Raw genomic sequence first — 57,671 nt, forward strand, 5'->3', positions numbered from 1 at the left:
ACTGTCATTTCTTTCTGTATAAAAGAGCGGTTTTACGCCTAAATGATCACGTGCTAAAAACAGTTGTTGCTTCTGATCATCCCATAAGGCAAAAGCGAAAATGCCGTTTAAATGTTGTACGCAGTCTTCTTTCCATTCTAAATAAGCATGTAGTAACACTTCTGTATCTGAATGCGTTTCAAATGCATGACCACATTTTCGAAGTTGTTCTCTCAGTTCACGGAAATTATAAATTTCTCCATTATAAGTAAGAGCATACGTATAATCACCAGCACGAAATGTCTTCGGTTGTGTTCCGCCTTCTGGATCAATTACGATTAACCGGCGGTGTGCAAAGGCCGCGCGAGGTGAAAACCAAAATCCTTCAGCATCAGGACCACGATGCTGAATACTATTTGCCATCTTTTCTAAAATAACATGTTCATTTGAAAGGTCTTCCTTCCAATCTACCCAACCTGTAATTCCACACATACACATCTCATCTCCTAATTTAAAATGTTGAAAAGTAGATTAATGAAATAAAGTGAAAATTCAATCATTTGGGGGTGTCCAGCCCCCAATAATTATTAGTTGAACCAATCGGGCTTTAACGGGCAGTTATCCCTCACCTAAGATCCTCGCATTCGCACAATTTTGAGGTGGGATTTACTGCCCGTTAATGCGGGGTGAAATGTACACTAAGTTAAAGAATGACTATATAAATAGTGTACTACATGAATTAAATTACAGACTTGAGAAAATTTTCTTTGAACGCATAGTTATGTGAGACAATGGCTAAGGGAAAGTATTCCATTACATACAAAAAATAATAAAAAGATGAGAGAAAATATTTGTTTAGACGTTATATAGGGTGTAAAAGCTTTTACAAAAAAATAAGGGGAATCGCTACATGAAATCAAATGAGAAAAATTTTATAAAAAGATTACAAGGGCAAAAAGAAGATGCGCTAGAATTTGTTGTCGATACATACTTACCACTCATAAAGGGGATAACGCATAAAGTTCTTCTTCCAGTTCAAAATGATGGATTGATAGAGGAATGTGTAAACGATATATTTCTTTCCGTTTGGAATAACGCAAATAAATTTCATGGAGAGCCGAATGATTTTAAAAAATGGATTGCGGTAATCGCGAAATTTAAGGCGATTGATTATTACCGGAAAGCGACTAAAAAAGTAGAAATTATTTCAGATGAGTTTCATATCAGTACGGAAAAGTCAGCTGAAGATGAATTAATCGTTATGGAAGATAGGGAAGAGTTATTAAAGCTTATTAATCAATTAGAACCGCTAGATCAAAAGGTGTTCATTATGAAATACCTTCTCGGTATGAAGACAGAGGAAATAGGTGACAAGTTAGGACTAACCCGGGCGGCGATCGATAATCGAGTGTACCGAGGGAAAAAGAAACTACAACAAAATGCTACGAATATTAATTTTGGAGGTAGTGCAATATGAAAGACATTTATGAACTATTAAATGACATTGATATAGATGAAAAAGAGCTTGAGGAAATTGAGGCTTCTGAAATTGAAAAAGAAAAAGTAAAGCGTAATGTAAAACAATCGATACGTACGAAGAAAAAGATGAAAAGTTGGAAAAAAGGTGTCGCTGCTGCATCTATTTTAGTAGGATTATCAGTTGCAACGCTCGGTATCGGGTTTCCTACATATGCCGGAGGATTGCCAATTGTAGGTGACATATTCCGATTTTTAGATAATGGTAGAACAGGGTTATATGAAAATTATAAAGAGTTTTCGACTGAGTTGAATATGACGCGGGAGAGTAATGGGGTTAAGGTTACAATTAATGATGTAATTTCTGATGGCAGAACATTATCTATAACGTATTCACTGGAAAGTGAGCAAGACTTAGGGGATGATCCTATTATATTAGGCGGATTGGATATAATGGACGCTCATGGTAGTTCAGGAAGTGGGAAAATGACTAAAGTTACTGAAAAAAAATATGTAGGTATGGTAACAACGACGCACCATGATAGTAATAAAAAGGACAAAGTAAACTTTAGATGGAATATAGAGGGAATAGAGATGCCAGATAGGAAAAAATCAATACAAGGTAATTGGAATTTCGCGTTAACTGTAAAATCAATGGATAGTAAAGAGAGAACAATTGCTGGAAGTTCGGAAAAAGAAGGTATAAAAGCAAATATGGAAAAGGTCGCAATGTCGCCGGTTTCATTTATTCTTTATTACAATCAAGAAGTTTCTAAGGGTGCGAGGAAAGAATGGGATAGTGTAGATGTTGAATTAACGGTTAAGGATGATTTAGGGAATGATTATTCGGGTGAAGGAAATGGAGGAAGTGGCAACGATCCTTACAATATCCATTGGAGTGCCACCTTCCAAAAACTAAACGAAAATGCAACAAAACTTATCGTTACACCTCGCGTACACTTGCGAATTCATACACCTGAAAATCATGGTGGAGTGGAGTATGTGAATGGAAAAGAGAAGAAAATAGAAGTGCCGAAAAAAGAAGCGAAGAGTAAAGATATTGTTCTAGATGATATCGTAATTGATTTAAAGAAATAAAAGAGAGACTGCCTAAAACCGTTAGGCAGTCTTTTTTTCGTTAAGAACTAGTCACAAGTAAAGCATGCGGATGTTGCGTTTTATATTCATCTTTCCACGGAATGTTTAGTTGTTCCCACGATTCGCCGCTATCATTGGATTGAAACACACCGTTGTTATTTAAAGTGTAAAACGTATGTGGTTCGGCTTCGTTTGTCGCAAACATCGAAATGACTGTACCGATTGCTGATGGTAGTCCTTGCTGTACTTGCTGGAACGGAGTATCTTTCGTTTTACGATAAATATAAGATTCATAAGGTATACGGTGATGAGCGAGATCAGCACTCGGTGCGGCAGAAACGAGAATCGTATTGCAATCAGCTGGATCGATAGCCATGCTATATAAATAATGATGTTCAAGTCCTTCACTGCATGATATCCAGCTGTTTCCACTGTTATAACTTTCAAGGTATGCGCGATCGGGTCCGCCCATAAATCCGTCACCACATGATGCGTAAAGGCGATTTGGGGCTTCAGGGTGCATAAGTAATTGATGAGCATCGATAGGAGCACCAAATTTTTTATCAATCCATGTATGTCCTTTATCGTTACTTTGAATAACAGCACCAGCTTCAATTGAAACATGGATTGTATTCGGATTGTTTGGATCAACTGTAATCCAGCGTACGTGATGAGTAAAAGGTCTAGGCGGGAAAGCCCACGTATAAGAAGATAATAATGATTTCATATTTTTAAGTTCAGTCCACGTTTCACCACCATTTTCAGAACGGAATAAAGCGCTCGGTTCTGTGCCGACATAAACGACGCCATAGCCGTTCACTTGTTCATTAGGGCTTATCGTAATGGAAGTAATAGAAGAGTGTAGAATACCATCTTCTTTTGGAAAATCAAAGTAACGATAAGAATCTCCAATTGGTCTCCATGAATCTCCGCTATCGTCACTTAACCAGAGACCTCGTCCAAATGTTCCGCAATATACACGGTTTTGTTGGAATGGATCAACGACGATACAGGTAGGTTGCATATTTTGTAAGTGATACGCTGTTTCAAAGCTACCGTATTGTTCTTTTACTACAAGTAGTTCACGCTCCATACAGAGAAATAATCTTTTCAATTTTGTCCCCTCCTCAAAAATTCTTTCTTTAGTAAAGAATATGAAAATAAAAAAGAAGTAGTCTTGTTTTTGCTTGAGAAAAAGGACTTGTTTAAAAAATAGCGAAGTGTGTATACAGAAGGAAGTGGTTGTTTACGGACAGTTAATCGGGGATAAAGGGAGTGAGTTTGTTTCATACTAACATACAGATATTGCACTTAAAGGAGCATTCGTATGGGACACTCACATGATCATGGTCATTCAAAAAATAAAAAGGCGTTACTAATTGCCTTCGTATTAACGACAAGTTTTATGATTGCTGAAGTTATTGGAGGATTTGTAACAAATAGCTTAGCACTATTATCTGACGCGGGGCATATGTTAAGTGATGCGGTATCCTTAGCGCTAAGTTTACTTGCGTTTAAGCTTGGAGAAAAAACAGCAACAACTGCGAAAACATACGGGTATAAGCGAGTCGAAATGTTAGCGGCATTATGTAACGGTGTCGTTCTTATTGTCATTTCAGTATACATTTTTATTGAAGCAATTCGCCGTTTTAAAGAACCAGTTGAGATTGCTAGTAATGGGATGCTTATTATTGCTGTACTTGGTCTGCTTATTAATATTTTATCAGCTTGGATATTAATGAGAGGCGGAGATGTGAAGGGGAATTTGAATTTAAGAAGTGCTTTCTTACACGTATTAGGCGATCTATTAGGATCAGTCGGAGCAATTATTGCAGCGCTATGTATTAAATTTTTCGGATGGACTGCTGCAGATGCGATTGCTAGTATTCTTGTGTCTATTTTAGTCATTATTAGTGGGTGGCGTGTGACACGTGATACGGTTCATATATTAATGGAAGGTGCACCGCAGCACATAAATGTTGAAGAAGTAAAAAATACATTATTAAATATTTCGGTTGTAAAAGAAGTTCATGATTTGCACATATGGTCTGTCACATCTGATTTTCAAGTATTAACTTGCCATTTGATTATTAAAGAGAATGAAACGCAAAGCGTATTAAAAGAGGCTACGGATGTATTGAAGGAGAAGTTTCATGTAGAACATGTCACCATTCAAGTAGAAATAGATGGTGAATTTAATCATAGTGGGACAACTTGCAAAGTATGAAAGAAAAAGGATAAGAAAATGTGTCATAACATTTTTCGCACGGCATACATATATATAATGTGGCCACAAATACTTTGTAAGGTAAATATTTCATGAAATTACTTTACTTATAAAGAGTCATCTTTTATAATCAAAAGTGGTAATTGATAAAGATTATCATTTTCAATGATCGTAGAAAGGAGTTTTTTAAAAGATGAGTAGTCAACTCCGTTTTGCTGTTGAAAATCGTAAGAGGCATTTAATTGATGAGTTAATTGGAGCAGGTGTGTTTAAGATTCGCGACCGACAATTATACGAGCTGTCTTTAGAGGAATTGGAAAAAGAGTACGAGGACATGGAAGATTATGCAGATATTCAGGCATAGCTATATAGATTAGTAAAAGGTGAGCTGGTTACGATTTTGTGTAACCAGCTCTATTATTATTTTGTAGAAATTATTTTTTGTATTTCTCTCATTGGACGGAGCCAGTTTTGAGACATCATTTGTTCCATTTGTTTTTCGTCCTGCTTCTGCAGTGCTTGAATGATAGAATGATGTTCTTCAATAGATTGACTTGCTGGAACAAAGTTTTGGAAAAACAAATATTCAAGGCGTAAAACGTGAAGTTGCATATTTTCTAAAAAGGGTTCAATATATTGGTTTTTAGCAATAGAAGAAATTGTATTGTGAAATTGTATATCTAGTTTTAAAGCTTGTTTTGCGTTTTTTTCCTCTATAGAGCGCTGAAAATCATCATTTATTTCAGAAAGTAGCTTCAAATTAGCGTCTGTAATGTTTTGAAGTGCTTGCTTTCCTATAATAGAGTGAAGACCAGCCATCGTTTCATAAATGATAGGAATGTCGTCTAACTTAATAGGAGCAATTTTTGTTTTTTGCCCAGGTACCATTTCCACTAATCCAGAAAGCTCTAATATTTGAAGTGCTTCTCTTACAGGTGTTCTGCTTACTCCTAGTGCTTCAGCCAGTTCCCCATCATTAATTTTTTCATCAGGCTGCAGTACACCTTCAATAATCCAATCTTGTAGTTGATTTAAAACGATTGATTTTGCTGAAACTCTTCCTTGTTTTTTATAATTTTGAGGGATAGGCATAGTGAATTCAATCCTTTCATTGTATATTTTCCGTTTTTTCATGAACAAGCTTTAATTCGGGTTTCCCTTCATCCGGTTTTTGGCTTAAGATAAGCACCATTACAATGACACAAAAAGCGCCCAATAACTGAAAAGATTGAAATGGTACGTGTAATATAAGTACAGAAGAAATAATAGCTGCGAGTGGTTCTGTACAACCGAATAATGTCGTTTCTTTCGGAGTCAGGTATCGTATGCTGTCTAAGTATAAATAAAATGCAATAAGTGTCCCGAAAATGACGACAAATGTGATAAGCGGTAGGGTACTTAGTTTTACATATTTCATAGTTGATAATAAAATGAATTCTTTTGTAGAAATAAAGTGTAGTAATGTTACACCAATACCCCCAATAATCATGCCCCATCCAACGATAACAGAAGAAGACCATCTATCTAGTAATTCCTTTGAATATAAACTATAAAAAGCAAGAGATAATCCAGATAAAATTCCCCAAATAATAGCTGGTGTAGAAACAGCCAAGTTATGAACAGACCCGTTTGTTAGCAAGAGGAAAGTTCCTACTAATGAGAGGGCAATTGAAATAAAATCAATTTTTGATGGACGAACGTTCCATTTGAAAAGTAAGTATACAGTGATAAATATAGGAGCTAAATATTGTAATAGTGTTGCGACGGCGGCATTGCCTTCTTTAATAGAAGCAAAATACGTGTACTGTACTGCAAGCATACCGAATAGGCCAAACAATACCATTTTATAAGCATCAGATCTTTGTTTCCATATGCCGAATATTTCTTTTTTTCTCGTTCCGAATGCCGAAATAATGAGCAAGATAATACCGGATATAAGCAATCGAATAGTAACTAACCATTCAGTAGAAACGTGTTCATATTGGAAAAGTTGTTGTGCAGCTGTCCCGGACAATCCCCATAAACAAGCCCCAATTATAACCATAATGATTCCTTTTAAGCGATTTGGATCCATAAGGTATATAGTCCTCCTTTCAAAAATATATATTGGATACAATATGCAATATATCACGTAATGGAGTGTAAATAAACTGAAATTTCTAATTGAAACCATTTTTTATTAAGAACGATGAACTTTTTATATGGTAAAATATTCTAGAAAGGTTGGTGGTAATATGCTAGCGGGATTTTTGGTTTGTTTATTTGTTGGATTACTTATAATTTTTTTAGGATATCAAATACATGTGAAAAAGCGATTGTTTTTGTTGGCAGGTTATCAGGAAGAAACGTTTGTTGGAGATAAAAATAAATTAGCGAAGCTTTCAGGGATGTTTTCCTATATAGTCGGAGTTAGTACAATAATATTACCATTTGGCCTAGAAAAAATAGGTGATGTGGTTGGGATCGTATATACTGCATTAGTTGTTTTAGGTACAATTGTGTTTATTATTAAAGCGAATCTTTTGAATAAGAGTGCTATAAAGTAGAAAAGGCTTCATTTTACGGAAGCCTTTTTGTTGTTGATTATGAAGTGTAAGTAAAAGCTGGAATAGGATCAACAAATGTATTCCAGTTTTGTTCCATTTCTTTTTCTGTTAATAGACAATCATCTAATGATTGTTCAATCAGAGAATGATTCATATCAATGCCGATAAATACGAGTTCACTTACTCGATCTCCGTATCGTTCATCCCAATTTTTCAATACTTCAGGTTCTTCTGTAAGGACTTGTTTTCTTTCGTTTTCGGGTAATGCTGCTATCCATTCGCCGGCTCCTTGAATTGTAATAGAGGAACCTGCTTGAGATAGAAGCCCTATCATATTATTACGAGATGCGAGCCAGAAAAAGCCTTTCGCTCTTACAACATCTACAGGCCATTTTTCTAGCCAATTCATAAGGCGTTCAGGATGGAAAGGGTATTTACGACGGTATACAAAGGAATTGATACCGTATTCTTCCGTTTCGGGTGTGTGATGTTCACTATTTAATTCTTGCATCCAGCCCGCTGATTGACTGGCTTCCTCATAATTGAATAAATTTGTATTTAAAATTTCTTGCAGTGGTACGTTGCTAAATGAAGACTCAATAATTTTTGCACTAGGGTTTAGTCTCTTTAGTAAATGATGGAGTTCTATCACATCTTCTTTTTCTAGTAGGTCTACCTTATTAAGGATAATTACATTTGCAAACTCAATTTGATCTATTAATAAATCAATAACTTCTCGTGTATCATTTTCATCAATTGCCTGTTTTCGGTCTAGTAGACTTTCTCCATCTGCAAAATCATCCCAAAATCTATTTGCATCTACAACTGTAACCATCGTATCGAGGCGACAATTTTTCGTTAAATCAATGTTAAGAACGTCGTCTGTATAAGTAAAGGTTTGGGCAACTGGAATCGGCTCACTTATACCGGAAGATTCAATAACTATATAGTCAATATCACCGTTTTTAACAAGCCGATTCACTTCTATCATTAAATCTTCTCGTAGTGTACAACAAATACAACCATTTTGAATTTCTACTAGTTTTTCCTCTGTGCGTGAAAACCCACCTTTTTTTATAAGGGACGCGTCAATGTTTACTTCACTCATATCATTAACGATAACAGCTACTTTTAAGTTGTTTTTATTAGTCAAAATATGATGCAGTAAAGTGGTTTTACCAGCTCCTAAAAATCCACTTAATACAGTAATAGGTATTTTTTTCATGAAATAATCTCTCTCCTTTAAATCGTAATGATTACGTTTTATATTAAGGGATAAAAAATAAAAAATCAACAATAAATCATAATGATTACGATTTAAGAATAGAAATAAACTATAAAATTTGTGTTGTAGTAGTGTAGGGCATTTGGACAAGCATACGATTTAATATGAATAAAGTGGGGGGATAATGTTGGTCTTTAATAGAGCTTCAAAAGAATTAATAGGAATAGTCCTTATTGCTATTTTTCTTTTTTTATTATTTTTTGTAGATTTTACAAGTTTAGCAAATTTACATAAAGGTATGCCAAAAGAATGGTTGAATATGAATACGGTGTTTTTAAGTATTATATTTGAAGCAATACCCTTTATTTTATTAGGGGTAATTGTTTCTTCTCTCATTCAAGTGTTTGTGACAGAAGATATGATTCAAAAAGTAATGCCGAGATCTCCAATTGTTGCAATGATTCCAGCAGTATTTGTGGGAATTATTTTTCCAATGTGTGAATGTGTCATTATACCAATCGTAAGAAGACTTATTCAAAAAGGACTCCCTTTTCATATAGGAATTGTAATTTTACTGAGTGCACCTATTATGAACCCGATTGTTCTTTTATCTACCGTATATGCATTTCAAAAAAATGATGTAATTGTATATGCACGCTTTGGGATAACAATTTGTGCGGCGCTATTAGTAGGGCTAATTGTGTATTATTTCTATCGCGGGAAAAATGTTTTAAAAGATATAAAGGAACCGATTCAAAAAAAAGAAAAAAGGGGCTGGAGGAATGTTGTGAATCACACTGTAGATGAGTTTTTTGATACGGGTAAATATTTGTTGGTTGGTGCTTTTTTTGCGAGCGTATTTCAAACATTTTTTGATCGAAATGTACTTGATACAGTGGCGCATAATGAAGTGATTTCCCCAATTATTATGATGGGATTGGGCTATGTTTTATCCATTTGCTCAGCAGCAGATGCATTTATAGCGGCATCTTTTGGACATGTTTTCTCTGTAAAAGCACTTCTCGCATTTCTTGTGTTTGGGCCTATGCTTGATATGAAAAATACGTTCATGCTATTTGCGTATTTTCAAAAGAGATTTGTATTCTTTTTGATTGGAATTATTATTTTATCGGTGTACACAATTGTGCAAATTACAACGTTATAGGAGGTGTGAAGCAGTGGAGAAGAAGGAACAGAAGGCCTATCATCGCTATATTCGTGGCATTATATTAATTGGTTTAGCAATGCTCTTATTTAAACTACTTGTAACAGGGAATATTTATAATTTTATCGCTCCAAAAATGATTAAATTTACGTATATAGCTTTTGTAGTAATTTTACTTCTTGGTTCGTTACAGGTCTGGGGAGATGAGAGAGAGGAACAAGATAATTGTTGTGTGCATCATAGGGAATTGAAATTGGGGCTGAAACGATACTTTGTATATGTTTTATTTGTTGTTCCAATTATTAGCGCTTTTCTATTTGGCGGTGTAACAATTGACGGAAGTTTAGCGGGGAAAAGGGGTATGAATCAAAGTGTACAGGCGAGAAGTATGGAAAAGAACGAAAAAGAGGGAATACAGGCAAATTTTGATTGGAAAGAACAAGATGAAACCTCGAATTTAAAAGCGAATGATCAAGTGGAATCACAATTAGAAAAAAGTATGTTAGGGCAACGAGAAATACAAGTAGAGGATAAGGATTATGTACAGACAATGAATGCAATTGGCCAAGATGTAAATGGGTTTAAAGGGAAAGAAATTACATTCTCAGGATTTATATATAATGATAAAGATGTGACGGGTGATAAAGCGGTAGTGGCGCGATACGGTATAACTTGTTGTATTGCGGATGCATCAGTCTGGGGAATGATTGTTGCAGGGGAAAACGTAAAAAAGCTCCCGGAGGAAACATGGGTGAAAATAACAGGTTTGTTAGATGAAACGACATATAAAGGCACACTATTTCCACTTGTCAAAGTAAGCAAAGTAGAGAAAATCAATACGCCTACAGATCCATATGTATATGATGCTTTACCTCAATAAGAAAGAGTAAATTCTTCATCTTTTTATGAAATAAAATCATAATTACAATGATAAAAAAATAAAGATAAGAGTAATTTGGTTTGTTAAAAATATATGTAGAAGGAGAAATGTGATGAACTGGGTTACTCATAAACCAACATTTGAATTTGACAATTATAGTCATATTATTCGGGCACAATCTGCGTGGAGTGGACATTTAGATTTTGCATATGATTTAGTACGATTTGAAAAACCAGAAACTTTGGTTGAGTTAGGTACACATCTAGGCGCTTCTTTTTTCAGCTTTTGTCAGGGGGTAAAAGATGGTGGGCTAGCTACGAAGTGTTTTGCTATAGATACTTGGGCTGGAGATGGGCATACAGGTCCATATGGAGAAGGCGTTTTTCAAATAGTAGAAAAAGTGGTGAGCGATAACTACCTTAATATAGGGAATTTGATTCGTTCTACTTTTGATGATGCTGTAGATCAGTTTCAAGATGAAACAATAAATCTTTTGCATATTGATGGCTATCATACGTATGAAGCTGTTTCTCATGATTATAGAACGTGGTTACCTAAAGTCGCGAAAAATGGTATTGTATTATTTCATGATATTGAAGTTAGAAGTGGTGATTTCGGCGTGTATAAATTTTGGAATGAGGTCAAAGCGCAGCATCCTCATTTTCAGTTTGAGCATTCATATGGACTCGGAGTGTTATTTCCGAAAGGTTGTAGCGATAAGTTTGTTGAAATACTTAAAAATAAAGACGAAATACAAAATATGTATAAATAAAAGTGGAGCATGCATCATTTTAATGATGTGTGCTTTTTTTGTGGAGAAAAATGGTAGTCCTTAAAAGGTGAGGATAATAGTAAAAAAATTTGTTATGACAAATATTAAAAAAGTTATTCTTGAATTGTTCTATCTAAATAAAAATGTAACATTTTTTATATTTTCCATTGCGAAAAGTAACATCTACTTTTACAATAGAAAAGGTGTCCAATATATTATACTGGAAAAATAAATCGAAATAATATGAAAATTTTGTTTTGTCTTCGCTAATTGTATATTACATACATGTAAGACGACATACGTCATGTTATCGACTTGTAAGGAGAGAAAAAAATGAAAAGTGTAAGATTACCATCGATGCTAGAAATCATAGTTCTTTTATTACTATTTCTCGCTGTTGTCTTTTCCTTCCAAACGATTTTTGATCTCCCAATTCAATTAGCGCTATTTATTTCATGGTTTTTAGTAATTGCGCTTGGATTAAGATTAGGATTTCGTTATCAAGAATTGCAAGATGCAATTACGAAAGGGATTTCTAACGGATTAGAAGCAATACTGATTTTAGTTGCAGTAGGTGCTTTAATTGGAACTTGGATTGCAGGTGGCGTTGTACCAACATTAATCTATTATGGATTAGAGTTTATTCACCCTAGCATATTCCTATTAGCAACATTAATTATTTGTTCGATAACTTCTATCGCGACAGGAACATCATGGGGAACAGTTGGAACAGCAGGTATTGCTATGATGGCGATTGGTGAAGGGCTTGGCTTACCACTTCCACTTGTTGCTGGTGCAGTTCTTTCAGGAGCTTATTTCGGCGACAAATTATCACCACTTTCTGATAGTACAGTTCTTGCAGCTTCTATGGCAAAAGTAGATGTTATTGCTCACGTTCGAGCTATGCTCGTATTAGATGTTCCGGCTTATATTATTACTAGCATTATGTTTACTGTAGCTGGTTGGATGTACGGCGGCGATAATGTAGACTTGAATCGAGTAGAGTTTTTAAAAGAAGCTTTATTAAAGGAATTTGATATTAAAATATGGATGCTTGTTCCGGCGGTCATTGTTATTGCTTTATTAGCGATGAAGAAACCTTCTATGCCAACAATTGCAATGGGAGCTTTAATTGGTGCAATTTGGGCAACTCTTTTCCAAGGAATGAACTTTGGAGAGGCGATTGGAACAGCGTATAACGGATTCTCAATTCAATCTGGTGTTGAATTTGTTGACAAGTTATTAAACCGTGGTGGAATTAACGGTATGCTTGGCTCAGTAGCCGTTATTATTTTCGGTTTAGGATTTGGTGGATTACTTGAAAAATTAGGTGTTTTAAAAGTAATCGTATCAAAATTCGAAAAGAAATTAAATTCTGCAGGTAATGTAACATTGTCTACATTAATCGTGGCATTCTTAGCAAATATATTTGGTTGTGCGATGTACGTATCACTAATTTTAACACCAAAAATCATGGAAGATAGCTATGATAAATTAAAAATAGACCGACGTGTATTAGCGCGTAACTCAGAAGTAGGTGGAACGCTAACTTCAGGTATGGTTCCATGGTCTGATAATGGTATTTTTATGGCTGGTATTTTAGGTGTAGCAACGTTCTCATATGTTCCGTTTATGTGGTTAAGCTTTGTTTCATTAATCTTAGCAGTTATTTACGGATATACAGGCAAATTCATTTGGTATGTGGATGATGCAGATAAAGGAAAGCAAGCATCATAAAATGAAAATCACCTTCTACAACATGTAGAAGGTGATTTTTTTATTTGGTAATAGTATTTGCTAAAGTTATTTCGTTCTCATATTTAGCAATTTTTTGTTGTATCTTTTTTAAGTTTTTTTCAGTGTCTTGAATGAGCTGTAAGACATTGGCCTCCTGTTGTTTCATTAATTCCAACCGTTGAAGGATAGTAGGTTCTCCCTCCATAGACCAGTCGATAAATTGTTTTATTTTTTGAATGGGCATACCGGTGTTTTTTAAGCATAAAATCATTTCTAAATATTTCAGTGCTTCTTCGTCAAAAACTCGATCTCCTTTTTCATTTCTTTGAAGAAAAGGGAACAGTCCTTGTTTATCGTAATAACGTATTTGAGAAATAGTTAAGTGTTGCATTTTGGCGACTTGACCGATCGTATAATACATAGAATTCATCCTTTTACTACCAAGTTATAATTCCATCTTTATTTAGTATTTTACCATTATAGTTTGTTTCACTTAATGCATATTTAATAATAATTTTAGCACTTTCATTGGTTGTATGGCCACCTGGGGAATTATCATTAAGGTCAGTAGTTGTAAAGCCGGGAGTTACTCCGAAAATTTCTGGGCCGTTCGTACTAAATTCTTTACTAAAAGCTAATGTTAAAGCATTAATAGCTGTTTTTGAAGAATTATACCCTAATGCATTAATTGGATGTGTTTCACCGTTAGCAAACATTGTTAATGAAGCCATGTCAGTTGTTACATTTATAATTTTACTGTTGCTTGATTTCTTTAATAATGGTAAAAAGGCTTGCACCATTTGGAATGTTCCGAAAAAGTTAACTTCAAATCCTTGGCGTAAAGTTTCAATATTTAATTCACTAGGTAGCGTATGGAAGTCGAGTGCTATGCCTGCGTTATTGATTAATAAATCTAATTGGTCAGTCGTTTCGTGGATTTTCTTGATTGCTTCTTGAATGGATTGAGCACTAGAAATGTCTACTTGAATATAGGAAACGTTTGGAACATGTAAGGATTCTACAGCTTGTTGACCAAGTTGTTTATTACGAGCGCCTAAAAATACGTGATAATCTTTTTCTGCTAATTGACGAACAATTTCATATCCAATGCCTTTATTCGCACCTGTTATGAAAGCATATTTTTTCATATTGAATTCCTCCAGTATTGTTATAGTAGGTTACAAAGGAAAGGATACAGCCTAAACTTAAGTTTAGGTCAAGAGGAATTTTTAAAAATAAATATAAAATATCTATATATATGAGTGAGAATTCTTATCATTTAAGAGGAAGTCTGTTATTATAAGAAATGTAGGTATTTTATTTTCAAGGGGATGAAAAAATGGAGTACAGAATTGAAAGAGATACAATAGGAGAAATAAAAGTTCCAGCTGATAAATTATGGGCAGCACAAACACAACGTAGTAAAGAAAACTTCCCGATTGGAACAGAGCAAATGCCGCTTGAAATTGTAAAAGCATTTGCCATTTTAAAGAAGAGTGCAGCACTTAGCAATCAAAAATTAGGAAAGCTATCAGAAGAAAAAGCAGAAGCAATTGTGGCAGCAGCTGACGAAGTGATGGCAGGGAAATGGGATGAACATTTTCCGCTTGTCGTATGGCAAACGGGTAGTGGTACACAGTCAAATATGAATGTGAATGAAGTAATTGCAAATCGAGGGAATCAGATTTTGAAAGAGAAGGGATCTGACGTACATATTCATCCGAATGATGATGTGAACATGTCTCAAAGTTCAAATGATACATTTCCAACAGCGCTTCATGTAGCATGTGTAATTGCAGTAGAAAATCACGTATTACCAGCAATTATGAAATTAAAAGAAACGTTAGCAGAAAAAGTAACTGCATTTGAACATATTATAAAAATTGGTCGTACACATTTACAAGATGCGACACCGTTAACATTAGGGCAAGAAATTAGTGGATGGCACCGTATGCTTGAAAAAACAGAGCGTATGATTGCAGAGAGCAATACATATATGAAAGAGCTTGCGATTGGTGGTACTGCAGTTGGAACAGGTATTAACGCTCATCCTAAATTTGGTGAGATGGTATCTGAGGAAATTAGCCAATTTACAGGTAAGCAATTTATTTCTGCACCAAATAAGTTCCATGCATTAACGAGCCATGACGAAGTTGTATATACACATGGTGCATTAAAAGCATTAGCAGCGGATTTAATGAAAATCGCTAACGATGTGCGCTGGCTGGCAAGTGGTCCACGTAGTGGTCTAGGAGAAATTATCATTCCGGCAAATGAGCCAGGAAGCTCTATTATGCCAGGTAAAGTAAATCCAACGCAAAGTGAAGCGTTAACGATGGTTGTAGCGCAAGTGATGGGAAATGACGCAACAATTGGATTTGCTGCGAGTCAAGGTAATTTTGAGTTAAACGTATTTAAACCTGTTATTGCATATAACTTCTTACAATCCGCTCACTTATTAGCAGATGCAATTGTTTCATTTAATGATAATTGTGCAGTTGGTATTGAAGCTGATGAAGAAGTAATTAAAGAGAATGTGAATCGTTCATTAATGCTTGTAACAGCATTAAATCCGCATATCGGATATGAAAATGCAGCGAAAATTGCGAAGCATGCTCATAAAGATGGGTTAACTTTAAAAGAAGCAGCATTGCAATCTGGACTACTAACAGAAGAACAATTTGATGAAATTGTCGATCCTAAAAAAATGATTGCTCCGAAAGAATAATAGAAGAAGCCAAGGTTCTTAGTATAGAAACTTGGCTTCTTTTATTATTCTTTTTATGTTTCATCCACTTGCACTCCTACAAGCTTCAAAATATATTATTTGTTAGCAGGCATATTCATTACTTTCATATGTGGACAATTTTCTTTTAAGAGTGAAATGAACTTTTCTTCTTCTAGTGGTACAAAAGCGGTTACTGAGTCAAATAAATTGTAATGGATTTCTAATTGCTGTCTAGTCCATTTTTTTGAATGAAGTGTTTTACCAGAGTATTTAACGTGACGAATATCTTCAAATGGAATTTCAGTATGAAATATGAAACCGTGTTTTACAATAAGAGATGATGCAGTTATATTGTAGTGAGAAAAATAGAATGAAGAAAGATTCACTATATTTAGCAGCATCATGAGAGTGAAAAAAATAGAATTTTCATTTTGGAAGAATAGCGAAACGAGAAAAATAATGATAAATAATGTAATAAAAATGATGTGAAATGGATTCTTTTTCGCTTTAAATTTCAAGTTAGTCACCTCGGTATACGTGTACTGTAACTAAATTAAATCACAACATCGTAATAAAACGTGTGAATATGCAGAATTGCATACTCACACGTTTTATTATTCATGTAAAATTTCTTGAGGGAATAAATTCAAAAGAAGTTTTGTAAAAGTGGAGTGGCATGAAGTGACTGACAAGAATAGAAAGATAGCGTTAGTTATAATTAGTTGTATGATGATTATAGGTAGTTATGCTAATAAATTTGTTGAAGATAGAAATCGAAAGCATACATTTGTACAAGCGAGTAAGGTTTTAGTAGAGACTGTAAATAGAATATATAAAAAGTAAAAGGTGTTTTCTTATACGGAAACACCTTTTTTGTAGTTAAAATTGAATGTACTTTCTCCCAATGTCCATATTCACTAATCGCATATGTATTTTTGGCGATTTGCTTAATGGTAAACCACGGGTCTTGTAGAATATTTAGCTTCTATTTCACATCTTATAAAATGAATTTATATAAACACATTCGCTTTTCATTGTATTAAATTCTTTTAATAGACGTTTTTGTAAAAGTTTATAAAATAGGCAAACGAAACATTGAAATGTTTATTTTAATTGTGTTAAGATTATGAAGTGGTAATAAACAATATTGAGATTTGTCTGTTTTTAAATAAACATTTTAAAGGAGTGTTTAGTATGAGTGATATTTCAGAGAAGTTTTGGGATGCTTCGGTAGAAGAATTGAAGAAAGGGTATGTATTTGAAGCGGAAGCAGAGGAATATATTTGTTTAGCTTGTGGAGAGGCATTTATTAAGGGCGTAATTTATCAAGATAATCAAGTTTTGTATGAAGCAGAGAAGTTTGTACAATTGCATGTGCAAAATGAACATACGTCTATGTTTGATTATTTATTAAATCTTGATAAGAAGTATACAGGCTTAACTGATTTGCAAAAGAAAATGGTTCAGTTTTTCCATATGGGGCTGAATGATAAAGAGATTGTAAAAGAGATGGATGGTGGAAGTACTTCAACCATTCGCAATCATCGATTTACACTTCGAGAGAAAATGAAGCAAGCGAAAGTGTTTTTAGCTTTAATGGAACTGTCAGAAGAAAAATCAAAAGTACAAACGAAATTTGTACCCATTCATAGAACAGCGACGATGGTAGATGATCGCTACAATATTACGGAAGAAGAAAATGATGAAGTATTAAAAGTACATTTTACAGAAGGATTAGATGGACCGCTTTCTAAATTTCCGAAAAAACAAAAGCGTAAATTAATTATATTACGCCATTTAGTGACGAAGTTTGATAGTAATAAAAAGTACACTGAAAAAGAAGTAAATACTGTCATAGAAAGTGTATATCCGGATTTTGTAACGTTAAGAAGATATTTAATTGAATATGGGTTTTTAGATAGAACAGCTGATGGAAGCCAATATTGGGTGAAGTTATAATCCATACGGAAAAGAAAATGAATAGAAGCACATTATAATAACAACTATACAAAGAGATAGAAGTTGAAAAACAGATTTTTAATAAAAGGAGAAATGAAATTTGAAACCACCTACAGATAACAATAAAGAAGGTGCGGAGTCACATAAGTTAGAAAGTGAGAGTAAACCGATTTGGAAGTCGATGTCCATGTTTTTAGTACCGTTACTATTAAGTAATGTATTACAATCGATTGGACAATTATTCGGTATGGTAGTAGTAGGAAGATGGCTTGGAGTTAATGATTTAGCAGCCATATCAGCATTCTTTCCTCTATTTTTCTTACTCGTTTCATTTGTAATTGGTATTGGTTCAGGTAGTTCTATTTTAATTGGTCAGGCGTTTGGCGCTAAAAACGAAGATCGTTTAAAAGCTATCGTTGGTACGACGCTGACATTTACCTTTATTATTGGAGTTGTGTTGGCGATAGTAGGCAGTATTTTTGCAATGGATATTATGCGCCTTATGGGAACGCCAGAAAATATTATTGAAATAAGTGTACATTACGCACGGATATTATTTATATCGATGCCAGTATTATTTTTATATTTCGCATATACAACATTTATGAGAGGTACAGGAGATTCTAAAACGCCATTTTACTTTTTAATTGTAAGTACAGCACTAAATATGATCTTATTACCAATTCTTATTTTTGGATGGTTAGGAGCTCCGAAATTAGATGTGTATGGAGCAGCGTATGCTTCTGTTATATCTACAGTTATTACGTTTATTGTCATGTTGGTATATTTAAAGAAGAAAAATCACCCACTACAATTAGATAGTACGGTAAGGAAATATCTTCGCATGGATGGGGAGTTATTGAAGCTATTGCTACGACTCGGTATTCCGGCGAGTATTAATATGATATTAGTTTCATTATCTGAAATTGCGGTCATCGCGTTTGTAAATCGTTACGGTTCGGATGCAACAGCAGCTTATGGCGTCGTGAACCAGGTTGCAAGTTATGTACAAATGCCAGCAGTTAGCCTTGGTATTACAGTTTCCATTTTTGCAGCACAATCAATTGGGGCAAATCAATTTGATCGATTACAGAAAGTCGTGAAAGCCGGAATTATCATGAACTATGTCATCGGTGGTGTGTTAATATCTCTTATTTACTTGTTCTCAAGAGACATACTATCACTATTTTTAACGAGTCAAACTACAATTGATATTGCTCACAGCCTTGTTATGATTACATTATGGAGCTATTTAATTTTCGGGCATGCGCAAATTATTAGTGCGACAATGCGAGCAAGTGGTACAGTATTATGGCCAACTGTTATCGGCGTTGTATCAATTTGGCTTGTTGAAGTACCTGTAGCGTATTACCTTTCTTATCATACAAGTCTTGGTATAGAAGGGATATGGATTGGGTACCCAGCAGCATTTATTGTCAGCTTGGTATTACAGTATGCATATTATAAGTTTTCATGGCAGAAGAAACGAATTACACGATTAGTGAGCTAAATCATGCAAATGTCCCTAAGTTATTATACTTAGGGACATTTTTTGTAAGTGTATGTTTATAAATAGCTTTTTAAAGTGATATCAAAATGTTGTCTAATGAGTTTGTTATCACTCATATAAAACTCCCATGCTTTTTCAGGTTCACCGATAATTTCAAAAGATTCTTCTGTAATATATAAAGCACAATTATCCTCTAGTGCAATTCCTTCTATATTACCTTGATGATTTTGTAAAAAGGAATGGAAGGCGTTCATTCTATTTAATTGATTATAATGTGGACAAAATCTTTTGTTCACAATCCCCCAGCCGTTGCTTTCTATATAACCAGAATCTTCATAATCTGAGCGGATACTAGATGTGAACCAACACATAGCACCAGCACTACATCCTGCGATGAGAGTTCCTTGTTGCAAAGCAAATAATAATTTTTCGTCTAGTTTATGTTCTTTCCATTGTGTAAGCATGTGAATATAGTTCCCGCCACCGAGATAAATTAAATCAGCTGATTGAATCATTTCGTCTATTTCATATTTAGAAGGTGTATCAGCTATATTACGTAAAATTTGTACTTCACAGTGTAATTGTTTTTCGAACGTGTCTAAAAATAGTTTTATATAGCTTTCATCATCATGACTTGCTGTAGGAATGAATAATACTTTTGGATACTGTTTATTTGTTAATGCTATAAGTCGCTCATTAATAGGCGAGTGATTTGAATCTTGTAAATCACCGCCACCAATGACAGCTAATTTCATAGTAAAGCACCACCTAATCATTTTTGTTATATAAAAATTCGATAGAAGAGAGTTACATTCCTTCTGTAATGTAATGAATAAGCAGAAAATATAGTTTAAATATATCGGAATAGTAAAGCAGAGGCTGGTTACATAGAGAAATGAACTAGAAACAATTTATTGATATATAATACTTCATACTATTGTTTCAAAATATGGAAACAATATGTTTAAATGGATATAACGAAGCATGAATTCATATTGAATGAGTGCTTATACTTAAAAAAAGAATCGGAAATAATAGAGATTTTACAAATGAGTTTTTACTTTTTATAGGAACTTGTATTACAATATGGTAAAATTATTTCAATATATTTATTTAATATAAAAATACAAAGAGGGAGCGTGAAAAAAGTGGATTTTCGATTTGAATTTACAACGAAGGTGAAAGAATACTTAGATGATGAGAAGGATGAAAAAATAATAAAAGATGGACATAGAGATATCATTTTTCAGTATTTATACCCATTAGAGAGTGAAATTGGCATTTATAAAAATCCTAACTTTACTTTTTTGGCATCAGGAAGACGCTCGCATATCGTATTAGAAAATGTTGAATTTAAAACAGAAGTCAATGTAAAAAGTAACATCATAGAAATTACAAAAGTAGTGGATAATGTCGTTATTCCGTTAGATACTATCGTGGCGAAAGATCGGGAATTATTTGCGCTTGGGCGTAATGAGAAGTTTAGTGTACAAATATTAGAGCAGTATCTGTTTGAAACATTTGGAGAGAAGCTAGGATTATAAGAAATAGAATGGCGTACGTATTTATGGGTAGTGAATTTTCGTGTATATCATTCGTGCTTGACCTTTCATTTAATTTATACTACAATTCGTAGTGTGAAAGGAGCCATACTATGTTTACTCAAAACTATAAGTTAAATGAGCAAGGGTTAAATCATTTCTTTGGACCGCTTGAAGCGAAGATTATGGAGATTGTTTGGTCTAGCGAGGGTATTACGATTAAAGAAGTGCAGCAGAGATTAAGTGAAGAATCACCTGTAAATTTTAATACTGTAATGACAGTTATGAACAGGCTAGTAGAGAAATTACACTTAGAAAAACAGACTGTAAAAAGAAGTGGCATATATCGTGCTATACAAACAAAAGAAGAATTCTTATCCAATCAAACGAAGAAAATGACACAGGAATTGATGGGGGAATTTGGAGATTTAGTTGTAAATCATATGCTAGATGAGTTAGAGCAGGCTGATCCGACTTTAATAAAAAAGTTAGAAGACAAATTGAGTCAGTTAAAAAAAGAGGAGTAATGAAATGAAATGGCAAATGCGTAAAATCGTATTGTTAGCAGTAATTGTTAGTACCCTCTTTTTCAGTATGTTAATGTATTACGTTACATATCCATTTCTGTTTCAAAATAAGATGCTCTTTCTTTCAAATTTTTGCTTGTTCCAGTTAGAAAAACATATGAAAGAATTATCGCTCATTCGTATTATAATCGCTGGATTATTATTACTTACCATATTAATCGTGTGCAAAAGAATTTGGCGACAATTTTTATATGGTAAAAAATTACAAGAAATACTTATCCCTTTCATCCGAAAAGGAAAACAAATATATATATTGCCGACTACGGAAGTTGCGGCATTTACAATTGGGCTATTTCGTCCGAAAGTTGTCATGTCAGAAGGGATGCTTCAAACATTTTCAGATGAAGAAATGGATGCAATTATTTTCCATGAAGAATATCATCAAAATAATCGTGATCCGTTAAAATTATTTTGTTTTACGTTATTAGCAGAAGGAATGATGTACATACCGATATTAAAAGGGTTGTTACAGCGGTATCATACGTATCAAGAGCTAGCTGCTGATAAATATGCGATGAACAAAATGGAATCTTCATTTGAGTTAGGTAGCGCGTTATTAAAATTAATTAAAATAAAGACAATGGAAAATCGGTGTGTTACAGCTTCATTTGCAAAAACAGCAATAAATTTACGAATCGAGCAAGTGTTAAATGAAAAGGTTGTTAAGCTTACTATTCCGTTACATACGAATTCGGTATATGTAACATTAGGTTTATTCTGTATGTCGGTTGTACTTATTGTCGGAGAGTGCATATAGCCTCTTTTTTTTAAGAATCAACACTACTTATTGTAGTGTTTTAGGAGGAATAAAATGAATGCAGCAGATTTAACAATTTGGCTTGTGGCTGGGGCGGGAGTATTGTCATTTATATCTCCGTGCTCTTTACCGCTATATCCATCTTATTTATCTTATATTACAGGTGTGTCTATTCAAGATTTAAAAGAAAATCGTGGGATTATGCAAAAATCAGCGATTATACATACCATATTTTTTATAATCGGATTTTCGGTTATATTTTACGCGTTAGGTTTATCGGTAAGTTGGATTGGAATAACATTTTCATCTAACCAAAAATTGATTCAACAAATTGGTGGGATTTTTATTGTTTTAATGGGGCTATTTATGACGGGCTTGTTTCAGCCTAAGTGGCTTATGGCAGAGAAAAAGGTGCAGTATAGAAGTAAATCGACTGGATATATTCGCTCGATTTTAGTCGGTATGACATATGCAGCGGGTTGGACACCATGTGTTGGACCGATATTTTCCGCTGTACTCATGCTTGGCGCAACGAATCCTGAAGGGGCATTTCTTTATATTACCGCGTATACGCTTGGGTTTGCGGTTCCATTTTTCGTGATGGCATTCTTTATTGGGAAGGTAAAATGGATTGTTACATATGCCAATGTCATGATGAAAATTGGCGGTGGAATGATGATTGTAACAGGTATTTTATTGTATACAAATCAAATGACGAAAATTACAGCATTCTTTATTCGTCTGTTTGGTGGATTTACAGGTTTTTAATAATGAGGAGGAAAAAAGGTGAAGAAACTAATTGCGATTATACTGGCTGGGGCACTAATTTGGGCCGGAGTTAACTTTTATAATACAAAAAAAGAAGAAAAAGAAAGAAAAGCAAAACAAGCGGAGTTACAAGAAACAGAAGTATTACCACAAGCAGGGTTTAAAGCACCAAACATAACGTTAAAAGGATTAGAAGGGAAGCTGCATTCGTTAAATGATGCAAAAGGAAAACCGTATCTTATTAATTTTTGGGCATCGTGGTGTGGACCATGTGAAATGGAGGCACCTGACTTAGTTCATATGTATGACAAATATAAAAAGGATGTTGAAATTTTTGCGGTAAATGCAACTATCGGAGATCCAGTACAAGAAGCGAGCGCATTTGCAGATCGTCACGGATTTAAGTTTCCTGTTTTACTAGATATGGACGGAGTAGCTGGATTGGATTATAAAGTATTTTCTTTACCAACGACATTTTTTGTTAATAAAGATGGAATTATCGTAGAGCAAGTACGAGGCGTATTACCTCCAGATCAATTAGAAGAGAAATTTAAGAAATTAATTGAGAGTTAAGAGGGGATTTCATAGTGATGGAGTGGATCGTGAGGTTACAACCCGTATCTCTTATAATTGGAAGTCTATTTGGATTTATGTTGATGAAACGCAAGATGAAGAATCAAAGTGTACCATATGAAAAAATGATGGATGCAGTAACAAATGCTTTTCTTATCATCGTATTTGTATGGAAATTTGCACCGGCAATTTTAAATCCAGTATGGACTATTAGGTCACCATTGCAAGCATTATTAGCTATAGGAAGCATGAAGCATATTATAGCAGGATGTATAATTGCGAGTGCCTATATTGTTTGGAAAAGTAAAAAGGAGCAATTTGCGCTTCGTATTTTACTTGATACATTACCTATTGGACTATGTATGAGTATTATTTTTTATTTTTTGTTTCACCAAAAAATAGGTGTACAAACGACATTGCCTTGGGGAATGAAAATATATGAATCTAAATTTTTATATCATCCTATATTCGTATACGAGATCATCCTTGCCCTTTGTATAATGGGCTTGTTATGGATGAAAAATGAAAGGTTAGGAAATGGAAAGAATATAAGCGTTTTTCTAATTATTGAGGGGTTTGCTCATATCATTATTTCACTTGTTAGTGAACAGAATTCGGTTCTATTTGGTTTATCAGTACAGCAAATACTCAGTTTTTGTGTTATGAGTTTAGGGATTTTGTTCGTGCCGAAAAAATAAAAATAGCCATGTACGGAATGCATCCGTATGTGGCTATTTTTATTACATCTATTAAAAAATCGGCGGAGTAACAGAAAATAAAACAATCGCATTTTTCTCGAATTGATTTACCCATTTATGTTTTAAATAAGCGGGTATTTTTACGCTATCACCCGTTTCTAATATGTATTCTTCTTCATTTAAATGTAATGTGATTTGCCCTTCTAATACAAATGCTAATTCTTCACCTTTATGTTCTAGTACATTTTCTGATGAAGCTGTATTTGGAGGAACGGTCATAATCGCTGTTGCTAAATTTCCTGTGAAATCAGGTGATAGCATTTCATATGATAAATTATCGATAATCATTTTTTTGCGTTTATGAGAACGTACAATTAAATCGTCTGTATTTGTATCTTCAAGTAAAAAGCTAAATGTTGGAACATCAAGAGCTTTAGCGAGTACTTTTAATGTTTGGATAGAAGGGTTAGCAGACCCACGCTCAATTTGACTTAACATGGATGGTGTAATACCTGCCATCGTTGCTAGTTCTTTACTTGTTAACCCCTTTTCTTTTCTTTGTTTTTCAATCTTTTTACCAATATCTATATTTTCCATAATGAAAAGCTCCTTAATGATTATTAAATTATATTTAAATAAATTAAATTAAAATTAACTTAAATTATTTTTTGTGTTAAACTATATTAAAATTAATTTAATTATAATTTATTAAATCGTAAGCTACAAGGTGATGAGGAGGAAGAGAAATGAAGGAGATAGAGAAATTAAAAGAACAATATCCACTATTAAATAAATTAATCGCAACAGAAGAAGTGTTTTGGGTGAATCCGAATATGGAAAAGTATGAAACGGCAATAATAGATTCGCCACTGAATGAAGAAAATGTAGAAGATGCGGAGGAGAGGTTAAAGCGTTTTGCATCATACATTGTGAGAGTTTTTCCTGAAACGAAAGAGACGAAAGGTATAATTGAATCACCTTTAGTGAAAATCCCTTCTATGAAACAAGCTTTAGAGAAAAATTACGAGCAACCTATTCTAGGAGAATTATTATTAAAATGTGATAGCCAACTTCCGATATCAGGCTCAATTAAAGCGAGGGGCGGGATTTATGAAGTGTTGAAACATGCTGAACAATTAGCGTTGCAGCATGGAATGTTAACAGAAGAAGATGATTATTCCATTTTAGATAGTGAGCCATGTAGAGAGTTTTTTGCAAAATATTCAATTGCGGTAGGTTCAACAGGAAACTTAGGATTAAGCATTGGAATTATGAGTGCGAAACTAGGTTTTAACGTAACTGTTCATATGTCAGCAGACGCGAAACAATGGAAAAAAGATTTATTAAGAAGTAAAGGTGTAAACGTTATTGAATATGAAGCTGATTATAGTAAAGCAGTAGAAGAGGGGCGTCAGCAAGCAGATGCAGATCCTAGTTGTTATTTTGTAGATGATGAAAACTCACATGATTTATTTTTAGGATACGCAGTAGCAGCATCGCGTTTACAAAAACAATTAGAAGAGTTAGAGATTGTAGTGGATGAAGAACACCCTTTATTCGTTTACCTTCCGTGTGGAGTAGGGGGCGGACCTGGCGGAGTAGCATTTGGTTTAAAGTTATTGTATAAAGACAATGTCCATTGTTTCTTTGCAGAGCCAACACATTCACCATGTATGTTACTCGGTTTAATGACAGGACTTCATGATAAAATTGCCGTTCAAGATATCGGGATTGATAATGTAACAGACGCGGACGGACTAGCGGTAGGAAGACCGTCTGGGTTTGTCGGGGAAACGATGGAACCATTTTTGAGTGGTAATTACACAGTAAGTGATGAAGAATTATATAGATTGTTAAAAGAACTAGCTGATACGGAAAATATTTATTTAGAGCCTTCTGCATTAGCGGGTATGATAGGGCCAGTGAAAGTATGTAAAGAAGATGCGTATTTACAAAAACAACAGTTAACAGAGAAGCTGAAGAAAGGTACTCATATTGTGTGGGGAACTGGAGGTAGTATGGTTCCAGAAGCTGTCATGAATGGGTATTATAAAACAGGTGAGTCATTAACAATATTAGAAAAATGAGGCTAATTGTGGCCTCATTTTTTATTTATATGACATATGTATTATTATAAATTCTTTGTTATTTTCGCATTAGTTCATTATAGTATAGATATAAAGAACTTATATCAAATAAACATAACAAAAAAGCTTTATTTTACATAATAAGAGGATGTGTATACGATGTCATTACAGACTAAATATATAGCGGGTATTTCGCTTGGGGTTATGGGAGTAGGTTTTGCGGCTTCTATCCCTTTTCAAGGAACGGTAGCAGGGGAGATTATTCAAGGGGGATTTGAAGCTGGATTAGTTGGTGGACTTGCGGATTGGTTCGCGGTTACAGCATTATTCCGTCACCCGATGGGAATTCCAATTCCGCATACAGCGTTATTACCTAAAAATCGTAAAAGAGTAACAAAAGGGCTCATTCATACGTTAGAAAATGAGTGGCTAACGAAAGAAAGTATTACGAATAAAGTAAAAGAAATGCAGCTAGCACAAATGGTGTTGCAAATTGCTGAGAGAGAAATGCAGTCTGACGCTGTGAAAAAAGGAATTGTAACGATTGCGGAGAAAGCGATTGTTTCAATAGATACAGAAAAGTTAGCTGTTATTATTGAAAAAGAATTAAAAACGTATTTGCATACAATTAATACAAGTAACATATTACAAGTGCTTGTTGATCAATTAGTTGTGCAAGAATATGATGAAAAGACACTTGATTACCTATTAGTAAAAGTGAAAGATTGGACAGCGCAAGATGAAGCGCGTTATCAGCTCGGAAGTTTAGGTATGAAGGCGATGGAAAATATAAAAGTAGATGGATTCTTGCAGTTTACTTTGAAATCATTTATGAATATTGTAGATGAAGATAAAATTGGCGGCATTTTGCAGAAGTTTATTATTAGCAATATTAACAGCTTACAAGATGCCGATAATAGCACAAGACAACTTATATTAGCTAAAATTCGCCAGGAAATTATTAATGTAAAAGAAAATGAAGCGTTACTACAAGAATTAGAAAATTGGAAAGAAAAATGGATCACGAATTGGAATGCTACTGACAAAATTAAAGAGATGCTGGAGCAAGTACAACAAAGAGCAATTACTTTTGTGAAAAATGAAGAATTTACGGATAAGTATGTTATTCCATTTTTACAAACACAAATGAATAAAATAAAAGAAGACGAACAAACTGTTCAAAAAATAGAAGAGTGGTTACAAAAACAAGTTGTCACACTTGTGGAAAAGAATCATTCGAAAATTGGAAAACTTGTGCAAGAAAACCTTGATAAGTTAGATGATAAAACGTTAATTGAAATGATTGAAAATAATGTCGGTAAAGATTTGCAGTGGATCCGAGTTAACGGAGCTGTTTGCGGATTTATGATTGGATTAGTGTTAGAAGGAATTAAAGCGATTATATGAAAAAAACCTTCCACAATTGTGGAAGGTTTTTTATTTTTCGATAACACTCATATTTAAATTGTAAGCTTTCTCAATGTTTAGCTTGTACGTTCCGTTGCCTGTTTTAATCGAATTTTTATACCAATGTTCTTGGTTGTTTAATTCTGGATTTTCTTCTGAAGTATTATCTTCTTTTTTCGTTAAATCTTCTACTTGTTCCCAAGGGGTATTTCCGATAGCTTCTTTTTGGTTTGTTACTGCTGTTAGAGAGATGTCACTTTCTTTTATTAAATGAACAGATACACCTGAGCTTTCTTGTACAAACCAATTGTTTTGTAATTGACCTGGATAAAGAGAAAGATCGCGATTAGAAGCACGAATTTCTACATGTTTCGTTTGTGGTAGTACAAGCGTCGGCTTTACGCGTGGTTCATGACCGAACATTCTTTGATGAAACGGTAACGACTTTAATGTTATATACATTGTTTCTCCAGTCGTTTGCACTGAAAGAAAATCTTCTTGTTTTAAATTGGGTTTTTCATTTCCTTTTGTCGTCATTTCGTATGTTCCAAGAAGGCTAACCTCATTTGAGTTCCTTCCGTCTATCGTTAGAGGAGGGTTGTCTGTACCTGCATCTACTACAATTTTATTGATAGATTCAGGAATGCTAAGTTTACTTTCTGGAATCGTGTTCGTTTGTCTAGTTGTATTAATGGCGTAGCGAACTTCATCGAGTAATCCAGTTGATAATAAACAGTAAAAAGCAATTCCAGCGCTTCCTAAAACGCCGATAAAGAAAATACTAAAAATATCATATTTAATAAAGGATTGTCCCTTCTTAGAAAATAGAAGGTATAGTAAAATTTCCACGCCGAGTATAATAAGTAAAACAGGCCACCAAGCTGTTAAGGAATCTAATACTTGCGTACCTTTGATAACTGAAAATAGTAAGAAGCAACCTAATGAAATAATAGAAAGCCCCATTGAAAATGTTCCAACGCGCCATGTTCTCATTCGTTTGTACCACCTTTGTTTTCTTTATTTCCAAGTAACAATTTAAAGCCGCCACCAATTAAGAGGAGTGCAACGATAGATGTTTGGAAATAGCGATAATACAGCTCGCTAAGATGAATGTTAAATATAGTTGCAAAGTAATCATTCAAAATAGGAAGGACTGTTTGATCTAATAAATAATAACCACCGAGTGTAATTAACCCAATACCAATCCATCTTTGATGATTGATAAAATAATCGATAATCGGTTCGTCATGTACACGTTCTTTTCCATACTTTGCAGTTTGTTGTAAAGCGTCAAAAAAGCTATAGAACCAAATGATTGGTACTAAAAATAAAAATGCAGAAAGCCTTAATAAGTCGAGTAAATAGATTGAAAGTAAAAAGGCTACCATAAGCTGAAGGCCGCGGCGTTGTAAGCCTAAATACATATGCCCAGCTCCGGGGAACATCGCTAAAATAGAAGCGAATGTTTTACTTTTCTTTCCTTGTTCACGGTGCTCTTCAAAATCTTCGAAAATAGTACGGTCAACTAATTGTTCGCCGCGTTCTTTTTTCTGTAGTTGCTGAACAGCATCGAAGAAATTATAAATCCATAGAACAGGTAATGTAATAAGGAAGATAAGGAAACTTCCTTGAGATGTTAAGAGTGCGACGAAAATGATCATACTCCCGATTCCTGTACAAGCTACTAAAAATGTAAGTCCACGTTGCATAAGTCCTAATTGAAAATGGCCAAGCCCAGGAATAATTGATAGAAGAATGATATAAAATCGTTCGCTTTCTTTAGAGGACTCTGTAAATTCTCCGGTTGCTTGTTTTTTCGATTGATTAATAATAGTGATAACTAAGTCTAATAAATTGATCGCCCATAGCACAACTAGTAAAAATAGAGAAAGAAAAGCAATATCACGCGCTCCTAATGCTATTGTACAAAATGCTGCAAAGATAAATAGTAATAAAGCCCCTCCGCCATATAAAATAAACCGTCCGAACTTCTTTAAATATAAATGACCAAGCCCGGGAATTAGCCCTAATACAAGTGCTAAAAAGGGATTTTTATTCATGCTTTGAACCTCCGTCCTTTTTTGATGAGTCTACCGATTTGTTTACAATTTGTTGTGAGATAGAAGACTCGTTATGTTTTGAAGATTTCTCGAAATTTGATGTCGCTGTGAAAATATATTGGAATAAACCACTTACCATGAAAATAATTGTAGCCGCGGTCGCAATTATGTAGTGAATAATGGTGCGCTTTAGTGAGTTTGTTTTTATATTTTCATTAGGTTGTAGCGTTTCAAAATGTATTTGAGTCATAACTTCGTTTGTAAATGAATCATCATTTATCATTGGAAGGTTTTCATGTTGTTCATCAATACTTTCCATATAAAGCGCTAAACAATGATCACATTCATAAAGATGTTCTTCCATAGATTCACGTTCATTGCTCTCTATAAAATCTAATGTATAATTGCGCCAATCTTCTTTTGAATAATGCATCATAGAAACTCTTCCTCCTTCCAATGTTTTTTAATCCATTTTCTTGCCCGATACAGTTTCATTTCGACTGTTTTCACTTCAATGTTTTCCTGTAAAGCAATTTCTTGATAGCTTTTTTCTTCTAAGTAATGTGAGAGAACGACGTCACGGTAATTTTCGGGAAGTTCTCTCAGCTTTTGAGCAATGAGTAATTTTTGCTCTTTCGTCACTAATAAAGCCTCAATATTATGAGAGGATTTTATATTTTCCTCAGTTGCTTTACATAAGGAGAGTTCTTCGTTTTCTCTAGCTTTCTTTCTCTTATAATCAATAGCGTGATTGGTGGCAATACGCGCCATCCATGTTTTTAATCCGCGAAATTGATAATTTGGGAGAGAGGCGTGAATTTTTACGAATACTTCTTGTGTAACATCTTTCGCATCTTCTTCATGTCTTACAATAGAAAAGATAACTTGGAAAATATAATGACGATATGTTTGTACAAGGATACGAAAAGCATGTTCGCTTCCTTGCTGTGCTTTTTCAATTAATTGTTTTTCCTCAATGGGTCTCTCCCTCCTTTTTGACGCATTCTATTATATAGACGTAAGAAATGACAGGTCACCCTACACATGTTGTAAAAAAAGAATAATATATTTTTAGGAAGGAGGCTATATGAAAAAAGGTGTGAAAAAATGGTAAAGAGAAGTATATAATGAGCAAGTAGGAAATGTTACGTGAAGAAAGGATGTGAATGTTAGTAGGGGAAGGTCCATACTAACAAACATGAAAATTAAAATATTAATAGCAGATGATAATTCTTTTATTAGGGAAGGCATGAAAATTATTTTAAATACATATGAAGAGTTCGAAGTGGTAGATACAGTAAATGATGGGAAAGAAGCAGTGGAATATTGTAAAAAACACGACGTTGATATCGCTCTTTTAGATGTTCGTATGCCAAACATGAATGGGGTAGAGGCGACGAAGTTTATTTGTGAAGAGACGAAAACAAAACCGTTAATTTTAACGACGTTTGATGATGATGAATATATTTTGGACGCAGTGAAGAATGGGGCGAAAGGTTATTTATTAAAAAATAATGATCCAGAGCGTATTCGTGATGCGATAAAAGGCGTATATAACGGTCAAACTGTTATGCAAGATGTAGTGCTTGATAAAATTAAATGCAATTTAATGGAAAGTAAAGAGGACGAATGTAAAATAGATAAAAATCTTTTTACAGAAAGAGAGCTTAGTATTATCGCATTAATTGCGAAAGGTTTCTCGAATAAAGAAATTTCGAAGCAACTTTTTATATCAGAAGGAACAATCGCAAATTATATTACATCAGTTTTAGGGAAAACTGGACTTGAACATCGTACGCAAATTGCGATTTATTACTTAACAGGGAAAGTAGACTAATGTTATGGAATTTTGGTTAACTATAAGTAAATTAATTGTTTTTATATATATTGTGTTTAGTTACATTTATTTAAATGTTGAGAACTTACCATGGATTATACTGACTTTGCTTTTATACCTTTCTGTAAACGTGCTGATTTCTATATTTAAAAAAGATACGTACAAAAACATATTAACTTTTGTGTCAATTGGCGTAGTTATTTTATTCACATGGAAGATTCATCCGTTCTTTATTTTGTTTTTACCATTGAACTTATATGAAATTATATTTCGTTATATAGAGAAGAAATGGCAGCTCTTTATCATTATGATGATTCCTATTATCTTTACAGATGAAAGTATTCGAATGACATATGGATTAATTGTTGCATTTTCTTTCATTGTATTAACTATGGCAGAACGGTATATATCGCGTGTATTAAAGATTGAATCACAAAATGATAAGATGCGAAAAGATATGCAGCGGCTGACGAAAAGCTTACATGAAAATAAAGAGTACATAAAGCAATCAGAGTACACATTTAAGTTAGAAGAGAGAAATCGGTTGTCACAAGAAATTCATGATAAAATTGGCCACTCGATGACAGGGGCGCTCATTCAAATGGAAGCAGCAAAGAGGTTAATGGGGATAGATAAAGAAAAATCTGCGGAGTTATTACAAAATGCAATACATATTTCAAAAGATGGAATTGAAAGTATTCGGGTTACATTAAAAAATATGAAGCCACCAACTGAGCAAATTGGTATTCATCGTATGAAATTATTCATAGAGGAATTTGCCGGTAAGCATGATCTAAATATTCCTTTCGTATATAAAGGAAATTTAGATATGATTTCACCAATTCAGTGGAAGATTATCGGTGAAAATGTTACGGAGGCACTAACGAACGCGATGAAATATGCTGATGCGACAGTCATTTCAATCGATATTCATGTACTGAACAAGATGGTGAAAGTACAAGTGAAGGATAACGGAAAAGGTGCAGCTCTCGTTAAGAAAGGTCTAGGGATTATGGGGATGGAGGAGCGAGCAGCGTCAGTAAACGGAAAAATTATTGTAGATGGAACTAGTGGTTTTTCAGTAACAATGCTGTTGCCGATATAAGAAAATGGGACGAAGATGAATCATCTCATATGAAAAAAGTGAATAATCTCATGTGAAAAGAATGAACTTCTGCACTGAGCAGGTTCATTTTTTTTGTTTATACTAAAAGCAGAGAAACCGAAATAGGGGTGAAATGATGAATACATTAGAAATTAAAAATTTAACGAAAAAATTTGGTGATTTCATCGCGGTAGATAATATGTCTTTATCTATTAAAGAAGGAGAAATATTTGGCTTTTTAGGATCAAATGGTGCTGGTAAAAGTACCACGATAAATATGATTGCTGGGTTGTTAAGAAGTAATGAAGGTGAAATTAGCATATTAGGAAAAAATATAAAGAAACATAATCGGTTTGCGAAGATGAATATCGGTATCGTTCCGCAAGATATTGCAATCTATGAAGAGTTAACTGCCTATGAAAATGTGAAATTTTTTGCTGGACTGTACGGGCTAAGAGGGACTGAATTAAAAGCGAGAGTAGAGGAAGCACTTCAATTTGTGGGGCTTAGCGATAAACATAAAAGTTACCCGAAAAACTTTTCTGGCGGGATGAAACGAAGACTGAATATCGCTTGTGCAATTGCACATAGACCGAAGTTAATTATTATGGATGAGCCGACAGTTGGAATTGATCCACAGTCAAGAAACTATATCCTTCAGTCTGTTCGGAAATTAAATGAAATGGGAAGTACGATTATTTACACGAGCCACTACATGGAAGAAGTAGAAGAGATTTGTACGAAAATAGCAATTGTAGATCACGGAAAAGTGATTGCAGAAGGTACGAAAGAACAGTTAAAAGCGATTATTACTGATACGAAAGACATTTGGATTGAAGTGAAGTCAATAGAAAATTTAGATGTAGAAAAGTTAAAAGAGATAAATGGTGTGAAAGCTGTTCAAATTGAAGAGAACGTAATCAAGGTAAACTCGGATGCAGGAGTAAACAATTTAAATAAAATTATTCAGCACTTTATTAATCATGACATTGAAATCCGTTCGTTAGAGGAACAGGCTCCAAACTTAGAAACAGTATTCCTTACGTTGACTGGAAGAAACTTACGAGATAAATAAAAGGTAAATGAAGAAAAGGTAAAGGGAGGTTCATCAATTGAACATCTTCAATATTGCAGTTATGCATATTAAAAGAGATTTCAGAGACGTAAGAACTTTAGTTTTTATGTTAGCATTTCCTATTGTGCTTATGCTTGTGTTAGGAACAGCGTTAACGAATGCATTTAATAGTGATAGCCAATCGATTAAGGATATACAAGTGCTATATAAAGATGAAGCGAGTAGCACACTTTCTCAATCGTTTGCAGCATTTACGAAAGAAGTTGATAAATCGGGTATTCATTTTAAAAAAGCTTCTGAAGATATTGATGGGAAAGAAGAAGTGAAGCAAAATAAATATGCTGCTTATGTAGAGTTAAATAAAAATGGTGCGAAATTTTACGGAAGTGACAAAAGTAGTGTTGAGGGAAGTATTGTGGAAGGCATGCTTACAACATTTGTTGATAAGTACAATGTAGCGACCGAAGTTGCAAAAGTTGATCCTAGTAAGGTGAGCGCAGTTATTTCAAGCGGAAATCATAATGATTATATAAAAGAAACATCTTTACAAGCTGCGAAAAAACCAGGTTCTATGGATTACTATGCGGTTGTAATGACAACGATGATTGCACTATATGCTGCGATGGGAGCAAGTTCTTTAATTCGAGGAGAACGAATACGTAAAACAGGAGATCGTCTCATTGCTGCACCTATAAGTAAGGCTGAAATATTCATTGGAAAAGTACTTGGTAGCCTAGTAGCAAATGCCCTGTGCATATTACTCGTTATGCTATTTAGTAAATATGTTTTTCAAGCGAATTGGGGCGACCATCTTGGAATCATATTTCTTATTTTATTAACACAGATCTTTCTAGCAATTAGCTTCGGTTTAGGAATTGGATATATTACAAAAACACCGGAATCATCTAGAGCGATTATTATGGTTATTGTGCAATTAGCTTCTATTTTTGGTGGTGCATATTTCGTAATAGAAGAAAATTTTGTTACGAATTTATCACCATTAACATGGGCAAACACAGCTGTTATGAAAATTATTTATGCAAATGATGTAGGAGCAGCACTGCCAGTAATATGTTTAAACCTTGGAATTTCAGCATTCTTTTTATTAATTGCGATTATTGCATTACGTAGACGGGAGGGGCTATAGTATGAAAGATATTTTATGGCTCATACAAAAAACGTTATCTGTACTTTTGAAAAATAAAAAAGGGTTATTCATTATTATTAGTTTGCCGATAATCGGAACACTAATCTCCTTCTCAATGTATGGGAATGTGGGGCAAGGGACGTTAAATATCGGGGTTATAAATAAAGAAAATCAATCTATAGCAAATGATACGGTGAAATTTTTAGAAGGATTAAATCATGTAAAGGTAAGTAAAATTAAAGAATCTGAAGTAGAAGATAAACTCACTTCCAAAAAACTTGATGGAGTTATTACATTAGATTCTGGTTTTTCAAAAAGTGTTCGAGAAGGGAAACCAGCTCATATTGAAATTTCATCGATTAAAGGTGATCAAGTAACAGGGTTTATAAAATCATATTTATACAATTATATTGATAATGTAGCAGCTATTAGTAAAGTAGCAGGTACAGATCAAAGTGCATTTGATAGTATGTACGCAGGATATCAAAAAGGTTCAATTAAAATGAAAACTGAGACGCTAGAAGATACTTCGAAAAATAAAGATATGACAAACCAAACGATGGGTTATCTTATTATGTTTATGCTATTTTCAGCAGCGAACTTATCAGGTTATATTTTAAAAGAAAAAGAAAATAGAACGTATTTTAGACTCTTATCAACGCCAATAGATGGGAAGAAATTTATATTATCTAATGTCGGGGTAAATATGATGCTATTAACAGTACAAATTCTGATTACAATTCTATTCCTAACGAATGTTTTTCATATAAATATCAATATGCCTTTCATAGTGATGATTGGTGTACTCATGCTATTTGCTTTAATAGCGATTGGAATATCGTTAGTCCTTGTCGCTTTTTCGAAAAACTCAGCATCAGCAAATGCACTGCAGAATATGATTATTGTACCAACATGTTTACTCGCTGGATGTTATTTTCCATATGACATTATGCCAAAAGCGGTGCAAAAAGTAGCTGATTTTCTTCCGCAGAGATGGTTGTTAGATACAGTATCAAAACTCCAACAAGGAATTCCATTTTCAGAGTTGTATGTAAATATTTTAATCTTATTCGCCTTTGCGGTAGCATTCTTCTTAATTGCGATTTATAAGTTTGGAAGAAATAATGATGCAAGGAACTTTGTTTAATATAGAAAGGGTGTGACGTTAAGTCACATCCTTTTTTGTATGAAGCATGAAATTTAAATTTGAATGACAAAATAGAAAGGTGGAAAGAAAACGAGCGGAAGGAAATTAAAATGATTAAGAAAATATTACGAGTTACTTCTATTATCATTGCTATTTTAGTTTTTATTTTAATTTGGATGCATATTGACGTTACTTTAGGTAGAAAAATGGAAGCTGGAAAAAACATGCCGATAGAATACGCTCCTCATTATAGCGACTTTCAATTATATGTAGAAGGAAAGCCGTTTTATAAACAGTTGTTTACTGATATAAAAGAAGCGAAAAGTTCTATTTACACGTATTTTTTTATTTTGTCAGATGATAAAAGTAGCCATACTTTTTTAAACTTATTAAAAGAGAAGGCAAAAGAAGGAGTAAACGTCTATTTATCAGTTGATCGCATTAATGATTTATCATTTGAAAGAAAGATGATAAATGAATTGCGGGAAAGTGGTGTGCATTTTACATATAGTAGAAAACCTGAATTGCCATTTGGCTTTTATTCACTTCATCATCGTAATCATCGCCGTATTACGACGATTGATGGGGAGATTGGATATACAGGTGGGTTTAATATGGGAGATGAGTACTTAGGAAAAGATAAGCGATTTGGATATTGGCGTGATTATCATGTGCGGATAAAAGGAGAAGGAGCAAAAGATTTAGAAGAGCAATTCGCTTTAGATTGGAAACGAGATACGACAGAACATATAAAGAGAAGTACGAATAAAGCTAGTAAAGGGAACACGTTGCATTCTATGGCTAGTTACAATGGGCATCACGTCGCTGAAAAATATATCGAATTAATAAAAGAAGCGAAGCATTCAATCGTAATTACAACCCCTTATTTTATAGCAAAAAATAAAGAACTAATGAATACTTTAATTGAAGCGCAAAAACGTGGTGTTACAGTAAAGGTACTTTGGTCATATAAACCAGATATTCCTCTTATTAAAGAAGCGGCATATCCGTACATACGCCAAGCTGTTAATAACGGGATTGCGGTATACGGTTATAAAAAAGGGATGTTTCATGGGAAGTTAATGCTTATTGATAATGAATTAACCGTTATCGGTACTACAAACTTTACGGCTCGTAGCTTTTATATAAATGATGAGATGAACTTGTATATTCATGGGGGAACTATCGTATCAGAAGTGAATACGGCATTAGCGCAAGATTTTCATGATTCGAAAGAAATGACGAAAGAATTTTTTGAGAAGTTATCGTTTTGGGAGCGTTGTAAGGAGAGATTAGCAGGATTGGTGGATTTTTATTTATAAAGGTTAATGGAAAAGGATGTCTTTTATAGACACCCTTTTTTAATGAGAAATAATTAGTTTTCATGCACAAGCAATGAAGCATCATCACTAATCAATGTCCCGACATGCTCACCTAAGCAAATTCTTTTCATTACACCAGGCTCATCAAAGTTAAAGACGTGTGCAGGTAAATTGTAATCACGGGCAAGTAATAAAGCGGCTTGATCCATGACTTGAATGTTTTGCCTAACAACATCGTTATAGTTTAGTTTTCTGTACATTTTCGCTGATTTATTATGTTTTGGATCACTAGTAAAGACGCCATCTACTCCTTGTTTTGCAACTAATATTGCGTCACTATTCATTTCAATGGCTCTTTGAACACTTGGATAATCTGTCGTAACGAACGGTTGCCCGTTACCACCGCCAAAAATGACCACATAACCGTTATCTAAATGATGTACTGCACGTAGGCGAATGTATGGTTCAGCTACAGCATTAAACGGGATGGAAGTCATAACGCGCACTTCTTTATTTGTTTTACTTGTTAACACGCCGCGTAGCATTAAGCTATTAATGATTGTACCTAACGTACCAATATTATCAGCTTCTACACGATCAATTCCCCATTCTTCAGCTAAATGACCTCTGAAAATGTTACCGCCACCGATGACGATAGATACCTCGATACCTAAATCAACAATGGATAAAATTTCATTTGCGATATGTTCTAATCTTTTGGAGTTAAAGCTATTTCCGGTTTGATCGGCAAGTGCACCGCCGCTTAATTTAATTAAGACACGTTTATATGGCCTCATAACAATTCCCCCTATATAGATCGCAATAAAAAAGGAACAAAGGCAAATGCCTTTGTTCCTTTTGGAGAAAATGAAAAAGAAAAGAAGAAGATAGGACGAATTTTTGTACATAATTTTTCATACCATCCACTCCTTTTCATTTTGATTTTTTGTAAGTATATATCTTTTTGATTATACGAAACAATCTGACTACTTATCAAGTATATTTTATTTCTTTTTAATGAAAAGGTGTCAATGAAAAAGAAAAGAAAAATTTTCGAATTTTTTGTGACGAACTTGTAGGTTTTTGTATGATTTTGTAGGTTCGCTTATAAGATGTGTGAGTAGCTTTTATAAATTCAAATTGAAAGCGTTCGCATGAAGGGGATGAACATAGATGAAAAAATTCGGATTGGCAACACAAATTTTTGTCGCGCTTGTTTTAGGGATTGTAGTAGGGGCAGTCTTTTATGGCAATAAAACGGCGATTTCTTATATCACACCAATTGGGGATATATTTATTCACTTAATTAAGATGATTGTAGTACCAATTGTTATTTCAGCATTAATTGTTGCGGTAGCTGGTGTAGGCGATATGAAAAAGCTTGGGAAACTGGGCGGTAAGACAATTCTTTATTTCGAAATTATTACGACGATTGCTATTTTAATGGGATTACTTGCAGCGAATATATTCCAACCAGGTACTGGCGTTGATATGAGTAATTTACAGCAAAGTGATATTTCTTCTTATAAACAAACAGCAGATGCAACAGAGAAGAAAGGCTTTGCAGAAACGATTGTTCATATTGTACCGAAAAATATATTTGAGTCTATTACACAAGGTGACTTATTACCGATTATATTCTTCTCAGTACTATTCGGTTTAGGAGTTGCAGCAATCGGTGAAAAGGGAAAGCCTGTTTTTAACTTTTTTGAAGGTGTACTCGAAGCGATGTTTTGGGTTACAAATCAAGTGATGAAATTCGCACCATTTGGTGTATTCGCATTAATTGCTGTTACGGTTGCAAAATTTGGTGTAGCAACACTACTTCCTTTAGGAAAACTAGTGCTAGCTGTATACGTAACTGTTATACTATTCGTTGTGATTGTATTAGGTATTAATGCACGAATGGTTGGCGTAAACATTTTTACATTAATGAAAATTTTAAAAGAAGAACTTATTCTTTCATTTACGACAGCAAGTTCAGAAGCTGTTTTACCTAATATAATGAGAAAGATGGAAGAGTTCGGTTGTCCAAAGGCAGTTGCCTCTTTCGTAATTCCGACAGGTTATACATTTAACTTGACTGGATCAGCTATTTATCAAGCGTTAGCGGCATTGTTCGTTGCACAAATGTACGGTGTTCACATGTCACTGACGGAGCAAATAACGCTATTATTCGTTCTCATGTTAACATCCAAAGGTATGGCGGGAGTTCCGGGGGCATCATTCGTTGTTGTATTAGCAACGTTAGGATCAATGGGATTACCGCTAGAAGGCATCGCATTGATTGCGGGAATTGACCGCATTTTAGATATGATTCGCTCAGCTGTCAATGTATTAGGAAATGCATTAGCGGCCATTGTTATGTCGAAGTGGGAAGGCGAATTCGATGACGAGAAAGCAAAACAATATGTAGAAACAGTCAAAGAAACAAAAGCAGCATAAGAAATCGTTAAGGAGTGAATAATCATGGCAACATTAACTGAAGTTAAAAATGGCGTTCGAATTGAAAAAGATTTTTTAGGTGAAAAAGAAGTACCAAACTATGCATACTACGGCGTACAAACAATGCGTGCGGTTGAAAACTTCCCAATTACAGGATACAAAATCCATGAAGGTTTAATTAGAGCGTTCGCAATTGTAAAAAAAGCTGCAGCGCTTGCTAATACAGATGTAGGAAGATTGGAGTTGGACAAGGGCGGCGCGATCGCAGAAGCTGCTCAAGAAATTCTTGATGGAAAGTGGCATGATCATTTCATCGTGGATCCAATCCAAGGCGGAGCAGGTACTTCAATGAACATGAATGCAAATGAAGTCATGGCCAATCGTGCTCTTGAATTATTAGGAATGGAAAAAGGAGACTATCATTATATTAGTCCAAATAGTCATGTAAACATGGCGCAATCAACAAACGATGCATTCCCAACGGCAATTCATATCGCAACATTAAACGCATTAGAAGGTTTATTACAAACGATGGGCTATATGCACGATGTATTTGAATTAAAAGCAGATCAGTTCGATCATGTTATTAAAATGGGTCGTACACATTTACAAGACGCTGTGCCAATTCGTCTTGGACAAGAATTTAAAGCGTACTCTCGCGTACTTGAACGTGATATGAAACGAATTCAGCAATCACGTCAACACTTATATGAAGTAAATATGGGAGCAACTGCAGTCGGTACAGGCTTAAATGCGGATCCAGAATATATTGAAGCAGTTGTAAAACATTTAGCTACAATTAGTGAACTACCACTTGTTGGTGCAGAAGATTTAGTAGATGCAACGCAAAATACGGATGCATACACTGAAGTATCTGCAGCACTTAAAGTGTGTATGATGAATATGTCTAAAATTGCAAATGACCTTCGCTTAATGGCATCAGGTCCACGTGTTGGCTTAGCGGAAATTATGCTACCTGCTCGTCAACCAGGTTCATCTATTATGCCAGGGAAAGTAAACCCTGTTATGCCAGAAGTAATTAATCAAATTGCGTTCCAAGTAATTGGTAACGACCATACAATTTGCCTTGCTTCAGAAGCAGGACAATTAGAATTAAACGTTATGGAACCAGTACTTGTTTTCAACTTACTTCAATCAATTAGCATTATGAATAATGGTTTCCGTGCCTTTACAGATAATTGCTTAAAAGGAATTGAAGCGAATGAAGATCGCTTAAAAGAGTATGTTGAGAAAAGTGTAGGAATTATTACAGCCGTGAACCCTCATATCGGTTATGAAGCAGCAGCTCGCGTTGCGAAAGAAGCAATCGCAACAGGGCAATCCGTTCGAGAACTTTGTGTGAAAAATGGTGTATTATCACAAGAAGATTTAGAGTTAATTCTAGATCCATTCGAAATGACACACCCAGGGATTGCAGGAGCAACTCTTTTAAAGAAAAATTAACAAAAGAGGGGGGACAAGCCCCTCTTTTTTGTTTACAATATAGAAATGCTATATATGAATAGAGGTAGGGATGTTATGAGTAAGTTTACAGTAGCTTCTAATGGTTCATTAGAAACGACATTAAGAGGAGTAGAAGTATTATCAACACCACTTTTAAATAAAGGGGTCGCTTTCACGCAAGAAGAGAGAGAAGAATTAGGTTTAAAAGGGTTATTACCGCCAGCAGTTTTAACATTAGAAGAACAAGCACGCCGAGCATACGAGCAATTTTGTTCTCAGCCGGATGATTTATTAAAGAATGTATACTTAACAGCATTGCATGATCGAAATGAAGTATTATTTTATCGTATATTAACAAATCATTTACGTGAAATGTTACCAATTGTATATACACCAACAGTCGGTGTAGCGATTCAAAGATATAGTCATGAATATCGTAAACCACGTGGTGTGTATTTATCAATTAACGATTCGTCAGGTATTGAAGAAGCATTTGCGAATATCGGTGCAACAGCAGAAAATATTGATTTAGTCGTTGTAACAGATGGAGAAGGCATACTTGGAATTGGTGACTGGGGCGTTGGTGGTATTAACATCGCCATCGGAAAATTAGCTGTTTATACGGCTGCGGTTGGAATCGATCCTAGTCGTGTATTACCGGTAATTCTAGACGTAGGTACAAATCGTGAAGAACTATTAAACAACCCATTTTATATTGGAAACCGTCACCCTCGTATAACTGGTGAAGCTTACGATGAGTTTATTGATACGTTTGTACAAGCGGTAAATAAGCAATTCCCGAAAGCACTATTACATTGGGAAGACTTTAGTTCTCGAAATGCACGAAAAATTTTAGATAAATATCGTCATGATATTTGTACATTTAATGATGATATTCAAGGTACAGGTGCAGTTTCACTTGCGGCTGTGTTATCGGCAGTGAAAGTTTCGGGTGTACCGCTAAGTGAACACCGCGTTGTTGTGTTTGGTGCTGGGACGGCTGGAATCGGTATCGCGGATCAAGTTAGAGATGCAATGGTCCGCGTAGGCGTATCAGAAGAAGAATCATATAAGCGTTTCTGGTGTATTGATCGTAACGGGTTAGTTACAGATAATATGGAAGATCTTCTTGATTTCCAAATTCCATATGCAAGAAGAGAATCGGAAGTAAGTGAGTGGAAACAAAATGATGTGATCGGACTTGCTGAAGTTGTGAAGCATGTAAAACCGACAATTTTAATCGGTACATCAACTGTTGCAGGAGCATTCAAAGAAGAGATTATTAAAGAAATGGCTTCTCATGTAGAAAGACCAATTATTTTACCAATGTCGAATCCGACGCCACTTGCTGAAGCAAAACCGGCTGATTTAATTGAGTGGACAGAAGGAAGAGCGTTAGTTGCAACAGGAAGTCCATTTGAACCGGTTACGTATAACGGTGTAACGTATGTGATTGGACAATCGAATAATGCACTTATTTTCCCGGGACTTGGTCTTGGAACAATTGTCGTACGTGCAAGCGTCATGACGGATGGAATGTTTGCAGCAGCTGCTGAAGCAGTTGCAAGCATGGTAGATACAAGTCAGCCAGGAGCACCTATTTTGCCAGAAGTTGAAGAGTTACGTAATATCTCGGAAATGGTTGCAATTGAAGTAGCGAAAGTTGCTGTTGCAGAAGGTGTTGCTAGAGAGAACTTAAGTGATAACGATATCAAGATTGCAGTGAAGGAAGCAATCTGGGAGCCAGAGTATCGCCAAATAAAAGCGGTAGATAAGGTTAGAATATAGAAATAAAGCCCGTTTATTATAATAAACGGGCTTTCACTTTTACTACTGACAAAAAGTATAGGAAGTGGCACCTTTGAATTGGAATCAGTTATGGAAGAAAGATATATCCCTTTTAATTATATTAATGGTTGTTGTTCCGATTGCTGGAGAGCTTAATTTTCATCCTTTTAACGATACGTTTCGCGTTAGCTTTGGGACACCGCTTTTCTTCTTTTTATTATTATTTTTAAGAAGAATACCAGCAGCTGCTGCAGGTGTTCTTGTCGGAATATGTGTCGTTTTATTCCGCGTATGTCTGGACTGGATTATGCAAGGTTCATTTCATATGACAGAATCATTTTATTTGCGCTATCCTGTGTTCTTTTATTATTTTATTTATGGAAGTCTTTTTTCGCTTTGTAGGGTGAATAAGTTTCATCAGAATCCAATTGTTATTGGTTGCCTTGGGATTACAATTGAAATGATCGCAAGTATGTCAGAACTAGCGATATATCATATGGTAGTGCTCGGTACAACAATAACAATTTCTGAAGTGAATAAGTTAATTATTATTGCTATTTTTCGTAGTTTCTTTGCACTCGGTTTTTTAAATATGATGAATTTATATGAAACGAAATTAAAAGAATCACAAGTTCGAAAAGAAAATGAAAAAATGTTAATGCACTTGTCCAATTTATATGTAGAATCTGTTCATTTGAAAAAAACGTTACAAAATGCAGAATTGATTACACAAGAAGCATATCAACTATATCGAAACTTACAAGCGAACGATGATTCCAGTAGTAAAACAGCATTGAAAATAGCAGGAGAAGTGCACGAAATAAAAAAGGATAATCAAAGAATTTTTGCAGGATTATCTAAACTGTTATTAGATAAAAATGTGGCTGAGTATGTAGAAGGACATGAGCTTACAGAAATGATTGTAAGAATAAATGAAAAGTATGCTGAAATGCTAGAGAAAGATATACGTTTTTCTAAACATATAGAAGGTGAACACGCTGCATATCCCGTGTATACAGTCTTATCAATTTTTAATAACTTAGTTGCCAATGCAGTGGAAGCAATTGAAAATAGAGGTCTCATAAATATTAAGTTATATAAACGGGATCAACATGTAATCTTTGAAGTAATTGACGATGGCCCTGGTATTGCACAAAAGTATAAGGAATTAGTATTTAAGCCTGGGTTTACTTCAAAGTATGATCAAACGGGAACACCGTCCACAGGTATTGGACTTTCTTACATACACGAAATGGTAACAGAGCTCGGCGGAGAAGTAAGATTAGAAGACAATGAAACTGGAAAAGGGTGTAAGTTTATCGTTTGTTTACCGGAGTATAGTTTAAAGCGGGAAGGGGAATAGGTTTGTTTTATTATATTGTAGATGATGATGAAGTTTTCCGTTCAATGCTTTCGCACATTATTGAGGATGGCGATCTTGGGGAAGTAATTGGAGAATCGGAAGATGGAGCGTTTATTGAAGCAGAACAGTTAAATTATAAAAAAGTAGATATTTTATTTATTGATTTACTCATGCCAATGAGAGACGGCATTGAAACAGTTCGCCATATAGCGCCTTCATTCAATGGGAAAATTATTATGATTTCCCAAGTTGAATCGAAACAGCTCATTGGTGAGGCGTATACACTTGGTGTGGAGTATTATATTACGAAACCACTAAACAAAATTGAAGTTGAATCTGTCGTACGAAAAGTAATGGAACGGATTCGCTTGGAGCGTTCCATACATGATATTCAAAAATCATTGAATAACGTGTTTCAGTGGGAGCAACCGCAAATGCGCAATGAACCGGTGCAAGAAGCAAAAAAGATAGCAGATTCCGGACGCTTCTTACTATCAGAGCTAGGTATTGCGGGAGAGAACGGAAGTAAAGATTTACTTAGTATGCTGGAATATTTATATGGACAAGAAAAGGCGCAAACATTTGAATTTGGATTTCCGGCATTAAAAGATATTTTTCACCAAATAACATTAAAAAAATTAAATCATATAGCTTCGGATGCAGATATAGATAAGGAAAGAAAAGCATCTGAACAACGTGTAAGAAGAGCGATTTATCAATCATTGAATCATTTAGCCTCCCTCGGACTAACAGACTTTTCAAATCCGAAATTTGAAAGCTATGCTCCAAAATTTTTTGATTTCACTGTAGTTAGAAAACGGATGACAGAAATGACGAAGGATGAAGTAGCAACTTCTGGCCACATACGAATTAATACGAAAAAATTTATTCAAGTGTTGTATTTTGAGGCGAAACGGTTGATGGAGATAGAGTGAAAAGATGCTTATAAATAAGCATCTTTTTTTGTTAAATCAACATTTTATATTTTCTCGTGAAGCATGTAAAATGTTAAGTAAGAGAAAATGGTTTTACATTAAGGAAGTGTCAAAACAATGAGTTTTACATTAAATAAATCGATTATTAAAGAAGTATGCGGAGAAACCTCATATAAAAGAGGCGAAGCTTATTATAAAGCAAATAAAGTAATCGTGAATCATTATGATGAAACGAAAGAAATTTGTGAGGCGACGGTAAAAGGGAATGAAGATTTTCATGTTACAGTAGAAAAAGCTCAAAAAGGAGATGTAGTTGCGAGATGTAGTTGTCCTTCGTTAGCGTCTTTTCAAACGTACTGTCAACATGTTGCAGCCGTACTAATACAAATAAATTGTAATCAGCAAACGGGTGGGATGACCTCTGCTAGTAGTGAAAATATGAGCGGGAATGATCAATTAACGAATGGGATGTTTCAGTTGTTTGCAGACAAACCACTGAGGCCAAAAAGTAAACAACACCGTTTTGATACACGTGAAATATTAGATGTTGCTTTTATATGTTCACCAGTGGCTACGAAAAGTGGTGGGGCCCTTCTTGGAATTCAGTTAAAACTTGCGAAAACATATTTTATAAATCATATTAGAGAATTTCTTTCTAAAGTGGAGAAGAGAGAGACTTTTCATTGTTCCAATGAATTTACATACACGCCAGATGTACACAGTTTTAAACAAGAAACGGACGCGATTATACAACAACTCATTAAAATATATCATAACGAAAAAATGTATGAAGATGCATTAGAAGTACATGCGAAACAAGACGAAAGTATGATATTTATACCGCCAGCTTCGTGGAAAGATATGCTTTCTTCACTTTCTAAAGTTGGGTATGTACAGCTGAAACAAAATGAACAACTGTTTCATGGCTTACAAATTTCAAAAGGTTTATTGCCATTACATTTTGAGTTTACGAAAGGCAATAATGGCGGGTTTACACTTCATATAGACGGCTTAAATCGTGTTCAAGTTATGGAAATGTATAACAACGCTCTTTACGATGGGAAATTATATCATTTACCGATGGAGGATTGTATGCGACTTATTGAATTACAAAAGATGATGAGTCGCTCAAATAGCAATCAGTTTTATATTCCTGAAAATAAGATGGAACATTTCGTAGCGAAAGTTGTGCCTGGGTTAATGAAACTTGGTACGGTACGCATTGATGAAGTAATATCAGATCGTGTTGAAACGCCTTCGCTAAAAGCAAAATTGTATTTAGATCGAGTGAAAAATCGTTTGTTAGCTGGTCTCGAATTCCATTACGGCAACGTCGTGATTAGTCCACTAGAAGAAGACGGGCAGCCGTCTGTTTTTAATCGTGATGAGAAAAAGGAAAAAGAGATTTTAGAAATTATGAGTGAAAGTGCCTTCGCCAAAACAGAAGGCGGTTACTTTATACATAATGAAGAGGCTGAGTATAACTTTTTATATCACGTCGTTCCAACGTTAAAAGGCTTAGTTGATATTTATGCGACGACAGCAATTAAATTACGCATTCATAAAGGGGATACAGCCCCTCTTATTAGGGTAAGAAGAAAAGAAAGAATTGATTGGTTGTCATTTCGTTTTGATATAAAAGGAATACCGGAAGCGGAAATTAAAGGTGTATTAGTCGCTCTTGAAGAGAAACGCAAATATTACCGATTAGCGAATGGTTCTTTATTATCACTAGAGAGCAAAGAGTTTAATGAAATTAATCAGTTTGTAAAAGAATCGGGTATTCGAAAAGAATTTTTACATGGGGAAGAAGTGAATGTTCCACTTATTCGGAGTGTGAAATGGATGAACGGACTTCACGAAGGTAATGTTTTAAGTTTAGATGAGTCTGTTCAAGAGTTAGTTGGAAACATTCAAAATCCGAAAAAATTAAAGTTTACGGTGCCGCAAACTTTACATGCTGTAATGAGAGAGTATCAAGTATACGGATTCGAGTGGATGAAAACACTCGCCTATTACCGTTTTGGCGGTATTTTAGCAGACGATATGGGACTTGGGAAAACGCTGCAAAGTATTGCTTATATAGATTCTGTGTTGCCGGAAATTCGAGAAAAGGAACTACCTATATTAGTTGTTTCTCCATCGTCTCTAGTTTATAACTGGTTAAGCGAGTTGAAAAAATTTGCCCCACATATTAAAGCAGTTATTGCAGATGGAAATCAAGCAGAAAGACGGAAAATCTTAAAAGATATAGCGGAATTTGATGTTGTGATTACGTCATATCCATTACTGAGAAGAGATATAAGATTGTATGCGAGGCCATTTCATACACTATTTCTTGATGAAGCACAGGCTTTTAAAAACCCTACAACGCAAACTGCAAGGGCAGTGAAAACAATTCAAGCTGAATATCGTTTCGGGCTAACGGGAACGCCTGTAGAAAATTCATTAGAAGAGCTATGGTCTATCTTCCATGTTGTCTTCCCAGAATTATTACCAGGAAGAAAAGAGTTCGGTGATCTAAGGCGTGAAGATATTGCGAAGCGGGTCAAACCATTTGTATTAAGAAGGTTAAAAGGGGATGTATTAAATGAGTTGCCAGATAAAATAGAACATCTACAATCATCGGAGTTGTTACCAGATCAAAAGAGATTGTATGCTGCGTATTTAGCGAAATTAAGGGAAGAAACGTTAAAACATTTAGACAAAGATACGTTACGCAAAAATAAAATTAGAGTTTTAGCGGGATTAACAAGATTACGCCAAATTTGTTGTCACCCTGCTTTGTTTGTTGATGATTATAAGGGCAGTTCAGCTAAATTTGAACAACTGTTAGAGATTTTAGAGGAATGTAGAAGTACAGGGAAGAGAATTCTTATCTTTTCTCAATTCACGAAGATGCTTTCCATTATTGGTCGTGAGTTAAATCGTCAAGCAATTCCATACTTTTACTTAGATGGGAGTACACCTTCGCAGGAGCGTGTAGAGCTATGCAATCGATTTAATGAAGGGGAAGGGGATCTATTCCTTATTTCTTTAAAAGCTGGAGGTACGGGCCTTAACTTGACGGGTGCCGATACGGTTATATTATACGATTTATGGTGGAATCCAGCAGTTGAACAACAAGCAGCTGATAGAGCATATCGAATGGGACAAAAAAATACGGTACAAGTTATTAAGCTAGTGGCTCACGGAACAATTGAGGAAAAAATGCATGAACTGCAAGAGAGTAAGAAAAATTTAATCGCTGAAGTGATTGAGCCTGGAGACGAGAAATTATCATCAATCACGGAGGAAGAAATTCGAGATATTTTAATGATTTAATATGAAAAAGCTATGCTTTCAAATTTATGAGAGCATAGCTTTTTGTTGTAATAATAATATTTTATTTTGAACAAAGTAAAGAAATAAGACACTATTTATTTTACTTCTTTGTACCTTTACTTTTGTATGGTTTTGCAGCTGCCTTTTTCTTTGCACTTGATTGCCAACGATTCCATCCTTTACTTCCTGTACCTTGTCCTACACCTTTTTTCGGTTTTGCTTTCGTTTTGCTCATATGATCACTCCATTATATAAAAAATCTGATTTGATAATAGTCAATGATTTAGAAAATACTCTTTATAAATGACTATGTTTGCTTTAAGTAAAAAAAACTGCTTGAATGCTATAGTATATCATGAATTTGCAAGTAAGCTGAAAGGAATTACAAAGAAAATGAAAATAATACGAAATACTGCGGATTCTATATTTCGAACGATTACATTAATTGTTGTGTATACGTTAGTTTCGGTTAGTGAAACGTTTTTTGGGTTGACGAGACAGAAAAAATAAAGACGTTAAATTAACAACAATCAATAAAGCCTTAAAATAAAGAATTGAAAATATTTTTAAACTTTTTGTTGACTTTCTTTATTTTTTGTATAGAATAATCATTAATAAAATGTTTCAGAGATGTGACAACAAAACGACTATGAAAGGACGAGTAGTAGTAGGATGTAGTCTAAGCGAGTCAGGGGTGGTGTGAGCCTGATACGAAGCCTATTATGAAGAACCTCCTGGAGTTGCTAACCAAAATCCTTTATAGGAAAGTAGACTTAGCCGGGAACTTCGCCGTTACAAGAAGAGCAGTATCGAGATATTTCATCTCCGTACTGTATAAGTGAGCAACCTCTGTTGCTAATTTGGGTGGTACCGCGGAACCAAAGCCTTTCGTCCCAGTTTTTTGGGAAAGAAGGGCTTTTTTTGTTGGCTTCTTTTCACAACATCCAAACATTTTAGGAGGAAACCACCATGTATCAATCATTAATGACAGTAAGAGAGACGCAAATCGCAATTAAGGAAGTTAAAACATTTTTCGAGGACCAGTTAGCAAAACGCCTTGAACTATTCCGCGTATCTGCACCATTATTCGTAACGAAAAAATCAGGATTAAACGATCACCTAAACGGTGTAGAACGTCCAATTGAATTTGATATGTTACATTCAGGAGAAGAATTAGAAATTGTTCATTCACTAGCGAAGTGGAAAAGATTCGCATTACATGAATATGGCTATGAAGCTGGTGAAGGTTTATATACAAACATGAACGCAATCCGTCGTGATGAAGAACTTGATGCAACACATTCCATTTACGTTGACCAATGGGATTGGGAAAAAATCGTTCAAAAAGAATGGCGTACTGTAGATTACTTACAACAAACAGTACAAACAATTTATGGAATATTCAAAGATTTGGAAGATCACTTATTTGAAAAGTATCCGTTCCTTGGAAAGTATTTACCAGAAGAAATCGTGTTCGTTACTTCCCAAGAGCTAGAAGATAAATATCCAGAATTAACACCGAAAGATCGTGAACATGCAATTGCAAAAGAACACGGTGCAGTCTTCATTATCGGAATTGGTGATGCACTTCGTTCAGGTGAAAAGCATGATGGGCGCGCAGCTGATTATGATGATTGGAAATTAAACGGTGACATTTTATTCTGGCACCCAGTATTACAATCTTCATTCGAATTATCATCAATGGGAATTCGTGTTGATAGCAAATCACTTGATGAGCAATTAACGAAAACAGGCGAAGATTTCAAACGTGAGTACGATTTCCATAAAGGTATTTTAGAAGACGTACTACCATTAACAATTGGCGGTGGTATTGGACAATCAAGAATGTGCATGTACTTCTTACGAAAAGCACATATCGGTGAAGTTCAATCTTCTGTATGGCCTGACGATTTACGTGAAGCTTGCAAGAAAGAAAACATTCATCTGTTTTAATAGAAGTGAGAGAGGGTAGCTCAAAGAGTTATCCTCTCTCTTTTTTATTGTGTAAACGAATGGTTTACAGTGAATTTTACTAATGGTTTCTTTCTTCTATATCTCTTTTTGTGTAATAATTTGTTAAAGGAGGGGACGTTATGAGCTTAGGAGAACAGTTAAAAAAACTACGAGTGTCAAAGGGATTTTCACAAGAGGATGTTGCTAAAAAGATTGGTGTGACAAGGCAGGCAGTATACAAATGGGAGAATGATAAAAGCTGTCCTGACATTGAAAATTTGATTTTGCTTAGCGAAATGTATAACGTGACGCTAGATGAGCTAATAAAAGGGAATCAAAATTTAAAAGAAAAAATACATATTGATGAAGAAAATGAGGATTTTGAGAAAGAGAATGAATTTGGTTTTTATATTGGCTGCGGTTTATTAATTATGAGTGCTTTCATTGATTATGAAAGAATGCAAGTGGTTGTCTTAGGCGTTGCACTATTCATGATGGTCTTTTACTCTGACGTGAAGAAAGTTATTTTGAATGAATATAGATCGTTTTTTTATGGGAAAGAGCGATAAGATATAAAATGAGAAGAGTCAGTTATATTTCCTAGGAAAGGATAAAATGAATAATTAAATTATTTTATGATGATTTTTGGATGTTGGTAATATGTTAAAGAACGATTTGGATAGAGTCTTGAAATCTATGTGTAAAATGATAATACATTTTTAAAAGCTCAAACAAGCATAACCACGTTCTAAAGTTAGGACGTGGTTAAAAATATAGTGGTTTAATATATAATACATCACTTCATTGTTTGTTACCGAGTTCTTCCGCTAAACCGACTAAAATGCCTTCGGTTCCACGAATGTAGCAAAGTCGATATGAGTCCTCGTACTGAACTACTTCGCCAACGAGCTCTGCACCATGCTTAGTAAGTCTATTTACCATTTCGTCAATGTCTTCAACGGTAAACATGACGCGTAAATAACCGAGGGCGTTTACAGGAGCTGCTCGGTGATCTGCTATAGTAGCTGGGGCGAGAAATCGCGAAAGTTCAATTCGACTATGGCCATCTGGGGTAACCATCATAGCAATCTCTACGCACTGAGAACCGAGTCCGGTTACGCGACCAGCCCATTCACCTTCGACATTTGCTCTCCCTTCGAGTTTCAAACCAATCTCTTCGAAGAAAGAGATTGCGTTATCAAGGGATTCTACAACGATGCTGACATTGTCCATTCTTAGTAATTTGTTTTTTGTCATTGTCTTTATCTCCTTATATATAAAAGTGTGTTATCTAATCATCTCCATAATTATACTATTAAAAAGTTCCAAATTCCTTCTAAACAAAAACACCTTGTCACAGTGTAGGAGAATGTGACAAGGTGTTTTTTAAGTATATCATATAGCATCTTATTAACGAACAACACTTCGAAAATCTTCTACTATTGAGATGCGTATGAACTTTATTTCGTGAATACTATCATGTTCAAGTAGTTTTAAGAACTTGATAGTGTAGTTGTTATTCGATAGAACGACTTCGACTTTCCCACAAAATATTCCCGCTCTGTTTCTATTTATATAGGAAGGAAATAGATTCATCTCATTTGTTTTAAGTTTTACCGGTGAAACTTAACTCATCTGCACTAAAGGCTCAATTTTCGCCATAAATGATTGATGCAGCGCCTCAACACCTGTTACTAAATGAAGGCGGTCAATAACGACAGACACTTTAATTTCTGATGTACTTACCATTTTAATATGAATATTTTCTTCTTTTAAAGTAGTGAACATATTCGCGGCAACTCCAGGGTTAGATACCATACCAGATCCTACGATTGATACTTTTGCTAAATGATTTTCATGTTCTACAGATTCATAGTGAAGTGCTTCGTGGTTTTGTTCCAACACTTCTAAAGTTTCTTTTAAATCACTCGAGTGGATGGAGAAGGAGAGATGAACAGTTCCTTCATTTGTAATACTTTGAATGATGATATCTACATTAATATGTGCCGCTGCTAATGTAGAGAAAACAGTGGAAAGCGATCCTTGTTCTAATCCTTTTATTGTGACACGTGTAATATTATCTTCAAATGCAATACCTTTAACGATTGATTGTTGTTCCATGTTACATTCTCCTTTTACAATTGTTCCGTTTTCTTGTTCCATACTTGAGCGAACTTCTAAAATAACATTATGATTTTTAGCGAATTCAACAGCACGAGGGTGTAATACACCAGCACCGAGGTTTGCAAGTTCTAACATTTCGTCATAAGAAATTTCATCTAATTTATAAGCATCTTTTACAACTCGTGGGTCCGTCGTATATACGCCTGTTACATCTGTATAAATATCACATTTTTTTGCTTTCAATGCAGCGGCTAATGCAACAGCAGTTGTATCAGAACCACCGCGGCCAAGCGTTGTAATTTCATGGTTTTCACTAACTCCTTGGAAGCCAGCTACGATAACAATCGTACCTTCAGTAAGATAAGATTGAATTCGATCTGTATGAATGTCAGTAATCCGTGCACTACTATGTACAGATTCTGTCGTAATACCAGCTTGCCATCCTGTTAATGAAATCGCGTTATAACCTTTTGCTTGTAGTGCCATCGTTAATAATGAAATAGTTATTTGCTCTCCTGTTGATAGAAGCATATCCATTTCACGTTTACTTGGATTTTCTGTAATAGCGTTAGTAAGTGCTACAAGTTCATCTGTGCTCTTTCCCATTGCTGAAACGACAGAGACGATACTATGTCCTCGTTCATATTCTTCAATAATTAAATTTGCTACATGTTGAATGCGCGCGACATTTCCGACAGAAGTGCCACCGAATTTTTGTACAATCGTTTCCATTACGAATTCCTTCTTTCATCCATTTTTAAGAATAGATTAGGACATATATAAATCCCAATATTCCTGTAGTTACCAGAGAAAAAACAAAAAACACCATCTCAAATAAGTGAGGATGGTGCTGTTACAGGAAAAGGGAAACAGAAAACGGAGCTAATAAAAAAACCGCCAAAAAAGGAATACCATGAAAATGATATCTCTTTTTTGTAGATAGCTCTTCATACATACACTTCTGTACATATGACAGTTCTGTTTCTATTCGAAAACAGCCCCAATCGATAAATGCAGAGAAAATTATCGATTTCGGCAATACTTCCTTTCATCTAATTTCATAGACATCTCTGTGTCTCCATTAGAATAATCATAAGTATCGCAACCTCTATCTCACGTTTTAGGCGAGAGTGTTTGATTTATGAAGTTGTTGGTAACATTTGTTTTATAATAATTTAAATTTTTCGTGGAATCAAGTGTTTTATATATATTTTAAAAATTCTTTCTATTGACAAAGAAGTTTGTGAAAAATGTAGCAAAATAAATTTATTACATGTACATTAACATTATAGTGAATTGGAGGTGGAAGAATGAAGGGGAAAAAAACTATTTATGTTTCGACAGAAATGAAAACAACAATGGAGAAACTATGGGAGCATACACAAGAACCAGATATACATACAGAGTGGGATGTTCGTTTTACAGAAATCACGTATTTAGAGAAAAAAGCAGGAGAACCACAGAAGTTTTTATATAAGACAAAAATTGGATTTGGACTTGAAATAGCCGGAGAAGGGGAATCGATAGGTGAGATAAGAAAAGAAACTGGAGAACGGATTTCTTCTTTGAAATTTTGGACAGACAATCAATTATCACTTATACACATTGGACGTGGGTATTGGAAATATACACCGAATAATGAATATATTCATTTTGAAACACAATATGATTATGATACAAGATTTGGTCGTATAGGGAATGTAATAGATTCATATGTTTTTCGCCCGTTATTAGGTTCTGCGACTGCTTGGAGTTTTGATGCTTTAAAATTATGGTTAGAAAAGGGACTTCATCCTAGGTTGCTAATTAGAAGAACAATGACATATTGGCTCGTTTGTTTTTTATTTGCTTTTGTATGGCTATATCAAGGGATTGTACCGAAAATAATCTTTACCCATCCAGAAGAAGTGAAAATGCTTTCGGTCATAATTGGTTCAAATGAAAATAGTATTTTTATTCTTAAAATAATTGGGCTGTTAGAAGTTATTTTTGGTGTCATATGGTTACTTCCATTTCCAAAACGTAATTTATTTGTACTACATATTTTCATGTTAATAGCCTTAACGATAGCAGCAGGATTTATGAATATTGCAAGCTTTACAGAGCCGTTTAATCCAATTACGTTAAATCTGCTTCTAATTGGAGTATCGATTGTCGGTTATATGAATAGCTTCGATTTGCCAAGTGCAAAAAATTGCAAGAGGACGAGAAAGGGATAATGTATGTCTAATATGTATGAAAGACTATTAGGGGATTCTTATAAAAAACTTCACCCGAAATTACAGAAACGCTATGAGATTACAGAAAAAAATAGTTTTATTGGGAAAGGAAAGATGGATGAAATTTACGGAGGCTCTTTTTTCGTTAAATTGATTTTAAAGATTGCATCAAGGTTTCGTATGTTTTTCTCAGAACGGGGAAAAAAAGTGCCTTTTGTAATACATAATACTGCTGGACGAGATAAAGATGGAATAGAAATTGTAAGGTGGAATCGTACGTTTTATTTTCATGATAAGGAAAGATATTTTAATGCGGTTATGCAACTGGATGAAGAGAATAATGAAATTGTAGATTATTTTGGTGAACCACATATCCTCGTTTCTACTTTAAATTTTCATATTGATGAGTTAGGAGCAATGCATATTTCTTCAAAGAAACAATGGTGTTATATGTTTGGAAGAAAAATTCCTTTGCCGAAACTTTTATACGGAGAGGCAAACATTGTTGAAAGTTATGATGACGAATTACAATGTTTTCGAATTCACGTACAAGTACGAAATCCGTTAATTGGTTCATTATTTTCATATAGAGGAACATTTGTAGAGAGGGAATAAACGATATGAGAAATATAATATTTGGTCTTGCTTGTTATATTGTTTTTCTAATATGTGAGTGGCCGTATGTAAACCCTGTTGAAGCAATTATATTATTATCTATTTTGTTATTTATACCGATGTCTTTGTGTATTATTGATACAAGAACACGAAATGGATCGTATGTATTATTTTATAAAGCCGTATCGTTTTTATATCCGGTCGCAGCAATTAGTGCAATGTTATCATTTGTAACAAATCAATATTTCTTTGCGATAATTTGGTTTATATATACGGGGATCGTTGCGTTATTTGGTATAAATAGATTACTAGAAAGAGGATGGAAGCCATTAGAAGAAACGGCTATAGATAGTGCGTTTATTTATTTGTTTTTAGGTGGTTTTTGGTTTTTTGCTTCAGTAGCAAAACTCTCTATTATGCACTTTAGTTCTGACATTGTTTTGCTTACCGCTGCACACTTTCATTATTCGGCATTTCTATTGCCGTTATCAGCTGGTTTAATTGGGAGAAAAAGAGAAAAGAGAAGTAAAGTATATGATGTTATTATGTTTGTCATCGTCATTTCACCTATGACAGTTGCAGTAGGAATTACGTACTCAAGGATATTTGAATTTTTTGCAGTGTTCCTATATTTATGTGCGATTTATGGTTATGGGATTTATGTTTGGCGCACGAAATTTAATGCTATCAGTGCAAAGATTCTTCTGATCATATCGTCTAGTACGCTCATGGTAACAATTATGTTTTCACTTATATATTCATACGGAAATGTGAAACATGTAATGACGATTACAATTGCTCAAATGGTTTGGATTCACGGTGTTGTCAATGGAATTGGAGTTGCATTACCAGTATTTGTCGCCTGGATGGTTGAAAAGAGTGCTCCGAATTATAACTATTACGGGAAACCAATGAGCAGGTTAAGAGGAAATAAGACAGTTGGGGAAGCATTTTTACATAACAAAAATTTAATAGATAGCAAGGAATACAAAGGTTTAGTTGATAAATTGAATGATTTTCATAGTGAGGCACTTGACGTGACGAATATTCCTTTAAGTATTACTCGTTTCTATGAAAATACAAAAGAGTATGAGTTGCAATCGCATATTAAATGGAATCGTTGGTTCCGCCCGGTTGCATTTTGCTATGAGAAAATGAGTGAACGTGTAGGACAAATACATTTAGGAATGGGCGGCAAGTGGGAAACGATGTATGGCTCTATCGTCGGGATAATAGATGAGAAGGATGGAAGAGAGAATGTAAGGGCTTGGCTAAGAAAAAATGAAGCAGGAGAATCTATATTTGTAGCTCTTTACTCAAAGCATACATATATGAACGAGACATATATGAATATTGCATTACCTTTACCATATTCGAATATGACGGGAGTTTTGAAATTATGTGATAAGAGTAATGATTTAATCATTACTAGTAAGTTGAGAAAAAATGGTAAGGGGGATGAGGGGATTTATTTACATACTCGTTTCTTTACAATACGTTTACCGTTAGCAGAGACTTTTATTATTAAAGAGCGCACGGATCACATATTAGAAGCTAATCATAGAATGTGGATATTTGGAGTTAAGTTTTTAGAAATTGATTATGAGATTAAGAAAATAGAGGAGGAGTAAAAAAAGCTTGGAGAGATTCCAAGCTTTTTTTATGTATGCGTAATTGTCATAGCAACTTGTTTATCTAAGTCTCGGTCCCAAACACGTTGAATTTCAAACGTATCTTTTTCAAAAAATAATGGGAATCTCTCTTTAAACCAATCTTGCATAGGCAGATTTAATGCTGTATCGATTGGTACCCATAATAATTCGCCCTCTGGAGGATCCATAAGAAGTTCGCCTTCAAATGAGTCTGTCCAATAATTAAATACCATATATCGAACATTTTCTTTCGGATTTACGTATTCATCTAATCCCTTGAAAGTTAAATTTGAAACAAGTAATCCAGTTTCTTCCTTTACTTCTCGTTTTGCAGCTTTGGCGATACTTTCTGGGAAATCTACTTTTCCGCCAGGAG

The 57,671-nt window shown here is 34.6% G+C and carries 56 protein-coding genes, 1 riboswitch and 1 other annotated feature (2 of these 58 cut by a window edge); of the genes, 37 read left to right on the top strand and 19 right to left on the bottom strand.

The window, feature by feature from the left end; translation table 11 throughout:
- Nucleotides 1-471 carry the start of an asparagine synthase (glutamine-hydrolyzing) gene (gene asnB, locus KZZ19_RS08520; RefSeq protein ID WP_226545461.1) on the bottom strand. Its footprint begins 1,353 nt before the window's first position, so only the first 471 of its 1,824 coding nucleotides appear in the window; the start codon lies at nt 469-471; its stop codon lies beyond the left edge, outside the window.
- A gap of 418 nt (nt 472-889) precedes the next feature.
- Here asnB and KZZ19_RS08525 point away from each other — a divergent pair, with 418 nt between their 5' ends.
- Together KZZ19_RS08525 and KZZ19_RS08530 are read left to right on the top strand one after the other, a co-directional pair.
- Complete coding sequence (locus KZZ19_RS08525) at nt 890-1,456, top strand: sigma-70 family RNA polymerase sigma factor (RefSeq protein ID WP_237982386.1); 567 nt, start codon at nt 890-892, stop codon at nt 1,454-1,456.
- Nucleotides 1,453-2,553 (top strand): DUF4179 domain-containing protein, encoded by a 1,101-nt coding sequence (locus KZZ19_RS08530; RefSeq protein ID WP_237982387.1) that lies wholly within the window; start codon nt 1,453-1,455, stop codon nt 2,551-2,553. The genes KZZ19_RS08525 and KZZ19_RS08530 overlap by 4 nt, the downstream gene beginning before the upstream one ends.
- Nucleotides 2,554-2,593: 40 nt before the next feature.
- Here the strand turns inward: KZZ19_RS08530 and KZZ19_RS08535 are convergent, their stop codons facing one another.
- Nucleotides 2,594-3,667 carry a WD40/YVTN/BNR-like repeat-containing protein gene (locus tag KZZ19_RS08535; protein WP_237982388.1) on the bottom strand — a complete coding sequence of 358 codons (1,074 nt, stop codon included), beginning with the start codon at nt 3,665-3,667 and terminating at the stop codon, nt 2,594-2,596.
- 213 nt (nt 3,668-3,880) lie between these two features.
- Here KZZ19_RS08535 and KZZ19_RS08540 point away from each other — a divergent pair, with 213 nt between their 5' ends.
- Both KZZ19_RS08540 and fbpA read left to right on the top strand, forming a co-directional pair.
- Nucleotides 3,881-4,780 carry a cation diffusion facilitator family transporter gene (locus KZZ19_RS08540; RefSeq protein ID WP_237982389.1) on the top strand — a complete coding sequence of 300 codons (900 nt, stop codon included), beginning with the start codon at nt 3,881-3,883 and terminating at the stop codon, nt 4,778-4,780.
- A 193-nt stretch (nt 4,781-4,973) separates the two neighbouring features.
- Nucleotides 4,974-5,144: a Fur-regulated basic protein FbpA gene (fbpA, locus tag KZZ19_RS08545; RefSeq protein ID WP_000098301.1), complete on the top strand. Its 171-nt coding sequence runs from the start codon at nt 4,974-4,976 to the stop codon at nt 5,142-5,144.
- 56 nt (nt 5,145-5,200) lie between these two features.
- On the opposite strand, the gene KZZ19_RS08550 is transcribed toward fbpA, so the two are convergent.
- Together KZZ19_RS08550 and KZZ19_RS08555 are read right to left on the bottom strand one after the other, a co-directional pair.
- A complete protein-coding gene (locus KZZ19_RS08550; RefSeq protein ID WP_237982390.1) occupies nt 5,201-5,872 on the bottom strand; it encodes a GntR family transcriptional regulator in 672 nt (223 codons plus the stop codon).
- Nucleotides 5,873-5,888: 16 nt separating this feature from the next.
- Nucleotides 5,889-6,854 (bottom strand): DMT family transporter, encoded by a 966-nt coding sequence (locus tag KZZ19_RS08555; protein WP_237982391.1) that lies wholly within the window; start codon nt 6,852-6,854, stop codon nt 5,889-5,891.
- Nucleotides 6,855-7,014: 160 nt separating this feature from the next.
- Here KZZ19_RS08555 and KZZ19_RS08560 point away from each other — a divergent pair, with 160 nt between their 5' ends.
- Nucleotides 7,015-7,326, top strand: coding sequence for a DUF3784 domain-containing protein (locus tag KZZ19_RS08560; RefSeq protein WP_237982392.1), 312 nt, complete (start codon nt 7,015-7,017; stop codon nt 7,324-7,326).
- Nucleotides 7,327-7,363: 37 nt separating this feature from the next.
- Here KZZ19_RS08560 and KZZ19_RS08565 read toward each other — a convergent pair whose 3' ends face one another.
- On the bottom strand, nt 7,364-8,551 hold the full coding sequence (locus KZZ19_RS08565) for a GTP-binding protein (RefSeq protein ID WP_237982393.1): 1,188 nt from the start codon (nt 8,549-8,551) through the stop codon (nt 7,364-7,366).
- Nucleotides 8,552-8,738: 187 nt separating this feature from the next.
- Here KZZ19_RS08565 and KZZ19_RS08570 point away from each other — a divergent pair, with 187 nt between their 5' ends.
- The 4 genes from KZZ19_RS08570 (at nt 8,739) to nhaC (ending at nt 13,105) form a co-directional block, all read left to right on the top strand.
- Nucleotides 8,739-9,716, top strand: coding sequence for a permease (locus KZZ19_RS08570; RefSeq protein ID WP_237982394.1), 978 nt, complete (start codon nt 8,739-8,741; stop codon nt 9,714-9,716).
- 13 nt (nt 9,717-9,729) lie between these two features.
- The gene (locus tag KZZ19_RS08575; protein WP_237982395.1) at nt 9,730-10,596 is read left to right on the top strand and encodes a TIGR03943 family putative permease subunit; all 867 of its coding nucleotides are present in this window, start codon (nt 9,730-9,732) and stop codon (nt 10,594-10,596) included.
- 112 nt (nt 10,597-10,708) lie between these two features.
- Nucleotides 10,709-11,368, top strand: a complete 660-nt coding sequence (locus KZZ19_RS08580; RefSeq protein ID WP_237982396.1) for a class I SAM-dependent methyltransferase — start codon at nt 10,709-10,711, stop codon at nt 11,366-11,368.
- 333 nt (nt 11,369-11,701) lie between these two features.
- Nucleotides 11,702-13,105 (top strand): Na+/H+ antiporter NhaC, encoded by a 1,404-nt coding sequence (gene nhaC, locus KZZ19_RS08585; protein ID WP_088095914.1) that lies wholly within the window; start codon nt 11,702-11,704, stop codon nt 13,103-13,105.
- A 40-nt stretch (nt 13,106-13,145) separates the two neighbouring features.
- Here the strand turns inward: nhaC and KZZ19_RS08590 are convergent, their stop codons facing one another.
- Both KZZ19_RS08590 and KZZ19_RS08595 read right to left on the bottom strand, forming a co-directional pair.
- Entirely contained in the window at nt 13,146-13,526 is a 381-nt protein-coding gene (locus KZZ19_RS08590; protein ID WP_237982397.1) for a MerR family transcriptional regulator, read from the bottom strand.
- 16 nt (nt 13,527-13,542) lie between these two features.
- Nucleotides 13,543-14,253, bottom strand: a complete 711-nt coding sequence (locus KZZ19_RS08595; RefSeq protein ID WP_237982398.1) for an SDR family NAD(P)-dependent oxidoreductase — start codon at nt 14,251-14,253, stop codon at nt 13,543-13,545.
- Nucleotides 14,254-14,444: 191 nt separating this feature from the next.
- On the opposite strand from KZZ19_RS08595, the gene fumC reads away from it, so the two are divergent.
- Nucleotides 14,445-15,833 carry a class II fumarate hydratase gene (gene fumC, locus KZZ19_RS08600; RefSeq protein ID WP_237982399.1) on the top strand — a complete coding sequence of 463 codons (1,389 nt, stop codon included), beginning with the start codon at nt 14,445-14,447 and terminating at the stop codon, nt 15,831-15,833.
- 95 nt (nt 15,834-15,928) lie between these two features.
- On the opposite strand, the gene KZZ19_RS08605 is transcribed toward fumC, so the two are convergent.
- Complete coding sequence (locus tag KZZ19_RS08605) at nt 15,929-16,351, bottom strand: PH domain-containing protein (RefSeq protein ID WP_088095918.1); 423 nt, start codon at nt 16,349-16,351, stop codon at nt 15,929-15,931.
- A 676-nt stretch (nt 16,352-17,027) separates the two neighbouring features.
- Between KZZ19_RS08605 and KZZ19_RS08610 the strand changes: the two genes are divergently transcribed.
- A complete protein-coding gene (locus KZZ19_RS08610) occupies nt 17,028-17,792 on the top strand; it encodes a DUF2087 domain-containing protein (protein ID WP_088095919.1) in 765 nt (254 codons plus the stop codon).
- A gap of 100 nt (nt 17,793-17,892) precedes the next feature.
- Nucleotides 17,893-19,302, top strand: a complete 1,410-nt coding sequence (locus KZZ19_RS08615; protein WP_088095920.1) for an MATE family efflux transporter — start codon at nt 17,893-17,895, stop codon at nt 19,300-19,302.
- Nucleotides 19,303-19,358: 56 nt separating this feature from the next.
- Here the strand turns inward: KZZ19_RS08615 and KZZ19_RS08620 are convergent, their stop codons facing one another.
- Nucleotides 19,359-20,057, bottom strand: coding sequence for a peptidase E (locus KZZ19_RS08620; RefSeq protein ID WP_237981466.1), 699 nt, complete (start codon nt 20,055-20,057; stop codon nt 19,359-19,361).
- Between the two features lie 393 nt (nt 20,058-20,450).
- Here KZZ19_RS08620 and KZZ19_RS08625 point away from each other — a divergent pair, with 393 nt between their 5' ends.
- The 6 genes from KZZ19_RS08625 to KZZ19_RS08650 all read left to right on the top strand — a co-directional run bounded on the left by KZZ19_RS08625 (nt 20,451) and on the right by KZZ19_RS08650 (nt 24,226).
- Nucleotides 20,451-20,846, top strand: a complete 396-nt coding sequence (locus KZZ19_RS08625) for a DUF3942 family protein (RefSeq protein WP_237981465.1) — start codon at nt 20,451-20,453, stop codon at nt 20,844-20,846.
- Between the two features lie 110 nt (nt 20,847-20,956).
- Nucleotides 20,957-21,370 (top strand): BlaI/MecI/CopY family transcriptional regulator, encoded by a 414-nt coding sequence (locus tag KZZ19_RS08630; RefSeq protein WP_237981464.1) that lies wholly within the window; start codon nt 20,957-20,959, stop codon nt 21,368-21,370.
- A gap of 4 nt (nt 21,371-21,374) precedes the next feature.
- A complete protein-coding gene (locus KZZ19_RS08635) occupies nt 21,375-22,187 on the top strand; it encodes a M56 family metallopeptidase (RefSeq protein WP_237981463.1) in 813 nt (270 codons plus the stop codon).
- A gap of 54 nt (nt 22,188-22,241) precedes the next feature.
- On the top strand, nt 22,242-22,955 hold the full coding sequence (gene ccdA / locus KZZ19_RS08640; protein ID WP_237981462.1) for a cytochrome c biogenesis CcdA family protein: 714 nt from the start codon (nt 22,242-22,244) through the stop codon (nt 22,953-22,955).
- 18 nt (nt 22,956-22,973) lie between these two features.
- The gene (locus tag KZZ19_RS08645) at nt 22,974-23,528 is read left to right on the top strand and encodes a TlpA family protein disulfide reductase (protein ID WP_237981461.1); all 555 of its coding nucleotides are present in this window, start codon (nt 22,974-22,976) and stop codon (nt 23,526-23,528) included.
- Between the two features lie 17 nt (nt 23,529-23,545).
- Nucleotides 23,546-24,226, top strand: a complete 681-nt coding sequence (locus tag KZZ19_RS08650) for a prolipoprotein diacylglyceryl transferase family protein (RefSeq protein WP_237981460.1) — start codon at nt 23,546-23,548, stop codon at nt 24,224-24,226.
- A 51-nt stretch (nt 24,227-24,277) separates the two neighbouring features.
- On the opposite strand, the gene KZZ19_RS08655 is transcribed toward KZZ19_RS08650, so the two are convergent.
- Nucleotides 24,278-24,823, bottom strand: a complete 546-nt coding sequence (locus tag KZZ19_RS08655; RefSeq protein WP_088095927.1) for a helix-turn-helix domain-containing protein — start codon at nt 24,821-24,823, stop codon at nt 24,278-24,280.
- A 149-nt stretch (nt 24,824-24,972) separates the two neighbouring features.
- Between KZZ19_RS08655 and dsdA the strand changes: the two genes are divergently transcribed.
- Together dsdA and KZZ19_RS08665 are read left to right on the top strand one after the other, a co-directional pair.
- Nucleotides 24,973-26,313, top strand: coding sequence for a D-serine ammonia-lyase (gene dsdA, locus KZZ19_RS08660; protein WP_237981459.1), 1,341 nt, complete (start codon nt 24,973-24,975; stop codon nt 26,311-26,313).
- A gap of 159 nt (nt 26,314-26,472) precedes the next feature.
- On the top strand, nt 26,473-27,720 hold the full coding sequence (locus KZZ19_RS08665; RefSeq protein WP_088095929.1) for a DUF445 domain-containing protein: 1,248 nt from the start codon (nt 26,473-26,475) through the stop codon (nt 27,718-27,720).
- A 30-nt stretch (nt 27,721-27,750) separates the two neighbouring features.
- Here KZZ19_RS08665 and exsE read toward each other — a convergent pair whose 3' ends face one another.
- Genes exsE through KZZ19_RS08685 form a run of 4 tightly spaced genes read right to left on the bottom strand, consistent with a single transcriptional unit; the run spans nt 27,751 to nt 30,758 of the window.
- Nucleotides 27,751-28,713, bottom strand: coding sequence for an exosporium protein ExsE (gene exsE, locus KZZ19_RS08670; protein WP_237981458.1), 963 nt, complete (start codon nt 28,711-28,713; stop codon nt 27,751-27,753).
- Nucleotides 28,710-29,780 carry a hypothetical protein gene (locus tag KZZ19_RS08675; RefSeq protein WP_237981457.1) on the bottom strand — a complete coding sequence of 357 codons (1,071 nt, stop codon included), beginning with the start codon at nt 29,778-29,780 and terminating at the stop codon, nt 28,710-28,712. Before KZZ19_RS08675 ends, exsE begins: the two co-directional genes overlap by 4 nt.
- Complete coding sequence (locus tag KZZ19_RS08680) at nt 29,773-30,216, bottom strand: hypothetical protein (RefSeq protein ID WP_237981456.1); 444 nt, start codon at nt 30,214-30,216, stop codon at nt 29,773-29,775. Before KZZ19_RS08680 ends, KZZ19_RS08675 begins: the two co-directional genes overlap by 8 nt.
- On the bottom strand, nt 30,213-30,758 hold the full coding sequence (locus KZZ19_RS08685; RefSeq protein ID WP_348638041.1) for an RNA polymerase sigma factor: 546 nt from the start codon (nt 30,756-30,758) through the stop codon (nt 30,213-30,215). The genes KZZ19_RS08680 and KZZ19_RS08685 overlap by 4 nt, the downstream gene beginning before the upstream one ends.
- A 220-nt stretch (nt 30,759-30,978) precedes the next feature.
- Between KZZ19_RS08685 and KZZ19_RS08690 the strand changes: the two genes are divergently transcribed.
- From KZZ19_RS08690 to cls, 6 genes are all read left to right on the top strand, one after another.
- Nucleotides 30,979-31,617: a response regulator transcription factor gene (locus KZZ19_RS08690; protein ID WP_237981455.1), complete on the top strand. Its 639-nt coding sequence runs from the start codon at nt 30,979-30,981 to the stop codon at nt 31,615-31,617.
- 4 nt (nt 31,618-31,621) lie between these two features.
- Entirely contained in the window at nt 31,622-32,722 is a 1,101-nt protein-coding gene (locus KZZ19_RS08695; RefSeq protein ID WP_088095935.1) for a sensor histidine kinase, read from the top strand.
- 136 nt (nt 32,723-32,858) lie between these two features.
- Nucleotides 32,859-33,797, top strand: coding sequence for an ABC transporter ATP-binding protein (locus KZZ19_RS08700; RefSeq protein WP_237981454.1), 939 nt, complete (start codon nt 32,859-32,861; stop codon nt 33,795-33,797).
- Between the two features lie 37 nt (nt 33,798-33,834).
- On the top strand, nt 33,835-34,944 hold the full coding sequence (locus tag KZZ19_RS08705; protein ID WP_237981453.1) for an ABC transporter permease: 1,110 nt from the start codon (nt 33,835-33,837) through the stop codon (nt 34,942-34,944).
- Nucleotide 34,945: 1 nt separating this feature from the next.
- Nucleotides 34,946-36,091 carry an ABC transporter permease gene (locus tag KZZ19_RS08710; protein ID WP_088095938.1) on the top strand — a complete coding sequence of 382 codons (1,146 nt, stop codon included), beginning with the start codon at nt 34,946-34,948 and terminating at the stop codon, nt 36,089-36,091.
- Nucleotides 36,092-36,201: 110 nt separating this feature from the next.
- Nucleotides 36,202-37,413 (top strand): cardiolipin synthase, encoded by a 1,212-nt coding sequence (gene cls / locus KZZ19_RS08715; RefSeq protein WP_237981452.1) that lies wholly within the window; start codon nt 36,202-36,204, stop codon nt 37,411-37,413.
- Nucleotides 37,414-37,466: 53 nt separating this feature from the next.
- Here the strand turns inward: cls and pyrH are convergent, their stop codons facing one another.
- Nucleotides 37,467-38,210, bottom strand: a complete 744-nt coding sequence (gene pyrH, locus KZZ19_RS08720) for a UMP kinase (RefSeq protein ID WP_237981451.1) — start codon at nt 38,208-38,210, stop codon at nt 37,467-37,469.
- Nucleotides 38,211-38,586: 376 nt separating this feature from the next.
- On the opposite strand from pyrH, the gene KZZ19_RS08725 reads away from it, so the two are divergent.
- The 6 genes from KZZ19_RS08725 (at nt 38,587) to KZZ19_RS08750 (ending at nt 48,732) form a co-directional block, all read left to right on the top strand.
- Nucleotides 38,587-39,858, top strand: coding sequence for a cation:dicarboxylate symporter family transporter (locus KZZ19_RS08725; RefSeq protein ID WP_088095943.1), 1,272 nt, complete (start codon nt 38,587-38,589; stop codon nt 39,856-39,858).
- Nucleotides 39,859-39,882: 24 nt separating this feature from the next.
- Nucleotides 39,883-41,322 carry an aspartate ammonia-lyase gene (aspA, locus tag KZZ19_RS08730; protein WP_088095944.1) on the top strand — a complete coding sequence of 480 codons (1,440 nt, stop codon included), beginning with the start codon at nt 39,883-39,885 and terminating at the stop codon, nt 41,320-41,322.
- A 75-nt stretch (nt 41,323-41,397) separates the two neighbouring features.
- Nucleotides 41,398-43,110 (top strand): oxaloacetate-decarboxylating malate dehydrogenase, encoded by a 1,713-nt coding sequence (malS, locus tag KZZ19_RS08735; protein WP_237981444.1) that lies wholly within the window; start codon nt 41,398-41,400, stop codon nt 43,108-43,110.
- Nucleotides 43,111-43,174: 64 nt separating this feature from the next.
- Nucleotides 43,175-44,473, top strand: a complete 1,299-nt coding sequence (locus tag KZZ19_RS08740) for a sensor histidine kinase (protein ID WP_237981443.1) — start codon at nt 43,175-43,177, stop codon at nt 44,471-44,473.
- Nucleotides 44,474-44,475: 2 nt separating this feature from the next.
- Entirely contained in the window at nt 44,476-45,408 is a 933-nt protein-coding gene (locus KZZ19_RS08745; RefSeq protein ID WP_237981442.1) for a response regulator, read from the top strand.
- Nucleotides 45,409-45,525: 117 nt separating this feature from the next.
- Nucleotides 45,526-48,732, top strand: coding sequence for an SNF2 helicase associated domain-containing protein (locus KZZ19_RS08750; protein WP_237981441.1), 3,207 nt, complete (start codon nt 45,526-45,528; stop codon nt 48,730-48,732).
- A 100-nt stretch (nt 48,733-48,832) separates the two neighbouring features.
- Here the strand turns inward: KZZ19_RS08750 and KZZ19_RS08755 are convergent, their stop codons facing one another.
- Entirely contained in the window at nt 48,833-48,967 is a 135-nt protein-coding gene (locus KZZ19_RS08755; protein ID WP_000047588.1) for a DUF3934 domain-containing protein, read from the bottom strand.
- Between the two features lie 405 nt (nt 48,968-49,372).
- Nucleotides 49,373-49,631, top strand: a binding site (T-box leader).
- 70 nt (nt 49,632-49,701) lie between these two features.
- Here KZZ19_RS08755 and asnA point away from each other — a divergent pair.
- Together asnA and KZZ19_RS08765 are read left to right on the top strand one after the other, a co-directional pair.
- On the top strand, nt 49,702-50,685 hold the full coding sequence (gene asnA / locus KZZ19_RS08760) for an aspartate--ammonia ligase (protein ID WP_237981440.1): 984 nt from the start codon (nt 49,702-49,704) through the stop codon (nt 50,683-50,685).
- Nucleotides 50,686-50,825: 140 nt separating this feature from the next.
- Nucleotides 50,826-51,254 (top strand): helix-turn-helix domain-containing protein, encoded by a 429-nt coding sequence (locus KZZ19_RS08765; protein ID WP_237981439.1) that lies wholly within the window; start codon nt 50,826-50,828, stop codon nt 51,252-51,254.
- Nucleotides 51,255-51,486: 232 nt separating this feature from the next.
- On the opposite strand, the gene KZZ19_RS08770 is transcribed toward KZZ19_RS08765, so the two are convergent.
- The gene (locus KZZ19_RS08770; RefSeq protein WP_237981438.1) at nt 51,487-51,942 is read right to left on the bottom strand and encodes a VOC family protein; all 456 of its coding nucleotides are present in this window, start codon (nt 51,940-51,942) and stop codon (nt 51,487-51,489) included.
- Between the two features lie 369 nt (nt 51,943-52,311).
- Nucleotides 52,312-53,541 (bottom strand): aspartate kinase, encoded by a 1,230-nt coding sequence (locus tag KZZ19_RS08775; protein ID WP_237981437.1) that lies wholly within the window; start codon nt 53,539-53,541, stop codon nt 52,312-52,314.
- A gap of 200 nt (nt 53,542-53,741) precedes the next feature.
- Nucleotides 53,742-53,928: riboswitch (Lysine riboswitch) on the bottom strand.
- A gap of 191 nt (nt 53,929-54,119) precedes the next feature.
- Here KZZ19_RS08775 and KZZ19_RS08780 point away from each other — a divergent pair.
- From KZZ19_RS08780 to KZZ19_RS08790, 3 genes are read left to right on the top strand one after another with little or no spacing between them, the layout of a single operon-like run.
- Complete coding sequence (locus tag KZZ19_RS08780; protein WP_237981436.1) at nt 54,120-55,028, top strand: DoxX-like family protein; 909 nt, start codon at nt 54,120-54,122, stop codon at nt 55,026-55,028.
- Between the two features lie 3 nt (nt 55,029-55,031).
- The gene (locus tag KZZ19_RS08785) at nt 55,032-55,643 is read left to right on the top strand and encodes a DUF4166 domain-containing protein (RefSeq protein WP_237981435.1); all 612 of its coding nucleotides are present in this window, start codon (nt 55,032-55,034) and stop codon (nt 55,641-55,643) included.
- Nucleotides 55,644-55,648: 5 nt separating this feature from the next.
- Nucleotides 55,649-57,274: a YndJ family protein gene (locus KZZ19_RS08790; protein WP_237981434.1), complete on the top strand. Its 1,626-nt coding sequence runs from the start codon at nt 55,649-55,651 to the stop codon at nt 57,272-57,274.
- A gap of 29 nt (nt 57,275-57,303) precedes the next feature.
- On the opposite strand, the gene KZZ19_RS08795 is transcribed toward KZZ19_RS08790, so the two are convergent.
- Nucleotides 57,304-57,671: the 3' portion of an 8-oxo-dGTP diphosphatase gene (locus KZZ19_RS08795; protein WP_237981433.1), read on the bottom strand. The gene runs 118 nt beyond the window's last position; 368 of the gene's 486 nt are visible here — the last part of the coding sequence; the start codon falls outside the window, past its right edge; the stop codon is at nt 57,304-57,306.

This window comes from Bacillus thuringiensis (assembly GCF_022095615.2).
Taxonomy (GTDB): Bacteria; Bacillota; Bacilli; order Bacillales; family Bacillaceae_G; genus Bacillus_A; species Bacillus_A cereus_AG.

Bases quoted from the DNA above. Each gene is read 5' to 3' on its own strand.
- KZZ19_RS08525 (WP_237982386.1), top strand. From the start codon at position 890: ATGAAATCAAATGAGAAAAATTTTATAAAAAGATTACAAGGGCAAAAA.
- KZZ19_RS08530 (WP_237982387.1), top strand. From the start codon at position 1,453: ATGAAAGACATTTATGAACTATTAAATGACATTGATATAGATGAAAAA.
- KZZ19_RS08540 (WP_237982389.1), top strand. From the start codon at position 3,881: ATGGGACACTCACATGATCATGGTCATTCAAAAAATAAAAAGGCGTTA.
- fbpA (WP_000098301.1), top strand. From the start codon at position 4,974: ATGAGTAGTCAACTCCGTTTTGCTGTTGAAAATCGTAAGAGGCATTTA.
- KZZ19_RS08550 (WP_237982390.1), bottom strand. From the start codon at position 5,872: ATGCCTATCCCTCAAAATTATAAAAAACAAGGAAGAGTTTCAGCAAAA.
- KZZ19_RS08555 (WP_237982391.1), bottom strand. From the start codon at position 6,854: ATGGATCCAAATCGCTTAAAAGGAATCATTATGGTTATAATTGGGGCT.
- KZZ19_RS08560 (WP_237982392.1), top strand. From the start codon at position 7,015: ATGCTAGCGGGATTTTTGGTTTGTTTATTTGTTGGATTACTTATAATT.
- KZZ19_RS08565 (WP_237982393.1), bottom strand. From the start codon at position 8,551: ATGAAAAAAATACCTATTACTGTATTAAGTGGATTTTTAGGAGCTGGT.
- KZZ19_RS08580 (WP_237982396.1), top strand. From the start codon at position 10,709: ATGAACTGGGTTACTCATAAACCAACATTTGAATTTGACAATTATAGT.
- nhaC (WP_088095914.1), top strand. From the start codon at position 11,702: ATGAAAAGTGTAAGATTACCATCGATGCTAGAAATCATAGTTCTTTTA.
- KZZ19_RS08590 (WP_237982397.1), bottom strand. From the start codon at position 13,526: ATGTATTATACGATCGGTCAAGTCGCCAAAATGCAACACTTAACTATT.
- KZZ19_RS08595 (WP_237982398.1), bottom strand. From the start codon at position 14,253: ATGAAAAAATATGCTTTCATAACAGGTGCGAATAAAGGCATTGGATAT.
- fumC (WP_237982399.1), top strand. From the start codon at position 14,445: ATGGAGTACAGAATTGAAAGAGATACAATAGGAGAAATAAAAGTTCCA.
- KZZ19_RS08610 (WP_088095919.1), top strand. From the start codon at position 17,028: ATGAGTGATATTTCAGAGAAGTTTTGGGATGCTTCGGTAGAAGAATTG.
- KZZ19_RS08620 (WP_237981466.1), bottom strand. From the start codon at position 20,057: ATGAAATTAGCTGTCATTGGTGGCGGTGATTTACAAGATTCAAATCAC.
- KZZ19_RS08630 (WP_237981464.1), top strand. From the start codon at position 20,957: ATGTTTACTCAAAACTATAAGTTAAATGAGCAAGGGTTAAATCATTTC.
- KZZ19_RS08635 (WP_237981463.1), top strand. From the start codon at position 21,375: ATGAAATGGCAAATGCGTAAAATCGTATTGTTAGCAGTAATTGTTAGT.
- ccdA (WP_237981462.1), top strand. From the start codon at position 22,242: ATGAATGCAGCAGATTTAACAATTTGGCTTGTGGCTGGGGCGGGAGTA.
- KZZ19_RS08650 (WP_237981460.1), top strand. From the start codon at position 23,546: ATGGAGTGGATCGTGAGGTTACAACCCGTATCTCTTATAATTGGAAGT.
- KZZ19_RS08655 (WP_088095927.1), bottom strand. From the start codon at position 24,823: ATGGAAAATATAGATATTGGTAAAAAGATTGAAAAACAAAGAAAAGAA.
- dsdA (WP_237981459.1), top strand. From the start codon at position 24,973: ATGAAGGAGATAGAGAAATTAAAAGAACAATATCCACTATTAAATAAA.
- KZZ19_RS08665 (WP_088095929.1), top strand. From the start codon at position 26,473: ATGTCATTACAGACTAAATATATAGCGGGTATTTCGCTTGGGGTTATG.
- exsE (WP_237981458.1), bottom strand. From the start codon at position 28,713: ATGAGAACATGGCGCGTTGGAACATTTTCAATGGGGCTTTCTATTATT.
- KZZ19_RS08675 (WP_237981457.1), bottom strand. From the start codon at position 29,780: ATGAATAAAAATCCCTTTTTAGCACTTGTATTAGGGCTAATTCCCGGG.
- KZZ19_RS08680 (WP_237981456.1), bottom strand. From the start codon at position 30,216: ATGATGCATTATTCAAAAGAAGATTGGCGCAATTATACATTAGATTTT.
- KZZ19_RS08690 (WP_237981455.1), top strand. From the start codon at position 30,979: ATGAAAATTAAAATATTAATAGCAGATGATAATTCTTTTATTAGGGAA.
- KZZ19_RS08695 (WP_088095935.1), top strand. From the start codon at position 31,622: ATGGAATTTTGGTTAACTATAAGTAAATTAATTGTTTTTATATATATT.
- KZZ19_RS08700 (WP_237981454.1), top strand. From the start codon at position 32,859: ATGAATACATTAGAAATTAAAAATTTAACGAAAAAATTTGGTGATTTC.
- KZZ19_RS08710 (WP_088095938.1), top strand. From the start codon at position 34,946: ATGAAAGATATTTTATGGCTCATACAAAAAACGTTATCTGTACTTTTG.
- cls (WP_237981452.1), top strand. From the start codon at position 36,202: ATGATTAAGAAAATATTACGAGTTACTTCTATTATCATTGCTATTTTA.
- pyrH (WP_237981451.1), bottom strand. From the start codon at position 38,210: ATGAGGCCATATAAACGTGTCTTAATTAAATTAAGCGGCGGTGCACTT.
- KZZ19_RS08725 (WP_088095943.1), top strand. From the start codon at position 38,587: ATGAAAAAATTCGGATTGGCAACACAAATTTTTGTCGCGCTTGTTTTA.
- aspA (WP_088095944.1), top strand. From the start codon at position 39,883: ATGGCAACATTAACTGAAGTTAAAAATGGCGTTCGAATTGAAAAAGAT.
- malS (WP_237981444.1), top strand. From the start codon at position 41,398: ATGAGTAAGTTTACAGTAGCTTCTAATGGTTCATTAGAAACGACATTA.
- KZZ19_RS08750 (WP_237981441.1), top strand. From the start codon at position 45,526: ATGAGTTTTACATTAAATAAATCGATTATTAAAGAAGTATGCGGAGAA.
- KZZ19_RS08755 (WP_000047588.1), bottom strand. From the start codon at position 48,967: ATGAGCAAAACGAAAGCAAAACCGAAAAAAGGTGTAGGACAAGGTACA.
- asnA (WP_237981440.1), top strand. From the start codon at position 49,702: ATGTATCAATCATTAATGACAGTAAGAGAGACGCAAATCGCAATTAAG.
- KZZ19_RS08765 (WP_237981439.1), top strand. From the start codon at position 50,826: ATGAGCTTAGGAGAACAGTTAAAAAAACTACGAGTGTCAAAGGGATTT.
- KZZ19_RS08770 (WP_237981438.1), bottom strand. From the start codon at position 51,942: ATGACAAAAAACAAATTACTAAGAATGGACAATGTCAGCATCGTTGTA.
- KZZ19_RS08775 (WP_237981437.1), bottom strand. From the start codon at position 53,541: ATGGAAACGATTGTACAAAAATTCGGTGGCACTTCTGTCGGAAATGTC.
- KZZ19_RS08780 (WP_237981436.1), top strand. From the start codon at position 54,120: ATGAAGGGGAAAAAAACTATTTATGTTTCGACAGAAATGAAAACAACA.
- KZZ19_RS08785 (WP_237981435.1), top strand. From the start codon at position 55,032: ATGTCTAATATGTATGAAAGACTATTAGGGGATTCTTATAAAAAACTT.
- KZZ19_RS08790 (WP_237981434.1), top strand. From the start codon at position 55,649: ATGAGAAATATAATATTTGGTCTTGCTTGTTATATTGTTTTTCTAATA.